Source organism: Niallia sp. FSL R7-0648, from assembly GCF_038007005.1.
Taxonomy (GTDB): Bacteria; Bacillota; Bacilli; order Bacillales; family Cytobacillaceae; genus Niallia; species Niallia circulans.
Map to the genome: position 1 here is coordinate 1787357 of NZ_JBBOWE010000001.1, position 57671 is coordinate 1845027.

Annotated in this window: 66 protein-coding genes and 1 pseudogene (2 of these 67 running past the window's edge); 50 read left to right on the forward strand and 17 right to left on the reverse strand. The window is 34.1% G+C overall.

Translation table 11 applies throughout. The features are described from left to right. The 6 genes from NSQ89_RS08530 to NSQ89_RS08555 form a co-directional block, all read left to right on the forward strand. A protein-coding gene (locus NSQ89_RS08530) for a DUF2332 domain-containing protein (RefSeq protein ID WP_341132484.1) crosses the window boundary here: on the forward strand, positions 1–805 show its 3' portion. Its footprint begins 230 nt before the window's first position; 805 of the gene's 1035 nt are visible here — the last part of the coding sequence; its start codon lies off the left edge, out of view; the stop codon is at positions 803–805. Positions 806–915: 110 nt separating this feature from the next. Then, positions 916–1227: a hypothetical protein gene (locus NSQ89_RS08535; protein WP_341132485.1), complete on the forward strand. Its 312-nt coding sequence runs from the start codon at positions 916–918 to the stop codon at positions 1225–1227. A gap of 161 nt (positions 1228–1388) precedes the next feature. Next, a complete protein-coding gene (locus tag NSQ89_RS08540; protein WP_047944730.1) occupies positions 1389–2207 on the forward strand; it encodes a lipid II flippase Amj family protein in 819 nt (272 codons plus the stop codon). Between the two features lie 129 nt (positions 2208–2336). Then, on the forward strand, positions 2337–2798 hold the full coding sequence (locus tag NSQ89_RS08545) for a GNAT family N-acetyltransferase (RefSeq protein WP_251687170.1): 462 nt from the start codon (positions 2337–2339) through the stop codon (positions 2796–2798). A gap of 21 nt (positions 2799–2819) precedes the next feature. Then, the gene (locus NSQ89_RS08550) at positions 2820–3338 is read left to right on the forward strand and encodes a GNAT family N-acetyltransferase (RefSeq protein WP_251687172.1); all 519 of its coding nucleotides are present in this window, start codon (positions 2820–2822) and stop codon (positions 3336–3338) included. Between the two features lie 74 nt (positions 3339–3412). Beyond that, positions 3413–4180: a GNAT family N-acetyltransferase gene (locus NSQ89_RS08555; protein WP_341132486.1), complete on the forward strand. Its 768-nt coding sequence runs from the start codon at positions 3413–3415 to the stop codon at positions 4178–4180. A gap of 176 nt (positions 4181–4356) precedes the next feature. Here NSQ89_RS08555 and NSQ89_RS08560 read toward each other — a convergent pair whose 3' ends face one another. Further along, positions 4357–5373, reverse strand: coding sequence for a DUF3231 family protein (locus NSQ89_RS08560; RefSeq protein WP_341132487.1), 1017 nt, complete (start codon positions 5371–5373; stop codon positions 4357–4359). A 232-nt stretch (positions 5374–5605) separates the two neighbouring features. Here NSQ89_RS08560 and NSQ89_RS08565 point away from each other — a divergent pair, with 232 nt between their 5' ends. The 3 genes from NSQ89_RS08565 to NSQ89_RS08575 all read left to right on the forward strand — a co-directional run bounded on the left by NSQ89_RS08565 (position 5606) and on the right by NSQ89_RS08575 (position 7366). Beyond that, positions 5606–6007 (forward strand): DUF2512 family protein, encoded by a 402-nt coding sequence (locus NSQ89_RS08565; protein ID WP_047944734.1) that lies wholly within the window; start codon positions 5606–5608, stop codon positions 6005–6007. Positions 6008–6371: 364 nt separating this feature from the next. Continuing rightward, positions 6372–6824 carry a MarR family winged helix-turn-helix transcriptional regulator gene (locus tag NSQ89_RS08570; protein ID WP_095257388.1) on the forward strand — a complete coding sequence of 151 codons (453 nt, stop codon included), beginning with the start codon at positions 6372–6374 and terminating at the stop codon, positions 6822–6824. 23 nt (positions 6825–6847) lie between these two features. After that, positions 6848–7366 (forward strand): GNAT family N-acetyltransferase, encoded by a 519-nt coding sequence (locus NSQ89_RS08575; RefSeq protein ID WP_095257387.1) that lies wholly within the window; start codon positions 6848–6850, stop codon positions 7364–7366. Between the two features lie 71 nt (positions 7367–7437). On the opposite strand, the gene NSQ89_RS08580 is transcribed toward NSQ89_RS08575, so the two are convergent. Continuing rightward, positions 7438–8568 (reverse strand): IscS subfamily cysteine desulfurase, encoded by a 1131-nt coding sequence (locus NSQ89_RS08580; RefSeq protein ID WP_144581364.1) that lies wholly within the window; start codon positions 8566–8568, stop codon positions 7438–7440. A gap of 137 nt (positions 8569–8705) precedes the next feature. Here NSQ89_RS08580 and nadB point away from each other — a divergent pair, with 137 nt between their 5' ends. The 7 genes from nadB to NSQ89_RS08615 all read left to right on the forward strand — a co-directional run bounded on the left by nadB (position 8706) and on the right by NSQ89_RS08615 (position 16529). Next, positions 8706–10313 (forward strand): L-aspartate oxidase, encoded by a 1608-nt coding sequence (gene nadB, locus NSQ89_RS08585; RefSeq protein ID WP_095257385.1) that lies wholly within the window; start codon positions 8706–8708, stop codon positions 10311–10313. Further along, positions 10255–11091: a carboxylating nicotinate-nucleotide diphosphorylase gene (gene nadC, locus NSQ89_RS08590; RefSeq protein WP_095257384.1), complete on the forward strand. Its 837-nt coding sequence runs from the start codon at positions 10255–10257 to the stop codon at positions 11089–11091. The genes nadB and nadC overlap by 59 nt, the downstream gene beginning before the upstream one ends. 21 nt (positions 11092–11112) lie before the next feature. Continuing rightward, positions 11113–12216: a quinolinate synthase NadA gene (gene nadA, locus NSQ89_RS08595; protein ID WP_341132488.1), complete on the forward strand. Its 1104-nt coding sequence runs from the start codon at positions 11113–11115 to the stop codon at positions 12214–12216. Between the two features lie 173 nt (positions 12217–12389). Beyond that, positions 12390–13850, forward strand: a complete 1461-nt coding sequence (locus tag NSQ89_RS08600) for an RNA polymerase sigma factor (RefSeq protein WP_251687180.1) — start codon at positions 12390–12392, stop codon at positions 13848–13850. A gap of 802 nt (positions 13851–14652) precedes the next feature. Beyond that, positions 14653–15609, forward strand: coding sequence for a tRNA (adenosine(37)-N6)-dimethylallyltransferase MiaA (miaA, locus tag NSQ89_RS08605; protein WP_047944760.1), 957 nt, complete (start codon positions 14653–14655; stop codon positions 15607–15609). 27 nt (positions 15610–15636) lie between these two features. Further along, positions 15637–15876 carry an RNA chaperone Hfq gene (hfq, locus tag NSQ89_RS08610; RefSeq protein WP_031538267.1) on the forward strand — a complete coding sequence of 80 codons (240 nt, stop codon included), beginning with the start codon at positions 15637–15639 and terminating at the stop codon, positions 15874–15876. A 182-nt stretch (positions 15877–16058) separates the two neighbouring features. Continuing rightward, positions 16059–16529, forward strand: coding sequence for a DMP19 family protein (locus tag NSQ89_RS08615; RefSeq protein ID WP_167555750.1), 471 nt, complete (start codon positions 16059–16061; stop codon positions 16527–16529). A 72-nt stretch (positions 16530–16601) separates the two neighbouring features. Here the strand turns inward: NSQ89_RS08615 and NSQ89_RS08620 are convergent, their stop codons facing one another. After that, positions 16602–16928, reverse strand: coding sequence for a hypothetical protein (locus tag NSQ89_RS08620; protein ID WP_047944747.1), 327 nt, complete (start codon positions 16926–16928; stop codon positions 16602–16604). 273 nt (positions 16929–17201) lie between these two features. On the opposite strand from NSQ89_RS08620, the gene spoVK reads away from it, so the two are divergent. From spoVK to NSQ89_RS08650, 6 genes are all read left to right on the forward strand, one after another. Next, entirely contained in the window at positions 17202–18155 is a 954-nt protein-coding gene (spoVK, locus tag NSQ89_RS08625) for a stage V sporulation protein K (RefSeq protein ID WP_047944749.1), read from the forward strand. A 157-nt stretch (positions 18156–18312) separates the two neighbouring features. Then, the gene (gene hflX / locus NSQ89_RS08630) at positions 18313–19608 is read left to right on the forward strand and encodes a GTPase HflX (protein WP_047944751.1); all 1296 of its coding nucleotides are present in this window, start codon (positions 18313–18315) and stop codon (positions 19606–19608) included. Beyond that, positions 19609–20877: a methionine gamma-lyase family protein gene (locus NSQ89_RS08635; protein ID WP_144545853.1), complete on the forward strand. Its 1269-nt coding sequence runs from the start codon at positions 19609–19611 to the stop codon at positions 20875–20877. Between the two features lie 110 nt (positions 20878–20987). Further along, positions 20988–21407 (forward strand): MerR family transcriptional regulator, encoded by a 420-nt coding sequence (locus tag NSQ89_RS08640; RefSeq protein WP_016204997.1) that lies wholly within the window; start codon positions 20988–20990, stop codon positions 21405–21407. A 33-nt stretch (positions 21408–21440) separates the two neighbouring features. Further along, complete coding sequence (gene glnA, locus NSQ89_RS08645) at positions 21441–22778, forward strand: type I glutamate--ammonia ligase (RefSeq protein WP_047944753.1); 1338 nt, start codon at positions 21441–21443, stop codon at positions 22776–22778. Positions 22779–23639: 861 nt separating this feature from the next. After that, positions 23640–24611 carry a coiled-coil domain-containing protein gene (locus NSQ89_RS08650; protein ID WP_061798987.1) on the forward strand — a complete coding sequence of 324 codons (972 nt, stop codon included), beginning with the start codon at positions 23640–23642 and terminating at the stop codon, positions 24609–24611. A 434-nt stretch (positions 24612–25045) separates the two neighbouring features. Here NSQ89_RS08650 and NSQ89_RS08655 read toward each other — a convergent pair whose 3' ends face one another. After that, positions 25046–25588 carry a ferritin family protein gene (locus tag NSQ89_RS08655; protein WP_432806537.1) on the reverse strand — a complete coding sequence of 181 codons (543 nt, stop codon included), beginning with the start codon at positions 25586–25588 and terminating at the stop codon, positions 25046–25048. A 1228-nt stretch (positions 25589–26816) separates the two neighbouring features. Here NSQ89_RS08655 and NSQ89_RS08660 point away from each other — a divergent pair. Then, the gene (locus NSQ89_RS08660) at positions 26817–26972 is read left to right on the forward strand and encodes a hypothetical protein (protein WP_161798419.1); all 156 of its coding nucleotides are present in this window, start codon (positions 26817–26819) and stop codon (positions 26970–26972) included. 471 nt (positions 26973–27443) lie between these two features. Next, on the forward strand, positions 27444–28055 hold the full coding sequence (locus tag NSQ89_RS08665) for an undecaprenyl-diphosphatase (protein ID WP_341133152.1): 612 nt from the start codon (positions 27444–27446) through the stop codon (positions 28053–28055). Between the two features lie 154 nt (positions 28056–28209). Here the strand turns inward: NSQ89_RS08665 and NSQ89_RS08670 are convergent, their stop codons facing one another. After that, a complete protein-coding gene (locus NSQ89_RS08670) occupies positions 28210–28740 on the reverse strand; it encodes a GNAT family N-acetyltransferase (protein ID WP_047944835.1) in 531 nt (176 codons plus the stop codon). A gap of 572 nt (positions 28741–29312) precedes the next feature. Beyond that, positions 29313–29414 (reverse strand): annotated as a pseudogene (sda, locus tag NSQ89_RS25365) (sporulation histidine kinase inhibitor Sda); the annotation flags it as partial. A gap of 302 nt (positions 29415–29716) precedes the next feature. On the opposite strand from sda, the gene NSQ89_RS08675 reads away from it, so the two are divergent. Next, positions 29717–29854: a hypothetical protein gene (locus NSQ89_RS08675; protein ID WP_156485423.1), complete on the forward strand. Its 138-nt coding sequence runs from the start codon at positions 29717–29719 to the stop codon at positions 29852–29854. A gap of 89 nt (positions 29855–29943) precedes the next feature. Here NSQ89_RS08675 and NSQ89_RS08680 read toward each other — a convergent pair whose 3' ends face one another. Continuing rightward, positions 29944–30534, reverse strand: coding sequence for a hypothetical protein (locus tag NSQ89_RS08680; RefSeq protein ID WP_047944834.1), 591 nt, complete (start codon positions 30532–30534; stop codon positions 29944–29946). A gap of 370 nt (positions 30535–30904) precedes the next feature. On the opposite strand from NSQ89_RS08680, the gene NSQ89_RS08685 reads away from it, so the two are divergent. The 3 genes from NSQ89_RS08685 (at position 30905) to NSQ89_RS08695 (ending at position 32382) form a co-directional block, all read left to right on the forward strand. Continuing rightward, positions 30905–31132 carry a hypothetical protein gene (locus NSQ89_RS08685; protein WP_047944833.1) on the forward strand — a complete coding sequence of 76 codons (228 nt, stop codon included), beginning with the start codon at positions 30905–30907 and terminating at the stop codon, positions 31130–31132. Positions 31133–31446: 314 nt separating this feature from the next. Beyond that, positions 31447–31668: a WYL domain-containing protein gene (locus NSQ89_RS08690; protein WP_047944832.1), complete on the forward strand. Its 222-nt coding sequence runs from the start codon at positions 31447–31449 to the stop codon at positions 31666–31668. Positions 31669–32070: 402 nt separating this feature from the next. Further along, entirely contained in the window at positions 32071–32382 is a 312-nt protein-coding gene (locus tag NSQ89_RS08695; RefSeq protein WP_047944831.1) for a CotD family spore coat protein, read from the forward strand. A gap of 118 nt (positions 32383–32500) precedes the next feature. Here the strand turns inward: NSQ89_RS08695 and NSQ89_RS08700 are convergent, their stop codons facing one another. The 3 genes from NSQ89_RS08700 to NSQ89_RS08710 form a co-directional block, all read right to left on the reverse strand. Next, the gene (locus NSQ89_RS08700) at positions 32501–32611 is read right to left on the reverse strand and encodes a YjcZ family sporulation protein (RefSeq protein ID WP_061798981.1); all 111 of its coding nucleotides are present in this window, start codon (positions 32609–32611) and stop codon (positions 32501–32503) included. 280 nt (positions 32612–32891) lie between these two features. Continuing rightward, a complete protein-coding gene (locus NSQ89_RS08705; RefSeq protein WP_141231624.1) occupies positions 32892–32993 on the reverse strand; it encodes a YjcZ family sporulation protein in 102 nt (33 codons plus the stop codon). A gap of 199 nt (positions 32994–33192) precedes the next feature. Continuing rightward, positions 33193–33351, reverse strand: coding sequence for a hypothetical protein (locus tag NSQ89_RS08710; protein WP_167555731.1), 159 nt, complete (start codon positions 33349–33351; stop codon positions 33193–33195). Positions 33352–33662: 311 nt separating this feature from the next. Between NSQ89_RS08710 and NSQ89_RS08715 the strand changes: the two genes are divergently transcribed. The 6 genes from NSQ89_RS08715 to NSQ89_RS08740 all read left to right on the forward strand — a co-directional run bounded on the left by NSQ89_RS08715 (position 33663) and on the right by NSQ89_RS08740 (position 39892). Further along, positions 33663–34244 (forward strand): LOG family protein, encoded by a 582-nt coding sequence (locus NSQ89_RS08715; RefSeq protein WP_047944829.1) that lies wholly within the window; start codon positions 33663–33665, stop codon positions 34242–34244. Positions 34245–34286: 42 nt separating this feature from the next. Then, positions 34287–35129, forward strand: coding sequence for a GNAT family N-acetyltransferase (locus NSQ89_RS08720; RefSeq protein WP_251687186.1), 843 nt, complete (start codon positions 34287–34289; stop codon positions 35127–35129). 40 nt (positions 35130–35169) lie between these two features. Beyond that, a complete protein-coding gene (locus tag NSQ89_RS08725) occupies positions 35170–35694 on the forward strand; it encodes a YfiT family bacillithiol transferase (RefSeq protein WP_251687188.1) in 525 nt (174 codons plus the stop codon). Positions 35695–36274: 580 nt separating this feature from the next. Then, entirely contained in the window at positions 36275–38602 is a 2328-nt protein-coding gene (locus NSQ89_RS08730; RefSeq protein WP_341132491.1) for a xanthine dehydrogenase family protein molybdopterin-binding subunit, read from the forward strand. Continuing rightward, positions 38592–39416 carry an FAD binding domain-containing protein gene (locus tag NSQ89_RS08735; protein ID WP_061798972.1) on the forward strand — a complete coding sequence of 275 codons (825 nt, stop codon included), beginning with the start codon at positions 38592–38594 and terminating at the stop codon, positions 39414–39416. Before NSQ89_RS08730 ends, NSQ89_RS08735 begins: the two co-directional genes overlap by 11 nt. After that, entirely contained in the window at positions 39416–39892 is a 477-nt protein-coding gene (locus tag NSQ89_RS08740; RefSeq protein ID WP_047944824.1) for a (2Fe-2S)-binding protein, read from the forward strand. Before NSQ89_RS08735 ends, NSQ89_RS08740 begins: the two co-directional genes overlap by 1 nt. Positions 39893–39942: 50 nt before the next feature. Here the strand turns inward: NSQ89_RS08740 and NSQ89_RS08745 are convergent, their stop codons facing one another. Both NSQ89_RS08745 and NSQ89_RS08750 read right to left on the reverse strand, forming a co-directional pair. Further along, positions 39943–40092 (reverse strand): DUF4021 domain-containing protein, encoded by a 150-nt coding sequence (locus NSQ89_RS08745; protein ID WP_082138457.1) that lies wholly within the window; start codon positions 40090–40092, stop codon positions 39943–39945. 76 nt (positions 40093–40168) lie between these two features. Then, the gene (locus tag NSQ89_RS08750; protein ID WP_047944823.1) at positions 40169–40732 is read right to left on the reverse strand and encodes a CBO0543 family protein; all 564 of its coding nucleotides are present in this window, start codon (positions 40730–40732) and stop codon (positions 40169–40171) included. Between the two features lie 145 nt (positions 40733–40877). Between NSQ89_RS08750 and NSQ89_RS08755 the strand changes: the two genes are divergently transcribed. Both NSQ89_RS08755 and NSQ89_RS08760 read left to right on the forward strand, forming a co-directional pair. Further along, positions 40878–41006, forward strand: a complete 129-nt coding sequence (locus tag NSQ89_RS08755) for a hypothetical protein (RefSeq protein WP_268874835.1) — start codon at positions 40878–40880, stop codon at positions 41004–41006. A gap of 153 nt (positions 41007–41159) precedes the next feature. After that, positions 41160–41630 (forward strand): YbaK/EbsC family protein, encoded by a 471-nt coding sequence (locus tag NSQ89_RS08760; protein WP_341132492.1) that lies wholly within the window; start codon positions 41160–41162, stop codon positions 41628–41630. A 225-nt stretch (positions 41631–41855) separates the two neighbouring features. Here the strand turns inward: NSQ89_RS08760 and lexA are convergent, their stop codons facing one another. Further along, on the reverse strand, positions 41856–42476 hold the full coding sequence (gene lexA / locus NSQ89_RS08765; RefSeq protein ID WP_047944821.1) for a transcriptional repressor LexA: 621 nt from the start codon (positions 42474–42476) through the stop codon (positions 41856–41858). 156 nt (positions 42477–42632) lie between these two features. On the opposite strand from lexA, the gene yneA reads away from it, so the two are divergent. The 6 genes from yneA to NSQ89_RS08795 all read left to right on the forward strand — a co-directional run bounded on the left by yneA (position 42633) and on the right by NSQ89_RS08795 (position 47189). Beyond that, positions 42633–42944, forward strand: coding sequence for a cell division suppressor protein YneA (yneA, locus tag NSQ89_RS08770; RefSeq protein WP_047944820.1), 312 nt, complete (start codon positions 42633–42635; stop codon positions 42942–42944). Between the two features lie 22 nt (positions 42945–42966). Next, the gene (locus NSQ89_RS08775) at positions 42967–43629 is read left to right on the forward strand and encodes a YneB family resolvase-like protein (protein ID WP_047944819.1); all 663 of its coding nucleotides are present in this window, start codon (positions 42967–42969) and stop codon (positions 43627–43629) included. Between the two features lie 205 nt (positions 43630–43834). Continuing rightward, positions 43835–44068 (forward strand): DUF896 domain-containing protein, encoded by a 234-nt coding sequence (locus NSQ89_RS08780; protein WP_047944818.1) that lies wholly within the window; start codon positions 43835–43837, stop codon positions 44066–44068. A 185-nt stretch (positions 44069–44253) separates the two neighbouring features. Further along, positions 44254–46260 carry a transketolase gene (gene tkt / locus NSQ89_RS08785; protein ID WP_341132493.1) on the forward strand — a complete coding sequence of 669 codons (2007 nt, stop codon included), beginning with the start codon at positions 44254–44256 and terminating at the stop codon, positions 46258–46260. Positions 46261–46443: 183 nt separating this feature from the next. Then, positions 46444–46884 carry a sporulation inhibitor of replication protein SirA gene (sirA, locus tag NSQ89_RS08790; protein WP_047944816.1) on the forward strand — a complete coding sequence of 147 codons (441 nt, stop codon included), beginning with the start codon at positions 46444–46446 and terminating at the stop codon, positions 46882–46884. An 86-nt stretch (positions 46885–46970) separates the two neighbouring features. Then, complete coding sequence (locus tag NSQ89_RS08795; RefSeq protein WP_341132494.1) at positions 46971–47189, forward strand: YneF family protein; 219 nt, start codon at positions 46971–46973, stop codon at positions 47187–47189. Positions 47190–47660: 471 nt separating this feature from the next. Here the strand turns inward: NSQ89_RS08795 and NSQ89_RS08800 are convergent, their stop codons facing one another. Continuing rightward, positions 47661–48047: a hypothetical protein gene (locus NSQ89_RS08800; protein ID WP_341132495.1), complete on the reverse strand. Its 387-nt coding sequence runs from the start codon at positions 48045–48047 to the stop codon at positions 47661–47663. 718 nt (positions 48048–48765) lie between these two features. Between NSQ89_RS08800 and NSQ89_RS08805 the strand changes: the two genes are divergently transcribed. The 3 genes from NSQ89_RS08805 (at position 48766) to NSQ89_RS08815 (ending at position 50114) form a co-directional block, all read left to right on the forward strand. Next, the gene (locus NSQ89_RS08805) at positions 48766–49083 is read left to right on the forward strand and encodes a hypothetical protein (RefSeq protein ID WP_336045381.1); all 318 of its coding nucleotides are present in this window, start codon (positions 48766–48768) and stop codon (positions 49081–49083) included. Between the two features lie 458 nt (positions 49084–49541). Continuing rightward, positions 49542–49763, forward strand: coding sequence for a hypothetical protein (locus tag NSQ89_RS08810; protein ID WP_053215739.1), 222 nt, complete (start codon positions 49542–49544; stop codon positions 49761–49763). A gap of 204 nt (positions 49764–49967) precedes the next feature. Beyond that, positions 49968–50114 carry a hypothetical protein gene (locus NSQ89_RS08815; protein WP_341132496.1) on the forward strand — a complete coding sequence of 49 codons (147 nt, stop codon included), beginning with the start codon at positions 49968–49970 and terminating at the stop codon, positions 50112–50114. 345 nt (positions 50115–50459) lie between these two features. Here NSQ89_RS08815 and NSQ89_RS08820 read toward each other — a convergent pair whose 3' ends face one another. Beyond that, positions 50460–50918, reverse strand: a complete 459-nt coding sequence (locus NSQ89_RS08820) for a GNAT family N-acetyltransferase (RefSeq protein WP_095320057.1) — start codon at positions 50916–50918, stop codon at positions 50460–50462. 522 nt (positions 50919–51440) lie between these two features. Between NSQ89_RS08820 and NSQ89_RS08825 the strand changes: the two genes are divergently transcribed. After that, positions 51441–53195 carry an ABC transporter ATP-binding protein gene (locus NSQ89_RS08825; protein WP_144546025.1) on the forward strand — a complete coding sequence of 585 codons (1755 nt, stop codon included), beginning with the start codon at positions 51441–51443 and terminating at the stop codon, positions 53193–53195. Beyond that, positions 53188–54999, forward strand: coding sequence for an ABC transporter ATP-binding protein (locus NSQ89_RS08830; RefSeq protein WP_341132497.1), 1812 nt, complete (start codon positions 53188–53190; stop codon positions 54997–54999). Before NSQ89_RS08825 ends, NSQ89_RS08830 begins: the two co-directional genes overlap by 8 nt. An 86-nt stretch (positions 55000–55085) precedes the next feature. On the opposite strand, the gene NSQ89_RS08835 is transcribed toward NSQ89_RS08830, so the two are convergent. Beyond that, positions 55086–55286, reverse strand: a complete 201-nt coding sequence (locus NSQ89_RS08835; protein ID WP_047943479.1) for an aspartyl-phosphate phosphatase Spo0E family protein — start codon at positions 55284–55286, stop codon at positions 55086–55088. A gap of 170 nt (positions 55287–55456) precedes the next feature. Between NSQ89_RS08835 and NSQ89_RS08840 the strand changes: the two genes are divergently transcribed. The 3 genes from NSQ89_RS08840 to NSQ89_RS08850 all read left to right on the forward strand — a co-directional run bounded on the left by NSQ89_RS08840 (position 55457) and on the right by NSQ89_RS08850 (position 57347). After that, a complete protein-coding gene (locus NSQ89_RS08840) occupies positions 55457–56161 on the forward strand; it encodes a cytochrome c biogenesis CcdA family protein (RefSeq protein ID WP_328283662.1) in 705 nt (234 codons plus the stop codon). 203 nt (positions 56162–56364) lie between these two features. Next, positions 56365–56724 carry a response regulator gene (locus NSQ89_RS08845; protein ID WP_047943481.1) on the forward strand — a complete coding sequence of 120 codons (360 nt, stop codon included), beginning with the start codon at positions 56365–56367 and terminating at the stop codon, positions 56722–56724. Between the two features lie 149 nt (positions 56725–56873). Next, positions 56874–57347 carry a CcdC family protein gene (locus NSQ89_RS08850; protein ID WP_047943482.1) on the forward strand — a complete coding sequence of 158 codons (474 nt, stop codon included), beginning with the start codon at positions 56874–56876 and terminating at the stop codon, positions 57345–57347. Between the two features lie 211 nt (positions 57348–57558). On the opposite strand, the gene NSQ89_RS08855 is transcribed toward NSQ89_RS08850, so the two are convergent. Continuing rightward, positions 57559–57671 carry the 3' portion of a histidine phosphatase family protein gene (locus NSQ89_RS08855; protein ID WP_047943483.1) on the reverse strand. Its footprint extends 427 nt past the window's final position, so 113 of the gene's 540 nt are visible here — the last part of the coding sequence; the start codon falls outside the window, past its right edge; its stop codon occupies positions 57559–57561.

The window sequence follows — 57671 nt, forward strand, 5'->3', positions numbered from 1 at the left end:
TATTATCACAGAGAATCCCAAAACAGCTAAGGCTTCGTTTCCTATTTTTAAAGATTTCTGCCTCAAATATCAAAAGGAGATTATATGGATTCTCCAAACGAAGTTAGTCCAAACGAATGAGGTGAGAAGATGTTCTTACCTTTATCCTGCTTTTTGTATGATATTTAATCTAGCAAAGAAACCGCTAGCGTTAATCGAAATAGGCACTAGTGCAGGATTTCAGCTTCAGTGGGATAAGTATGCCTATTCATACGGTAAAGAATGGTATGGAAATTCAGAGTCAGAACTGCCAATTACTGCGACTGTAATAGGAGAAAATATGCCATTCTTATTGAAAACTTCTCCTCCTGTTACGGCAAGGATTGGTTTTGATTTACATACGATAGATTTACATGACAAAGACGAAGGATTATGGCTAAAAGCATTGATATGGCCAGAACATAGAGAGAGATTATTCTTATTTGAAAAAGCGGCAGATTACAGAAGAGAAGGTGCTTTGAACGTAGCGAGCGGTGATGGAGTAAGCATGCTGCCATATTATGCCGAAACTATTCCAGAGGGCAGTGCCATTTGCATCTTTCATACCCATGTAGCGAATCAAATACCAAGAGAAGGGAAGGAGCTTCTGTTACAAAGCGTGGAAGAAATCGGGAAGCACAGAGAAGTATTTCATCTTTATAATAATATTCAAGATAGATACTTACACTTAGATTATTATATGGCCGGTAAGAAGAGTGAAAATACCATTGCAGAAACAGACGGACATGGAAGATGGTTTAAATGGTTAAAAAATGATATCAAATAAGGAAGTAATTTAGTTTTAGGATAAAGAGTTATCTCTACACTAGAATAAGGGAATATACTTCTAGGGCTTTTAAATGTGAAAAGTATATAATAAGGAGGCACTAAAATATAATGGGTTTACTGAATATTGGGAGCCTGGTGCTTGGTTTAATTGCTTGGATATTGCCGGCTACAAACTTAATGGGAAATAAAGAGAAAGTTCAGAGAAATGGGCTAATGATTTGTTTTCTTAGCATGAGTGCTTGTACGATTTCTATCTCTTTTCAGATTATCTATAGCTATTATCTTGTAAAAATGGAGGATTGGAGTGCAATGATGGACACAACAGGTGGGGTAGTGGTTGCGACTGCAGTTCTACTTTCTGTAACAATTATTTTGAACACTGCGAATTATATTGTATATCGTAAAGTTACAGCAAAATAGCCTTTAAAATAAATACATATAAAGAAAAGGACACTTCTATTGGTGTCCTTTTATTGCAATAACAACATCTACTTAATGTAAAATCAACTTTAGTAAATATTTCTAGTTAATTTCAGAAAAAGAGTTATAATGTAGCTAGAATAAAAATTAAAGGAGTTTTTATGGAATTAATAACATCAAAGGTCATCATTATTTCTATTTTACTATTAGTGATTACAATGGTAGAAACATTGGCCTATTCAACAAGAATATCTGGTACGAGAGTAAGGTTAATTGCTACTGCTATATCGTTATTTAGCACAATGGTTATTGTTTCGCGATTTTCCACTATGTTTCAACAGCCATTAACAGCAAAATTGATAGCAGAAGTTCCCAAAGGGGCAGACAAATTAACTTTTATTGCGGCGCAATATCGAATTTTGATAGGAGTAACATCATTGGGAGTATTATTTGGAATCCTGTTGTTTCCAACATTTATTAATATTTTTTCACGAGCCATTGTTCAATTAGCAAATGAAAGAGGGTCCATGCTAGCTCTTTTTTCTAAATTATTCAAGAAAAACAATTGGAAAAAGCTTGTAAAATGTCTCAAATTACCGAGAATTTCCTATTTTAGAGGAATTACCTTAAACACAGTTCCAAAGCGTTTATTTGTATTAAATGTCATTATTTCAGCTATATTTACGACGGGTGTCATATCCTCCATATATGCTTCCATGTTAGTTCCTGCAAAAGTTTCTCAGGCAGCTTTAATGTCCTCAGGGGTAATAAACGGGATTGCCACCATCATTCTGACCTTATTTATTGATCCAAAGGCGTCTGTGTTAGCCGATCGCGTCATGAAAAAACAAACGGACTACATCTATTTGAAAAGTTACTCATTAACAATGGTTAGTTCTAAATTTATCGGTACCATAGTAGCACAAATAATCTTTTTACCAGCAGCATACTATGTGGCTTGGTTTGCAGAGTGGCTTTAATCTAAAATAGGAGCTGAAAAGTAAATTACTGTCCTTTATATTATAGTCGTTAGGTCTATTAGCTTTTCAAACGACTGGATAAACAATTGAGAACTATCGAAATAGTTTTTTACTAAAGGGGGAAATAAAGTGACGGAGTCATTAGAGTTTAGGTTAGCAGTATTACAAGATTTAGATCAGATTGTAGCTATGCTTGCTGATGATGTTTTAGGCAGTAAGCGAGAGCGTTATGAACAGCCACTACCTGCCAGTTATCTGCAAGCGTTTCAAGCTATTACAGAAGATCCCAATAATGAATTAGTGGTAGCATGTTTTGGAAATGAAGTAGTTGGGGTTCAACAAATTACATTTACTCCATATATTACCCATCAAGGAGGATGGCGAGCGACTATTGAAGGGGTAAGAACTGCCTCTTCTGTAAGAGGAAAAGGGGTAGGTACTCAACTAATTAACTGGGCAATCGAGCGTGCCAAAGAAAGAGGCTGTCATTTAATTCAGCTTACGACTGACAAACAAAGACCAGATGCCTTGCGTTTTTATGAACGATTAGGCTTTCAAGCAACACATGATGGGCTGAAAATGAAACTATAGCAAGGAGGGAGGTGCGACAAAGTGGTTCGGGTGTTATCAATAGAGAAAGATGACATCATAATAGAACAAATGGAAGAGCTGTATAAAAGTGTATGGAATAAATCTATTAAGGGACCTTTAGTAAGACACATTAAGTATAAAGGATTTAGGGGGAATAGGATAATTTCAGCAGAAGGGAGACTAATAGGGTTTGTATATGGATATATATCTTTACCAGAACAATACTATCATACACTGCTTTCTAATGAGCTAAGTCAGGAAGAATACGATTTTTGGTTGAAAGATTGCTTTGAAGTAGTTGAATTAGTTATTCATCCCTTGCATCGAAAAAGAGGATTTGGAAGTAAATTAATAAGAGATTTGTTGCTTGGTGTAGACAATAAAACAGCTGTATTAACGACACAAGTAACGAATACAGCGGCACAAAGTTTATACACTGGCTTAGGATGGACTGTTATTAAGAATGCATTCATACTGAATAAGACTGAGGCTCCTTTTATGATTATGGGGAAAGTATTAGGGAAGAAAAATGGATTATAAGAAGCATTAAGCAATCTGTAGGAGAATGTCTATAGTTGATGAACATTCCATTTAAAAGATACGGAGGAGAGACGATGTTTGAAATCTTGAATGTAAATGCTGAAAACGTGGATGAATACGGATTTTTTTGTATGAGAAGCAAACCAAAATCAAAAGGGTATCAAAATAAACTAGCATGGCTGAAGGAACGGTTTAAAGATGGGTTAAAAGTAAAAATCCTTCTAGAAGACGGTCGACAAAGAGGGTTTATTGAATATATTCCCGGTGAATTTACTTGGCGAGCGATAAATGCCAAGAAATATATGGTGATTCATTGCTTCTGGATCGTTGGCAAGAGCAAAGGAAAGGGCTATGGTAGCAAGCTCTTAGAGGAATGTATAACGGATGCGAGAGAATTACATTTAGATGGTATTACAATAGTCACTAGTAAGAAAAGCTGGTTACCAGACAAAACTATCTTTGAAAAAAAAGGCTTCAATCAAGTGGATAAAAAAGGGGATTTTGAATTAATGGCTTATGCTTTTCAAAATGATCGGAAACCTAGCTTTATTGATTGGCCGCAACTAGCAAACGAATATGATAATGGGATTACGGTGTTCAAATCAAACCAATGTCCGTTCACGCAGGATGCTGTTGATAATTTACAAGCTGCAGCAGATGAGCACGGCTTAAATGTAACAGTACTTGAAATGAACGATAATGAAATGGTACAACATCAGTTTCCAACACCCTTCGGCGTATTTACAGTTATATATAATGGTGAAATTATTACTTATCATCCAGAAACGAAGAATAAATTTTTACAATTAATAGAAAAACAAGATTTGAAAAGGAGTAAGTAAACATTGATGAAAGATATATCTATGTAAATAGATAATATTAGTAAATGCTTGACTCAAAGTATTAAAGAAGAAATGAAATAAAGAGCAATCTTCAAATGGATCTTAGAAATAGAGCAAAGCCTGTGAGACTATGCTCCATATATTTTTTTCCTAACTAGTAAATCTAGCAGTAAGAATTATTCTTTATTATTTGCTAAAGTCTGTCTGTTATCAGCTAACGGAGGTTGCTCTAGCCATCCATACTTTATTAATAATTCACATCCATCTTCGGCGTATAAACCCACTTCAGCCATGAATTTCGTATATTCTGCGGCGATATCTCTCCTTTGAGAAACAGATAAGCCAGCACCATAATAGCCAACTGCAGAAGAAACCAATGTAACAATATGGTATAACATTAATTTATCAGAAAAAGGGGGAACGGTGGAATTTGTTACTTCCGACACCCATGTTTTCGGAGAAGATAAGTCTTCCTTTGTAAGGATAGTATTAAAAGTAGTGAAGTGGTTCAAACAAATTTTTTTACCTCTTTCAAAATATTTTTGAATTTCTTTTATTTGGCAAACTTGAGCAAATCCTAATTCTAAAACGGTTTTTACTATGTCTTTTTTCATGTTAAAACTCATACCACTTATTTCAATCGTATTTAATGGTCGTTTTTTCCCAAACCATCCAGCTAAATAACTCTGGTCATCGACAAATTTGACTTGCTCTGGTGTATTAATTCTAGCGGTTTTACTATAGAATCCTTTATTTAACATGATGGAAACGATTCGTTTATGTAACTCCATCGTTTCCTTGTTGCATTGAATAAAGTAATCTAACTGGTCATCTCTTGATGATGTAGAAACGGCACCTGCATATCCAGTTAATCCTAGTAAGGTCATAACATGTAAATACGCTATAATAAAAGCGTCAGTAAAGATAGAAGGAGCATTTAAATTAACATCTTCCTCCACTGAAAAACCTTTGGGAATGGGAAAGTTCTCTTGAGTAAAGAAATCAGTAATTTTAGTAATATGGGATTCAGCAAGACTAAGGGAAAAGTTAAGTACTTCTTTAATGTCTTTGTCTTTTGCCTTTTCAATTGAATGGGTAAGAATACATATGGATAAAGAATCATTTATGTATTGAGTCCAAAGGTTCGCTATTTCAGGTGTGGTTAGTTCTACATCATGACTGATTTTCTTCATAAAAACTCCTCCAACAAGTGCATATATCAAATACAATTTTATTTTTTTGATATTATATTAATATTTCATAGTTGCGCCATTTTTATGTAAGAAAAAAAAATGTTAAAGAAGCGATAAATAGGATAAAGTTAATAGACTGTTCTAGAATTTACCATAATAAATTCTTTTCTTAGAGGATTAACATAAAATTTCCGTGGTATTTATTAGGTATAAAAATCACGGAGGGATGTAGATGAATCATTTGAAGGCGGTTGTTATTAAGCTAATAATGATCCTCTTAGTATTAGGGATTATTCTTACTGGAATCTTTGATGGGGAATTTGGCAATACGCTTTGGATCAGCATTGTTCTGACGATTGCTGCTTACATTATTGGTGATTTGTTCATCTTTAGAAAAATCGGCGATGATGCAGCATTTGTAAAGCGTAACATAATAGCGACAGTTTCAGATGCAATATTGACGGTTCTTATCATTTATTTAATGGGTAAATCCATGTTTGCAGATGATAATAACCTGAGTGTTGCAGCAATTCTATCAGCTGTAGTAATAGGAATAGGAGAGTGGTTTTTTCATAAATATCTTAATAATAATGTATTTGAGGAGAAACCTAATCATCCAGAATCTACTTTTTAACTATTAATGAATAAAGGAAAGTTTTCAACAAAAATATATTTGAAAGCAGAATTGATATTGCATGTATTCCTTGAGAGTGTTTAATTTATGGACTAGGCCCGCTGCAAGCAATATTCCACCATTCAAGGAGAATGATAACTATGCTAATTTATCATTCTATTTCTAAAATACAAAAATTTGTCTAAAGTCTAAAAATCAGTTGACTCTATAGAGCCAACTGATTTTTTGCATAAGCATCTTTATATAAAGTGCATAAAAAGTAATTAATTCTTAATTATTTTATTGCAAATACAGCAAAAAAGGATTAAAATAAACTTAATTATTTTTATTGTAAATACAACAAAAAGGATTGAGGGTTGGAAAGGTGAAAGAAATTCTTCGAGAGATTGGAATGATTGGAAGAGCGCTAGATTCAATTAGTAATATCGAATTTAAAGAATATAATCTTACAAGGGGGCAATATTTATACCTTGTAAGAATTTTTGAAAATCCCGGTATCATTCAAGAGAAGTTAGCTGAAATGATTAAAGTAGATCGAACAACGGCTGCAAGAGCAATTAAAAAATTGGAGATTAATGGATTCATTACAAAAGAAGATGATCCACATAACAAGAAAATAAAAAGACTATTTCCAACAGAAAAAGGAGAAAAAGTGTATCCATATATCAAAAGCGAAAATGATTATTCAAATGAAATAGCATTAGCTGGATTGTCTAAAGAGGAGGTGGATATCTTGTTCACCCTCCTTCTAAGAGTAAGAAAAAATATAGAAAAAGACTGGGAATATGTAAAAAAAGGCAATAAGCGCAATTATTAAGACGGAAGGAGAGCAGGTATTCTATGGAGACTTATATTGAAAAATGTACAATCGCTGATATACATAAACTGCAAGATATTAGCTTGGAAACTTTTGATGAGACTTTCAGGAATCAAAATTCACCAGAAAATATGAAAGATTATTTGGAAAAAGCTTTTAACTTAGAGCAACTGAAAAAGGAATTGTCCAATCTCTCTTCACAATTCTATTTTGTCTATTTAAATAAAGAACTAGCTGGATATTTAAAGATAAATAGGATGGACGCACAATCTGAACAAATGGGAGAAGACTCACTAGAAATAGAAAGAATCTATATAAAAGGGAAATTTCAAAAACATGGTCTTGGACAAGTTCTAATGAATAAAGCTATTGATATTGCTAAGAAGGAATCCAAAAAAAAAATCTGGCTTGGTGTATGGGAAAAAAATAAAAAAGCCATTAGATTCTATCAAAAGTTTGGTTTTGTTCAGACTGGTGCTCACTCTTTTTATATGGGGAATGAAGAACAATCTGACTATATCATGACAAAGATTCTTTCTTAATTCTGAAGAAATAATTTCGTTAAGCAATGGAAAGCCTAACATATCAGGGGGTATGGCTTTCCATTAAAAGGTTACTTAGGAAGTGAACTCTTTATTGCAAGTTGTTTAATCGTATTGGCCAAATCCCTTACATCATCTTCCTTGGTGTCTTTGCCCATCGATATCCGAACAAACTCTTTTGCCTCTTGAACTGCTAATCCAAATGCCTCCATTGTTTTGGAAGGGGCTTGTTTTCCGACCTGGCACGCACTCCCAGTTGAAATGGCAAATCCACGACGATTGCATTCAAGCATTAGCCATTGACCTTCTATCCCTTTAGCTCGTAATCCGATAATTCCTGGATATTGATCCGTGCATTCAAAAATAGTAACGGATTCTTTCGGAATCATCTTCGTAAATAATTTTCGGAACTTAGAAAGCTTCGTTTCGTTTTTCGAAATTGTAGAACATGCCTTTTGGGCAGCGACAGTCATACTTGCAATCCCAGCTGTGTTAACTGTGCCAGAGCGAAAGCCATTTTCGTGGCTGCCATTTAATACTATTGGAATCCAAGGAACATTCGGATTAATATAGGCAATACCGACGCCTTTTGGTCCATAAAATTTATGGCTTGAGAGGGATAATGCATCGACATAAGGGGTTACTTCTTTAACCTCTATTTTTCCAAAACTTTGCACCATATCACTATGAAAAAGGATGTGGTATCTTTTACAAATCGTGCTGATTTCTTTTATAGGCTGGATTGCACCAATCTCAGAATTTACATGTTGGATAGAAACAAGCACGGTATCAGGACGAATTGTTTCTTCTAGTAACCGAGTATCGATTAAGCCAGTTTTTGATAATGGCAAATATGTAATTTCATAGCCTTTGTCAGCTAAGACATGCATCGCACTATGTATAGAAGCATGCTCTGCTGTTGATGTAATTAGGTGTTTTCCTTCCTTTTTTGTTCCCATTAGTAAGCTGTGCAAAATAAGAAAATTACTTTCTGTACCGCCGCTTGTGAAGTATATGCCATTTTTATCTACGTTTATTAATCTTCCCCATTCATCACGGCAATTCTCTACGATTCTACTAGCTGTATCTCCCATATCATGAAGACTATTCGAATTCCCAAAGTATTTACAAGCAACCTCGACATAAGTAGAAGCAGCATCGGGATCTAAAGAAGTAGTTGCTGCATAGTCAAAATATTTCATCAAAAATTCCTCCAAAAAGATCAGTAGTTTACAGGATTCAGATTCAAAGCTAAAAGTCTTTCCAAAAAACCCTTGCCATAATTTTAAATCTATGTAAATATAGGTGTCAAGACACTTGTAAAATAGGATGGTGAAAAATGGCCATAGATGTATTGATTATCGGTAGTGGAATCGCTAGCTTGCAGCTAGCTAAAAAGCTTTCAACTGACTTCAATGTGATTATTCTCACAAAATCTAATATCGAAATCAGCAATTCTTATTTAGCTCAAGGTGGAATTGCTGCAAGCATGGGAGATTCAGATGATTATAGAAAGCACGCACTTGATACTTTAGAAGCTGGACGCTTTCACAATAATCCTGAAGTAGTAGCGGAAATTACAAATGCAGCACCCTTCTTAATAAATGATTTACGGCAGGGTGGATGCGCATTTGATGAGGATATGGCAGGAAATCTTGCATTAGGAATGGAGGGTGCTCATTCGGAAAACAGAATAGTTCACAGTGGCGGCGATACTACGGGAAAACAACTGATGCAGTATTTAGTGAAAACGAAGACTAATAATATTAAAATCATTGAAAATGTTTTTGTCTATGAATTAATGGTAAATACTAATACTAAACAATGCTTTGGCGCAAAAGGGATTTTAGCAGATGGCACGCGAACAGAATTTTATAGCGCTCATACTGTTATTGCAACAGGAGGCTGTGGAAATCTTTACACCTATGCGAGTAGTGCTTCCACCATTATGGGAGATGGAATTGCGCTTGCTTATTTAGCTGGGGCAAATATTAGCGATATGGAGTTTATACAATTTCATCCTACCCTGCTTTATGTCAACGGAAAAACGATTGGACTGATTTCAGAAGCTGTCAGAGGAGATGGAGCAAGATTAGTTACAGCTTCTGGTGAGTACGTGATGGAACATGTCCATCCATATAAAGACTTAGCGCCACGGCATATCGTCTCCCAAACAATTTATCAGTATTTATCAAGTGGGGAACCAGTTTATTTAGATATTTCAATGATTGCAAATTTCCAAGAAAGATTTCCTACGATTGCAAATATGTGTCGAGAAGCGGGCATTGATTTGCAGAAAGGGTTGCTTCCGGTTGCGCCAGGGAGTCATTTTTTAATGGGAGGAATTGATACAGACCTGCATGGAAGAACAAATATCAATAATCTTTATGCAATTGGTGAGGCAGCTTGTACAGGTTTTCATGGAGCGAACCGTTTAGCCAGCAATTCTCTCTTAGAGGGTTTATATATGGGGAAAAGCCTTGCGACACTCCTTCAAAAAAAAACAAAAATAAAAGCGAAAATGTTTCAATGCAAAACCGAAGAAAAGAAGGCAAATTTCTTTCCGATTTTGCCAGAAAGAGGAGAGATTCAGAATCGAATGATGGAGTATGCAGGCATTGTCCGTAATGGAATCCACTTACAGATGCATCTTGAATGGCTTGAAGGTTTCGGAATAACCAATCTGGAACAGATCTCTTTAGAAAATAAGTCAGTCGAGGAGATAGAAAAGTACTTTATGCTTTTAACTGCTTTTCTAATTACAAAATCTGCGTTGGAAAGAAAAGAAAGCAGAGGGGGCCACTTTCGTTCTGATTATCCTATGGAAAAGAATGAATGGATGAAGAAAAAGGTCTGTATGAATCGAGAACAAACAAAGGAGAATCAAAATGAACCAATTAAAATTGCAGAAACTACTGGAAGCATTTTTTATAGAAGATATCGGTGAACGTGATGTGACAACAGATGCGATTTTTCCACAAGAGCAGCAAGGAGAAATCGTATTTTTAGCGAAAGATAATGGAGTTTTTTGCGGGGAAGAGATTATTCAGGCAGGATTCCAGGTTTTAAATCCTGCCACAGAAGTCAGAATGCTTATCCATGATGGCGACCGAATGGAAGCAGGTCAAAAATTGGCGACAGTAAAAGGAAAGATTCGTGATTTATTAAAAGGAGAGCGAGTTACTTTAAATCTTGTCCAAAGAATGAGTGGTATCGCCACAAAAACACGTGAAGCAGTAGAAACATTAAATAGTGGCTATACAAAAATAAGTGATACAAGAAAAACGACCCCAGGATTAAGAATGTTAGAAAAATATGCAGTAACAGTTGGCGGAGGACATAATCATCGCTTTGGATTGTATGATGCGGTGTTGATTAAAGATAATCATATTGCCTTTGCCGGTTCGATCGCTAATGCTGTAAAAGCGGTTAAACAGTCAATTGGCCATATGGTGAAGGTAGAAGTTGAAACGGAAACAAAGGAACAAATGTTTGAAGCTTTAGCTGCTGGCGCTGATGTGATTATGTTTGACAATCGAAAGCCTGAAGAAATCGTGGAGTGGATTACTCATGTACCAGAAACTGTCACAACAGAAGCATCTGGAGGAATTACGTTAGAAAATCTTGCTTCCTATCGAGAGTGTGGAGTGGATTATATTTCATTAGGATTTTTAACCCATTCGGTGAAAGCGTTAGATATTAGTGTGAAAGTAAGCTTTGATTAAAGATAAAAAGGGGAGAGGAAAATGAATCTTTTAGAGGGGCTGCAAGCATCGAATACAATACCAAAGAAATACTTAGCCATGACAAACGCGGAATTAGAAGAGAGAGCTGTTTGTGTAAAGAATCGATTAGGCAAAAAACTATTTATTCCAGGTCATCATTATCAAAAGGATGAAGTCATTCAATTTTCCGATGCTACAGGGGATAGCTTAAAGCTAGCGCAAGTTGCGGCTGAAAATACTGAAGCAGAGTTTATTGTCTTTTGTGGGGTTCATTTCATGGCAGAAACAGCTGATATCCTTACTACAGTGAAGCAGAAAGTCTACTTGCCAGATATGCGGGCGGGCTGCTCGATGGCGGATATGGCCGATATTTATCAGACTAATCGAGCATGGACCAAGCTGCAGGAATTATTCGGAGACACGATCATACCACTAACCTATGTAAATTCAACAGCAGCCATTAAAGCCTTTGTCGGAGAAAATGGGGGAGCAACCGTAACCTCTTCTAATGCTGAAAAAATGGTATCCTGGGCCTTTACAAAAAAGGAAAAATTACTATTTTTACCAGATCAGCATCTTGGAAGAAATACTGCCTATAATTTAGGGGTTCCTTTAGAACAGATGGCCATTTGGGATCCGGCCAAAAATGAACTTGTTTATGAAGGCGTGATAGAAGATATTAAAGTAATACTCTGGAAAGGTCATTGTTCTGTGCATGAAAATTTTACCGTAAACAATGTCAAGCAAGTTAGAAAACAATATCCTTACATGAAAATTATTGTCCATCCAGAGTGCAGCAGAGAAGTTGTCGCGGCAGCTGACTTAGCTGGTTCAACCAATTATATTATTGATGTAATCGAAAATGCAGAACCTGGAAGTGCTTTTGCTATTGGTACGGAAATGAACTTAGTTAATCGGATTATGAAAGAGCACCCGGATAAAGAAATTATTTCCCTTAATCCATATATGTGTGCTTGTTTAACAATGAATCGGATTGATTTGCCTCATTTCGTATGGTGCTTAGAATCAATTGAAGACAATTTTGAAAGGAATCGAATTATTGTCGAAGAGCCTATAGCGTCTAACGCAAAAATAGCATTGGATAGAATGTTGGAATTATCCTAAGTTTTACGCAAAAAACTGCTTTGTAAAATAAAGGCAGTTTTTTGGTGCTTAAGTTTAGATGCCTTTACATATCTCAATAACAAATCCAAGTAAGTTGAATTTTCAAACAGTTGTTAATGACAAGCATTCTATCTTCCTTTAAAATATAGGTAATATATGGAGAATGACGAAAGGTGGAACATACCCTGAATAGACGCCATAGACAATGGAAGAAATATATACAAGCCTATATAAATGAATGGTATCTTCTAGCATTTTTATTAACTGGAAATAGAGCACTAGCAGAACAATTGTTAAATAGAGCGGTAGATCAAGTGAAGGGTAAGTGGTCCTTTCACCATTTTGAGCGTTTATGGGCAAAACCAATAATCAAGGAATATATTAAATACAATCGCACTAATCAATTTTATGAGAAATTCTTAGATTTTAGTACTCTCTTAAATCGATTAGGTTTGCTTGAGGTAAATGCCCGAGTTGCTTTTTTACTAAAGTATTACTACGGTTTTTCTTATAAAAAAATAGCGCGAAATCTACATATCTCTGAGAGAAAAGTGAAAGTAATTATTTATGATGCCATACTTGTATGGACAAATAATGGCAAGTTAATACCGATTGAACAAGTGGAAGCAGTTATAAAAGAAGATATAAAACTCGTGAATAAAAACTTACTGGATTCTTTCCGTTTTGAAGAGAAAAACCAATACATAGAATCAAGCATTAATGGTAAGCGAAAGACACTATTGCTAATCCTTATGATATTTATTTTACTTGCTAATGGATCCATTAATCAAAAAACGTTAGGAAAGACGAGAGTCAGTCTCGGACCGGATATTTATAAAATTTATAAGGAGGGAGGAGTGTTACAGCTAGGAAGGGAGATTCAACAAAAAGGCTATACCGATATTTATACCAATCCAGAAAGGGAAACTAATATTTTATATGTCCAATTTAGCACAGCAGAGAGTTTAGAAAAGAAAGAAGAGGTAACAATGTTCATCGAATCTTATTTAAAGGATAGGGACCTAGATTACGAAATAAAGTATGAAGAGATGAACCAATTGAATGAAGTAGAACTAGAACAAACAGATGAACAAAAGGCAGAGAATAAACAGATGGAAATGGAACAAGAAATATTCGAATTACTTGCATCAAATACCTATTATTATAAACAAACCTATTCATCTGGCGAATCAACGGAAATCCTTTTATCTGAATCTATTCCAAAAGAAGAAGAAGCAATGATAAAGGAAGAAATCAAAAATATTATGAAAAAATTTGATAGTGAATGGAATTTCTCAATTGGAAAGGTTAGTGCAGACGTTGTAAAAATCGAAAAAGCAATGTGGGATATTGCTCCAGCTCTTTTGGAAGCCTATATATTTAAGGAGGAAAAATATAAAGTATATGATGTGTATCCAACATATGAAGATGAGCAATTGAAATTCGATATATTTACAGAATTAGCCTTCACAACAGATGAAGATCGAGCGAAAAACATCGAAACTGCCAAAGAGTTAAAAAGATCTATACAAATCTTTTTCCAACATGAAGACATTCAGAAACTCTTTAACCATGCTCCCTATATTATAAAAATCTATGGAGATAATAGAAAAGAAGTAGAATTAGATGCTTGACACAAAATAGTTAGGGAGGGGATCTTATTGAATAAATTGAGAAACTTTAAGCAATTAATTTTGTAGAATTGGAAGTTTATGTTGGTGTATTGGACGAAGCATGTAAGAATGAAAAAACAAGATATCCTACATCGTTCAATTGGGGAGGAGGAAGAAGCTTATTAAGTATTTACAGAAGCCAAATAAAAGGATAAAACTTTTTCCAGAGAATTTTTCTGAAAATGGGAATTAACAGAATCTGATTATATCTTTTCCCAACACCATTGAACTTGTAACAGAACAGACTGATATAAAGAGAGTATAGTCAATCTTAAAAAAGTATAATTATAGAGTTCCTTTGACAGTTTCCAATTATCATAAAGAAAGAGTCGAACGTAATAAAAGATGGTTAAATATAACTCCTTGTTTGGAGGAAGGATTCTTATGAGGAGTAAATTTTCATATAGAAAGATGTAGTATCGATTCCTCAGAGAAAGAAAATAGCTATTGAAATATATACATTTTTTGTAGTGGAGGATAAAGAATTAAGAAAGATGCTGCTCAAGAGATTATACGTTCCATCAATCAATTTTTTCATAGCGAAGAAATAAACCAAATGATACATAACAATCCATATAATATAACTGTTTATTTAGAAGAGAAGAAAAAAATAAAGATTGATTGATAAAATTCTGTATATTTCATAAAGGATTGGTAATAATGCTTACAGGTTAAACTGCACGGAGGAATGTGATAAAATAATAATAATAGCTTATATATGATATGGCTAAATGTTGGCAAAAGGCAGTTGAATCATTTGATAATTAAGGAAAAAGTTGTGGTGCTAATTGGACCTACTGCTGTAGGAAAGACCAATCTTAGCGTTAAACTGGCGAAAAAATACGACGGAGAAATCATTAGCGGAGATTCCATGCAAATATATAAGGGGATGGATATTGCGACAGCAAAAATTTCTCCCGAAGAAATGCAGGGGGTTCCGCACCATTTAATTGATATTGTAGAACCAGACGAGAGTTTTTCCGTCGCCCAATTTCAGGAGCTTGTGCGCAAAAAAATAACAGAGATTACAGCAAGAGGAAAGTTGCCGTTTATTGTTGGCGGAACTGGGTTGTATATTCAAGCGGTTTTATATGATTATCAGTTTCAGGAAACAGCTTCAGATCCAGCTTTTCGGATGAAACTGGAAGAAATGGCACAGAGAGAAGGAAGCTTAAGGATTCATGACAGATTGAAGGAAATAGATCCTGAGGCTGCAGCTGCTATCCACCACCATAATGTACGACGTGTAATTAGAGCACTCGAGGTCTTTCATGTTACTGGCAGAAAAATGTCTGAAATCCAAAAAGAGCAGAAGCAAGAGGCGCTCTATGATGCTGCATTAATTGGTCTGACAATGGATAGAGAAATTCTTTATGAGCGAATTAACAAAAGAGTCGATCAAATGCTTGATAATGGATTGTTAGAGGAAGTGGAGCATTTTTATCATCAGGGCATAAGAGACTGTCAGTCCATTCAGGCAATCGGCTATAAGGAAATCTATAAGTATTACGATGGACTTCTAAGCTTAAATGAATCGATTGAAGAGTTAAAACAAAATTCAAGAAGATATGCCAAAAGGCAATTAACTTGGTTTCGCAATAAAATGAATGTACAATGGTATGATATGACAGATACCGTCAAAACAAATGACATTACAAAAAAAATACAGGAAATTTCGTCTTATTTAGAAGGAATGCTAGAGATTAAATCGAATACATAATAGTAGAGAGAAAAGAGGAGGATTTTCATGAAGCAATCAGTTAATATTCAAGATCAATTTTTAAATCAATTACGTAAGGATGGCACAAACGTAACGGTATTCTTATTAAACGGATTCCAAATACGTGGATTTATAAAAGGTTTCGATAATTTCACTGTATTATTTGAATCAGAAGGTAAGCAGCAGTTAGTTTATAAGCATGCGATTTCTACGTTTGCCCCACAAAAAAATGTACAGATTGATTTAGAAGGCACACAAGTTCAGTAAAAAAGATATTATAGGACAATTCAAATTCCTATTGTTTCATTCAAGTCAAAGAAAGGAATACATAGGCATTTACAAGGAAATGAATATGGAATAGCTTAATGAGAAACAGACTAGATCAAATATAGGTTTAGTCTGTTTTTTATTGATGTATCTATAATATATGACTAAAGGGAGAGATATCATTGTTACAGAAAATAAAAAAAACTGAATTAATGAATAATCATGATATTTGGAATGTAATGGTGTCTATAATGGCAGAATATAATTTTCCAGCAGAAAATGAAACGGCCAATAAGGTATATATGGTTTACAATTATTATTCGGAAATGGAAAGCGGAGGACATGAAGGATTATTCCATTGGTTTTCTTGGTATATAGAAGAGGTCGGTGGACACCAATACTTTGCAGAACTGATAAGAATATTGAAAGACATAAACGCTGATGCTTATGCGTTAATCGAAGAAAAGTATGGAGAGAAATTATGGAATCTTTTTCAAGCATTAGAAAATGGAGAAATACCTGAAGAAGCATTCTATTCGTTAAATACAAAGGCTGATGAGGAATATAATCAGCTTTCTGGTAAACTAGAAGATTTATTAGAGAATTATTTTGTGGATATATACCGTGAATTAATCGAGGTTATGGAAGATTAAAGATAGGCTGAATCCATTGTAAAAGTCACCATCAGTGGAAAGGAAGGAAGCGCCCGCTGATGGAGATTTTGCTTATATATGAAAAAGAATATATTGGTTGTCTTTTAACCTAGTAATAGTGCTGTTTGTATCTCTTTCAAATTCCTTCAAACGATCCTCCATGCTCTTACCACTATTGTCTCTATAAATATCTTCTCGAACATAATGAGGAAAGATAGCTCTATCAGTTAACCCCCAAGCCCTGAAGTTACTCCATTTCATTCTATATAATTCTGGTGAGAAATGATGCACCTCTTGATACAAGGTCCTAAAATAACTGCTCTGATTTTGTACGGATAAGAATTCAGCTTTAATTGTATCGGTAAAAAAACCGTTTGAAGTTAAAAATATGCTAGCCATTTAATCTCCTTTATCATTTAACATAATATTTGAAATATTTCTTTATTTTAGCATAATAACCTTCTCCATATATGGACTCACCAGAAGTCTCCTCGAAAGGACTTAAAAAATAATCTAAAATAGTTTAATGAATAGCAAAGGTTCTGAATATACATTAACAATGGGGAATAGTAGCAAACAGTATGAATCGATGTAAATGCTTATAAATAGTCATAAATAATGCTTTTGATGGGCAAGTGTTTGAGCGTTTTGTTTTAAGAGGAGGTGTGGCTTTTGGAGCATCCAATCCGGATGAAGAATAATGGACAGATCAGCGTAGTAATCAATTCACAGAAAAAGAAGGTTCTTCCAAAGGAAAAGCCAGAAGCTGAGTCAATCCCCAGAAATGTTCCGAGTGAACATGAAGCACTTAGGGAAATTGAAGCGGAATTAGGAAGCCTTGTTGGCATGGATGAAATGAAAAAAATGATAAAAGAGATATACGCATGGATTTATGTAAATAAAAAAAGAGAAGAAAGTGGCCTGAAAACAGGCAAACAAGCATTGCATATGATGTTTAAAGGTAATCCAGGGACTGGAAAAACAACGGTTGCGAGATTGATTGGCAAGCTTTTTCAAAAAATGAATGTCTTATCAAAAGGGCATTTAATTGAAGCCGAGCGTGCTGATTTAGTTGGTGAATATATCGGACATACAGCACAAAAAACAAGGGATCTCGTAAAAAAAGCGATGGGCGGTATTTTATTTATTGATGAAGCCTATTCTTTAGGTCGAGGTGGAGAGAAGGATTTCGGAAAAGAAGCAATTGATACATTAGTCAAGCATATGGAGGATAAACAGCATGACTTTATATTAATATTAGCAGGCTATTCTAGAGAGATGGATTTTTTTCTCTCGTTAAATCCTGGCCTTCACTCCAGGTTCCCGCTAGTCATTGACTTTCCCGATTATACGACAGATCAATTAATGGAAATTGCTGATCGAATGTTAAAAGAAAGGGAATATGCCTTAAGTCATGAGGCAGAAAAAAAACTAAAAGAACATCTTTCATATGTACGAAACGTCCAGCATCCAAAAAGCTTTTCGAATGGCCGCTATATTCGTAATATCATCGAAAAATCGATAAGAGCGCAAGCGATGAGGCTGCTATTAGAAAGCAATTATGATAAATACGAACTTATGACACTAAGAAGTAATGATTTAATGTTAAGCTCCCATGAAAAATAAGGATAGCCGGTTATTCTACAAAGTAGAAATTCTCGTAGAATAGCCTTTTTTCTGTGTTTTTTCAAAAAGGCATTTTTACTAAGACATCTTTTGGGTAACCTTATAAGGAGCAAATAGAAGAAACGCAGTTTGTTTGCTATAATAGATAAAGTTCGACATGGAAAGAAGGTTTACATACTTGAAAGAAACTAAAATAGAAAAAGAAAAAGTAATCCTGGTCGGCTGCGAGACACAAAATGACGCTGCCAGATTTGCATATTCGATGGAAGAACTTGCGAATTTAACGAAAACAGCAAACGGAGTAGTTGTCGCAACGCTGACGCAAATGCGAGAACGAATTCATCCTTCTACATATATTGGCAAAGGAAAAGTAGAAGAGCTAGAAATGCTTGCAGAGGAGTTAGAAGCAGACTTAATCATTTTTAATGATGAGTTATCGCCAAGTCAGGTGCGCAATGTATCTAAAAATTTGGACGCTAGAATTATTGATCGCACACAACTTATTTTAGATATTTTCGCATCCCGAGCAAGATCGAAAGAAGGAAAGCTTCAAGTAGAGCTTGCTCAATTACAATACTTATTACCGCGTTTGGGCGGACAAGGTCTGCAATTATCAAGACTAGGAGCGGGGATTGGGACAAGAGGTCCAGGTGAAACAAAGCTTGAGTCAGATAGAAGGCACATTAGACGAAGAATTGACGATATTAAAACGCAATTAAGTGTGATTGTCGAGCATCGCGATCGCTATCGGGAGAGAAGAAAGAAAAACCGAGCATTCCAAATTGCTTTAGTTGGATATACAAATGCCGGGAAATCGACACTATTTAATCGCCTTTCGGAAGCAGATTCATTTGAAGAAGATATTTTGTTTGCAACTTTAGATCCAATGACACGCAAAATTATACTGCCAAGCGGATTTTCAGCACTGATTACGGATACAGTAGGATTTATTCAAGATTTGCCAACAACATTAGTTGCTGCTTTCCGTTCTACTTTAGAAGAGGTACGAGAAGCAGATTTATTGCTTCACGTTGTGGATAGCTCTAATGAGGAATATTATCAGCATGAGGAAACCGTACATAAATTACTTGAAGATTTGGAAATACCCGCAATTCCGCATTTAACGGTCTATAATAAAAAAGATTTAGTGCATCCAAAATTTGTCCCTACATCCAAAACAGAAAGTATTTTAATCAGTGCTTTTAATAAAGAAGATCGGGAACAGCTGAAGCAGACAATTGAACAAATGATGATGGAAAACATGGAATATTATGAAACAACGGTTGAAAGTAATAATGGGAAATTATTGTCGCAGCTAAAAAATGAAACAGTCCTGCGCAGCTTAATTTTTGATGAAGAAACGCAAAACTATTTGTGTAAAGGGTATGCGTTTAAAGAACATGCTATTTTAAACTATAAAAAGTCGATAGAAAAAGAGGAATGGGAGAAATAAATGTATATGCAGTTAACATATGGAACACAGCTAGAATCATTAGTAATGGAAGTGGAACAACAAATAAAGGAAGTACATCAATCAATCGATAAAAGAATTGATTCCAATCAATTTCGTGTCTTAGCAAGCTTTCAAAATCACAAGGTAAGTGAATCACATTTTATTCCGTCCACTGGGTATGGATATGATGATATTGGCCGTGATACATTGGAAAGTATTTATGCAGAAGTATTTGGCGGGGAAGCTGGTTTAGTGAGACCGCAAATTATTTCAGGAACACATGCTATCAGTACAGCGCTATTTGGAATCCTTCGACCAGGCGATGAGCTTCTATATATTACAGGGAAACCGTATGACACATTAGAAGAAATTGTTGGGTTAAGAGGGGAAGGGACAGGGTCACTGCGTGAGTTTAATATCGACTACAACAGTGTTGATTTACTTCCAGATGGACAGCCAGATTATGAAAAAATCGCTGCGTCTATTCATGCAAATACGAAAATGATTGGTATACAGCGTTCAAAGGGCTATGCAACGAGACCTTCCTTTGCCATTGAAGAAATTGAAAAGATGATTGCTTTTGTTAAAGAAATAAAAAGTGATGTGGTTGTATTTGTTGATAATTGCTACGGGGAATTTGTGGAAGATATGGAGCCGTGCCATGTCGGCGCTGATTTAATGGCAGGTTCTTTAATCAAAAACCCTGGTGGGGGAATTGCTAAAACAGGTGGTTACATTGTCGGAAAAGAGGAATTCGTTAAAGCTTGTTCTTATCGCATGACATCTCCAGGTATTGGTGCAGAGGCAGGAGCTTCTCTTTACAGTTTACAAGAAATGTATCAAGGTTTCTTTCTTGCCCCACATGTTGTTGGGCAAAGCTTAAAAGGAGCAATTTTCACAGCAGCTATGCTGGAGAAATTGGGGATGAATTCTTCGCCCAGCTGGAATGCCAAAAGAACAGACCTTATTCAATCTGTTCAATTTGATGATAAAGACAAAATGATTGCTTTTTGCCAAGCGATTCAATATGCTTCGCCGATAAACTCCCACGTAACGGCATATCCTAATTACATGCCAGGATATGAAGATGATGTCATCATGGCAGCTGGGACTTTTATTCAAGGTGCAAGTATTGAATTAACGGCAGATGGACCTATCCGGCCTCCATATGTTGCTTACGTTCAAGGGGGATTAACATACTCGCATGTTAAAATTGCTATATGTATTGCCATTAATCGATTATTAGAACAAAAACTGATTACTATTTGAGTATAACAATCCGTTACATCGGTTGGGAAGAAATTGTAACATTAGTTGACATCTTTTTTCCCCAATCATATAATGAAGGGGATTAAATCATTTTAAAGGAGCCGAATGCCATGTCTGGTAGTCAAATTCGTCGATCGATGCCTCTTTTTCCAATAAGTATTGTCATGCAATTAACAGAGCTATCCGCTCGACAAATTCGTTACTATGAAGAACACGAATTAGTGGCTCCAGCAAGATCGGATGGCAATAGAAGACTTTTTTCATTATCGGATATTGATAAGTTATTGGAGATTAAAGATCTAATTGATCAAGGAGTAAACCTTGCTGGAATTAAACAAATATTCTCTGTTCAAGAAAAACAAGTGCTGACAGATGAAGTAAAGAAAGAAGCAGAAAAAGCACGCAGAGAATTATCGGATGAGGATTTGCGTAAATTATTGCGCAAAGAATTATTAAATGCAGGTCGCTTTAATGATACTCATCGTCCCTCTATGAGACAAGGAGACATGTCTCGTTATTTTCAAAAATAGATAAGAAGAAAAGTAGGGAGTGGAGGAATAGTCGTGGCTAAAAATTACACTAAAGAAGATATCAAAAGGTTTGCAAGTGAAAGTAATGTGAAATTTATCCGTTTACAGTTCACGGATATCCTAGGAACAATCAAAAACGTGGAAATTCCAATTAGTCAGTTAGATAAGGCTTTGGATAATAAAATGATGTTTGATGGTTCTTCTATCGAAGGTTTTGTACGTATAGAAGAATCCGATATGTACCTGTATCCTGATCTAAACACTTGGGTTGTATTCCCATGGACTGCAGAAAAAGGAAAAGTGGCACGTTTGATTTGTGATATTTATAATCCAGATGGAACACCATTTGAAGGAGATCCTCGTAATAATCTTAGAAGAGTCTTGAAAGAGATGGAAGAGCTGGGATTCACTGATTTCAATCTTGGGCCTGAGCCGGAATTTTTCTTATTCAAATTGGATGAAAAAGGCGCACCTTCTTTAGAACTTAATGATAATGGTGGTTACTTCGATTTAGCACCAACAGACTTAGGCGAAAACTGTCGTCGTGATATCGTGTTAGAATTGGAAGAGATGGGCTTTGAAATTGAAGCATCTCACCATGAAGTAGCACCAGGACAGCATGAAATTGACTTTAAATACGCGGATGCAATTACAGCTTGTGATCAAATTCAAACATTTAAATTAGTTGTTAAAACCATTGCTCGTAAGCATGGTCTTCATGCGACATTTATGCCAAAACCATTATTTGGTGTGAATGGTTCAGGTATGCACTGCAACCTTTCTCTATTCAAAAATGGCGAAAATGTTTTCTATGATCCAAAAGGTGAATTAGAATTAAGCGAAACAGCATTGCAATTTATCGCTGGTATTGGTAAACATGCTACTAGCTTTACCGCCATTACTAACCCGACTGTAAACTCATATAAGCGTCTAGTGCCTGGTTACGAAGCACCTTGCTATGTTGCATGGTCTGCTAGAAACCGTTCTCCACTAATGCGTATTCCAGCTTCACGTGGCTTAAGCACTCGTGTAGAAGTACGTAGTGTAGATCCAGCTGCTAACCCATACTTAGCAATGGCAGCTTTATTAAAAGCAGGTTTAGACGGAATCGAAAACCAAATGACTCCTCCTGCTCCAGTAGATCGAAATATCTACATTATGAGCAAAGAAGAAAGAATTGCGGAAGGCATTGTTGATTTACCATCAACATTAGCGCAAGCATTAGATGAGCTAAAGCAAAATGAAACAATGATTGACGCTCTAGGAGAGCATATCTTTGATCATTTTGTAGAAGCAAAAGAGATTGAATGGGATATGTTCCGTGTCCAAGTGCACCCATGGGAGCGCGACCAGTATATGGAAATGTATTAATTAGTAAAAGTCATTTATCTTAAAGGTTTAAGCTAAATTATTTCATGGGTGGAAATGGTTAGTTATTGGTCAGAATAACGAACATCCATAAAACGCCCATGAAATTAAATTTTTCCGAGTACATTATTCATATGATTTTCAAACTTGGATAAAGAATTTTCTTCAATATTTTTAGTTATATGTGAATAGGTATCTACAGTGACTTGGTAGTTTTTATGACCAAGTCTTTTTTGTACATATTATATAGTTGCCCCAGCTTCTAATAATAAAAATGCATGAGTATCTCTAAGGGCATGAATCGCTATTTGAGGTAATTCGGCTCTTCTCAATATGCTTTCAAGATAATATCACCAGGCTGCATTGTGATGGAAAATGAATCATTACCCAAAAAATAGCGTAGCGTAAATTCATAATTTTTCTGATACTTATAAATTATGTAAAGATGTTTTGCTTTAGGTGAAAAATAATTAGTTTCTATCACGAAGTCCTTTGAGACAAAGAAGTCTGCATTCAATTGCTCTCGAATATTTTTTATAAAAACCTCACTAAATTGTAAATATGACATAAGTATTCTTAACCATCCTTTTATGTAAGATAGTGATAAATACGAAAAGATGAAAAAATGTTTCAATAAAATTTAAAAAATATAAACAATTATTTTCTATTAAGTTTAAATTGTTTGCATTTATACATATTAAATTTATATCATTAAGAAAATATTCAAAGAGAAGCGTTCCTCATTAGGGGGTTTTTTTAGCTTGCTAGGATATGTATTTTTATAGAAAAATATGGTTGATTTTATAGAATGGATATAATATAATACTTTAGTCATAGGTATATATACATAAAGGGGGAGAATTAGTGAAAAACAGAAAAGTATTAATGTTTCTAATGGCATTTGTACTCACATTGGGTACATTTGTTACATTTAGTAGCACTGTAGATGCAGCTTCAAAGTCATCATTAGAAAAGCAAGTTAAAGATTTAAAAGCGGAAAATAGCAAGTTGAAAAAACAAGTCTCTTCAAAAGACAAAGAAATAAAGGATTTAAAATCAAAAGTTTCCAGCAGGGATAAAGAAATAAAAAAACAAAAGGGTAATGTAGCTTCTAAGGATAAAGAAATAAAAAGGTTAAAATCAACTATATCAAGTAAAGATAAAGAAATAAAAAGCCAAAAAGATAAGGTAGCATCTCGTGATAAAGAAATTAAAAGCCTAAAGGCTAAAGTAATTCAACCTCTTGACGCTAAGTTAAGTTATCTTGGTAATACCAAAAGCGGTAATACAACAATATCAAGTAAATCGGTTCCTGTCTTAGTTAACTACAATGGTGTACCTTACGCTCCTGTTCAACTATTAGGTTCAATGTATAATGTTGGTACTTCTTATAATAGTAAAGTGAAAACTTGGTACTTAGGTGAAGGTACAAATGGAGTTTATATGTCTGATGTTTTTGAGGAACCATATCATCAAACTGGTAGCTCATATACCAATGAAGATTGGGCTTTAAAAACAGGAGGGAATAAATATTCCAAAGGTTATGCATTCTATGTTGCAAACGATAACGAGAGCAACGTATATGACTTTAACCTTCAAGGGAAGTACTCATCTATCTCTGGTATGCTAGGTTTACAAGATGGTGGTCAAATTCCTGGCCATATTGCATTTTATGGTGATGGTAAATTAATCAAAGAGTATAACTTTAATGCGGGTGACTTACCAATTAATATGTCTATATCCGTTAAAGGTGTTAAAAAGCTTGAAATTAAAACAGATAGTAAGGCAGTTTGGTATGACAATTATTTTGTTTTGGCTAATATGAAACTAAAATAAAAATATAAAAGCGTTCCTAATTGAACTGTCCCCATTTTATAGACAGTTTAAAAAAGTGCTAAGCAGCAATTAGATGGTCCCGGTATTGTACCGGGGTCATTTTATTTAATCCCCACGGATAACGATAATGGTTATTTTCCACGATTACTCTATCTACTTCACTTTTAACATCTTTTATATTATCTATTATGAGATAAAAAGGAAAGCGTAAAACTTCTGTATTTATATGAACTTTTGCCCACTATTATGAGATAGTATATGTTCCGTGTCCAAGTGCACCCATGGGAGCGCGACCAGTATATGGAAATGTATTAATGATAAAAGCCTTGGTATTTTTATACCAAGGCTTTTTTAGATGGAATAGACGAAATTTTATTAAGACGGAAAATTAAAAGGATAGTTTGCCAATCCAATAAAAAAGCTAGGTGATTATCCTAGCTTACGCGTTTATTTAAAAAATAAAGAAACCAAACTGCATGATTTTGTTCATCATGGGCTGCTCTGATAAATGCTTCTTTAATTTTTAGATTATCAGTTTTGGAGGCAGTCTCTAAGTAAAAATCAACGGTCTCTTGTTCATCTTTAAATGCAAAGTCTATTCCAGCGTTAAACTGATTTGGGCAATTTTCAATCATTTTAGGTTGATGGTTCTTCCCCGTCAATTGTGTATATAAATTCGAAAAAGTTCTGAAGTGTCGCATTTCATCATTTCTAATTTCCGTAATTCTTTCCTTGATTTCTTTTGATGGTGCTAGGTTAATCAGATGCTGGTAACAAGAGATAGCAGAATACTCACCATCAATTGCCTTCTCAATGAATGAATAAGAATTATTTCTAGAATGAGCGTGAAAAGGCGAAGTAAAACCTGGTACACCTGGAACGTAAGATCCTAGAAATTGTGGATAAGGATAAGTAGTTGAATGATAAGGGGGATATTTCAAATTGATAACTCCGTGGGAATAGTGAACATGACACATATTATTCTGACAATGCAAAGGTTGATTCCAAGGACCAGCTTGAAAAAATGTAGTGCCGTGATATATTGGACCGTCAAGCCCTGTAATAACTTCAGAAGACATAGTTTACCTCCTTTTACTTTTAGATATCTTATGTTAATTTGTTCCAGAAAATGTTTGTCTAAAATGAAAATGGGTTTTGTCAGACAGAAGCAGAACAAAAAGAGGCTATTTATGAGATTAATAAGCATCAATGTATTAATTTATTAGAAAATAAAGAATTAGATAAGCAAGCAACCTTTCGTTAGGGCTTTTGTTTGTTAGTTTACTACCTTAACTTGTCTTACTCTCCATTTATAAGTATTATTAGTAAGGTCGGAGAAAGCTAGAATTTGTTTAGGAACACATCCTTCTTTGTGGAAAAAGAAGAAGTGAAATAGATTCAGTTAGGAAATTCAGTATCCTCTTATCCATATAATACTTCTTTATTTTTCCTATATCTAATAATTTGAATGATGATGCTGATTTGTAAAGGAAGTAGCAGCAAATACTACAAGCCAAGATTCACTTTCAGCAAAAACATTAATATTAGAAAAAAGGCAAGGGAAACAGTACATTTGAAAAATGTTAGCAAGGAAAAGGAAGTGTAAGAGCATGAAAAAACTATCAAGTTAAATGGATAGCTTATTTTACCCTATATATAAGACATTCAAGTTGTGTTAAGAAAATAGATTTCGTTTTAGGATCAATTATTTCTATGAGCCCATTTTCATCAAAATCTGAAAAGCAAAAGTGAATTCTACCATTGTATATTACCTTTTGGCGGAACGTTATTATTTTATTCAACAAATCATCCTTTGTTTTTTATTTCAAAAAAAAATAAATTCATGTCCTTAATTAAATAATTGATATATGAAATTTAGTTTTAATGATAGCTTTACCCTAACATAAAAAAAGATTAGAGTATACAAAGACAGCTACTTTCCCAGTATTACATAAGATAACCGAATGAGGTAGCAAAGAAAAATAAAAATGTGAAATGCATATATAATTGTTTTATACAAGAAATCGTATCAATTCCCCACTATCTTTTTAATCGTAACATACTGCAGCTTCCCCATTAATTGCGAGCACCTTTTGGAATCAACCTTAAAAAATAGGTAAGAAGATTTATGTCGAAAAATGACGAAATATATAGATTGTCCATTAATTTCTTTTCTTTAATAATGAAAGGGAGGGAGGTGCAAAGATGGAGTTAAAAACTACTGGAAGAAATAAGTACGATATGATTATGGAGTTAATAGCCTTACATGTGAAACAGGCAGATTTTTTTGGAGATGATGTAAGGCCAGAAGAAATTGAAGAATTATTTAAAAAATATTCAGAAATAGTAAATAGGATTTAAAGTATAAAAAGCATCCAGGGGATGCTTTTTACATGCAAAGAAACTCCAAAGAGGATTTTATACCACTTTCTAGATTTTTGCAGTTCCTCCATGTGGATTGAGGACAATTTCAGTCATCAATAAAAATATGTAGCTTTTCTGTTGTCTTCTCATGAGACAGATCACCTTGGTGTCTATATGCTTATATTCGATCCTTTATGACTTGGTATTTTTATAATCAAGTCTTTTTTATTATATGTAATACTTGCTGTGTTTCATTCAAAGGAGGAAAAAGATCAATCTGCAGCTGGAAAATAATGTCCTTTGTTTACTCTCTTTTGAATAATTCAGTATAAATCAAACATAATTGTCACACTTAAATTACAGTACTGTTCGTTTATAAAGCACAATGTTATCTAATTTGAAGGAGAAAATTTATATATTACCTTAAATTAAAGTCATAGTATATCAAAAGAGAGGATTATGGTAGATATGATTTTTTCAGAGGTTAATATTCATTTATTTAGGTACATTAATGATTTAGGAAAGCAATACACTTTTTTGAATATACCGATGATATTCATTGCCGAGTATATGGTTTATTGCTTAGCTATTGTAACTTTGATGCTTTGGTTCAATAGCAAGAAGAAAAATAGGATGATGGTATTTTGCGCCATGGTTAGTTTCATATTTGCAGAAATTGGAGGGAAAATAGCTGGAATACTACATTCAAATTATCAACCTTTTGAAGAGTTATTACATGTAAATAAATTGATTGAAAAGGCTGTGGATAATTCTTTTCCAAGCGATCATACAATTTTATTTTTTTCCATTTGTCTATCCTTTTATTTATTTAAAAGAGGGCTTTGGTTGATATGGGTTATGCTTGCTTTTATTGTCGGGGTATCGCGTATATGGGTAGGTGTTCATTATCCAATGGATGTTTTGGTAGGGGCAATCATTGCGGCAATGTCATCCGTTTTAGTATATGTGACTTTACCAAAATTAAAGTTGACTAATCAATTTTTAGCCTATTATGAGGATGTGGAACAACGGCTTACTAGGAAATTTTCTTCAAAAAATAAAAGTTCAAGGGATATATAACGGTTGTTACAGTAATAATATGGGAAGAAAATAAAGTAAGCCTCTTTTTAGGGGCCATTGCTTATTGGCTAAAAGAAGTTTGAAAGCAGAAGAAACATAAATGATCCTTCAAAAGCTGAGCATGATATATCACTCTGCTTTTGAAGGAATTTGATTAATCTGTAGCTAAAAGTGAATACAACCTAAGATCAATAAAACGATTCTTAGCCTTTTCCGCTTTTCTTAAAGTTCCTTCGTAAGTGAAAGATAATTTTTCTATAAGTTTGATTGAATTAATATTATCAGGTTCAATTTTAGCTTCTATTCTATTTAGGTGTAAATCAGTAAAAGCAGATTGAATTAAACATGAAATTGCTTCTTTGGCATATCCTTGTCCCCAATAGAGTTTGCTTAATTCGTATCCTATTTCCGCTTTCTCATTCTCAAAATCAATAAAATTAAAGCCGCAAGAGCCGATAATTTGGTTTGATTCCAGCTCAATGATGGCGTAGCGAATTGCTTTATCTTCCTTTGATAGCTCATCTAAGAAAAAAATCATTTCTTTAGCTTGACTTTCCTCTGTGAAACTGTCGATATTCATAAATTTTGTCACTTCAGGATCCGACCAAATCGGAAATAAACTAGTTGAATCTGAGGCTCTCATTTTTCTTAATAATAGTCTTGTAGTGTGTAATTCTGTAATCAATATTTTTCCCTCCATTTTATAAAGTTTAGTTTGGGGTTATATATTGATATCTGTGCATAATTCAGTCCCTTCATATGAATCTTTTTTTATTATAACAAGACTGTTATGAGAAAGAAATAAAAGTATAAAAACTATATTTATTGAAAGAAGTACATTGGTATTTGGAAAAGGATAAGACGTTAATGAGGGTGGAGGCTGATAGGATTAACAGCTGAATAAGTTATCATTTGATGAATGGTAATACTGCTAATGAAAGAGAAAAAAGAGCTTGGACAAAAGCGGAAGAGGTCTACGGTTCCAAAGTATTTTCATGGTAGCGTTGTGTATTCAGCCAGCGGATGATTTCAACGCACTTTCTCTTTTGTATGGTTGGAATCATTGTGCCAGTCTCAAGGGAGAGCCCCTTATTTGCCGTTATATCCCTCCTTTTTATTATTATCACATTATTCTGTTATTTTATCCGATATTTGCTTCATTTTATTAAATACACAAATCTTTACAAATTAAGATTGGAGAGAAAGGAAGATAATAAAAAATGATACTTCTTATTAAAGTAAGTACCATTCATCTTTTTAAAGTTTAGTGAGGTCTTTTTTTGTGATTTCATTTTTTAATATTTTTACAAATTCATTTGATAATTTAAGTTTTACAGCAGAATAGTATGCAGTAAATAAGTTATCCTTACTTCATTTTCTTAACGGTTCCATCCTTGCAATCTCCTTTAATTGGTAATTTTCGTATATTCATCCGAATTAGAGCAATATAAACTAATTATAAGGGAAATCAAGAAACTACATTTAAGTAAAGGCGGTTCTGCTGATTTCTTTATAAAGTTGTCTTTTTTATGGTTTACTTTATAGAAAAATTATTAATAGCACAATCATTTGTCTCACCTTTTCATATTATATAGGGAAAGGACAAGCAATTAAAATAATTGATTGCTTGGAGGTATTTTTTTAATAAAGGGGTGAAATTTATGCCATTTACAATTTTCGGTGTTGATTTAACTGTTACTATTTTAAATATTCCTTTTAATGCAGAATATAGTATCACTATTGGTAAACACCACAAAGAAAAACATCACCATCATCATCATGATGCTGTAAAAGCATAATAGTTTAAGGAGACTATTAATATGGTCTGTGTATAGTCTCTTTGTCTACCAAGAAGAGTACAAAGGGAAGTAATCACAAGAGCAGCGGATTAGTCCGCTGCTTCATTTGGTACTAAATTTAAAAAACGGGCAAATGCAAGGAGCGTATATTGTCGTTTACTATACATATCATCTATTAGTTTGCAGAAGTTTTTATAAGCGAATTCTTCTTTTGCTTTTTTCTGTTTTTCTCCAAGACTTTGCAATGATTTACTAAGCTTTTCCGCTTCTATACGGTATGCCTTTTCCTTCTGTTCATATTCCTCGATTTTTGCTTTGATATTTTCTGGGATATAGCCTTCTGGAATAAGGAGTGAAACCAGTGCTTTTATTTTTGGTATTTCCAGTTGATTGGCTAAATAGGTACGGTGATTCCCGTCTGAAGCAACAGTATATTTCCCATTCGGAAGCCTATATAAATGTAAATCGGCAGGACATTCATCATGCCAGCCCTTTTGTTCCAGTGAATTTCGAAGATCTTTAATTTTATCGCTGTTCTTTACTTGGTTAACGGGTGTAGAAAGTCCGATAATGTCATTTGGAGATACAGATATGACACCATAATCAACCGTAACATAAGGTTTATAAGGTTTCACTACTTGATCAAAGAGCATCCATCGTTTTCTAAATAATTTAATCAATGGAAACACCTCCTAATTAAAGCTATTTTAACTAGAGGTAGTCTCATGACAATAAAATCATAATAATTATTTCCGGCTCTAGACAAACCTCTAAATATTAGAAATAGGCGTTTATTATTCCATTATAAAAGGGAGTAAGTTTCAAAAATTTGTTTAGTACAATGGTATAATAAATTAGATAGATAATAAGTAAATAAGAGGAAATTAGAAATTATATAATTAGTTTTGTAAACGGTATCACAGGAAAGAGAAACGGCTATTCTTTTCTTTGTTAGAAAACCTTGTTCTCATGAAAACAAGTAATAAATCGTATTATCTATCATATAGTACGAGTGTAATCATGGAAAAAGAGGAGGTGCTTTTTACATATATGAGTGGATTAGTGTTTTTTCAATTAGCTGCTGCATTATTAGCAGCAGTAATATTTTCATTTTTACCTATCTTAATCTTTTTAATAGTTGTCCTATTTTCAAAACTGAAAGGGGTTACTTTGTCTGGGAAGTTTGCAAATAGCTATTTGTTAATCAGCACACTTTTTTGCTTAATTATTTTGTTCTCATTTAGTATTCCGACAGTCTTACATTATATTGGAAAATAAGCTATATTTTATGGAATAAGCGTTCGATGTAAATTAACTTCTTAAGAAAGAAGGGTAAATTCTTTGGGAGTTTATTAATAAATATTAAGCGCCTTCATTTTGAAAAATATAAAAAACATACAACATGATTTTGCTTTATCTTATTCTTTGTTATGTGGAAAGTTGGTTGTCTTCATTAAAATGAGTTTCTAACAGTAAAGATAATACAATGTTCGCTGGAAGAGTAAAAAGTTTATTAATAAGAACATTCGTTCGTAAATAACTTGATTAAGAACAAATGTTCTTGTATAATAAGAAAGAAGGAGGAGTTAACGATGGTAAAGCAATTAGAAAAAGCGCGGAAAGAAAAAAGACCAATTGAGATTATCTATGTGAAAAAGGATAATGCTGTCTCCCAGCGTACGATTCTGGTGTATGGAGTCACAGACACATACATAAAGGCCTATTGTCTAAAAAAGAAGCAGCCACGCATTTTCAAGTTGGATTCCATCTTAGCAGCCTCCTTTGTTAAAAAGACATATCCATTGTATGCTTAGAAGCTTTCTCTTGAGGAGATTGCTTTTTATTTTATGAACTAGATAAAAATGAATTTTGGGCATGGATGTAGGAGCCAGTAAAGATATTTCAGCTTTGTATCGTTCTGTCTATAAAAATGGGTATCTATTATATTAGATTGTGAAACTATAAGCTTTTGCTCTAATTAGTGGATCATAAGCTTTGTTTGCTAATATTATAAAATGCTCCGATTTCTATGTGTTTGGCTTTATTAAAAATATTCATATTTACTATACATATTATCCGCGTTTCTAGTAATAGACTTTATTCTTAGTAGTTCTGCATATTTTGACAAAGAATAGTATAAAAGCTCGAACAAGCATTGTTTCCTTCCATAGTATATATTGTAAGTGAAATTCAATAATTGAAAGGAGTGATAGAGAATGGGTCGTCATAATAATAATGTTGGTGGTTCAGCTCATAACAAACATTGCAATAAATGTTCTAATCGTGTTTCCCCAGTAGAAGATATCATCCATCCAACTAAAACGGTTGTACGTACAACAACAAATAAACGCAGAATCCGTAATATTCATCCAACAGAAATCATCAATGTAAATAGAACGGTAGTCCGTAATGAAAACTTTTTCCCTGTAACAGAAAGACAAGTAAACGAAACAGTAGTACAAGATTTTGATTGTGGATCTGATATCAATAACTCAAATAATTGCAGACCAAGAAGAAGATTCTTCTAATGGTAAGGAGAAAAGGGCACCTGTTGAAAATAGGTGCTCTTTTTGTATATAGAGGGTTTGTATTTCAAAAAGAAGAACATAGAAAAAGAAAGCACAAAGCGTGCTTTCTTTTTACGGATTAATAACTTCCTAAAAAGGAAGCTCCAACGATAATTAACAAGATGAACAAGACAACTATTAAAGCGAAGTTACTTCCGTAACCGCTGCCACCGCCGTAATATTCTGACATTTATGCCACCTCCTTCTACTAGTTACAATATATATTATGTAAGCATGTATAAGAGTGAATGGACAAGAATCACATAGGAAAAACAAAAGGCATTTTCATTAAAGAACTTGCAGCTGATAAATAATAGAATAGATATTCTCCATAAAAGCAAAAAAGCCTCAAGAAGAGGCTAACATTATGTGGTTATGGAAGGCTGTGTTAGTCATATATTGCTTAATTGAAGAAAAAGGCCATATCCATGCACACATATACCAATTCTTGAGCCCTTTCGCAATCTTTATTAATAACCGCCTACATAAGATGCACCGATGATAATTAATAAAATAAATAATACGACGATTAAAGCAAAGTTTCTTCCAGATCCGCCTCCATATTCAGACATATCAGTCACCTCCATCTATAGATTTACTATATGATATGAAAGTAACCGACTATGGTGTGGACAAGTTCATTAAAAAACGTTAAATATGTAAAATGATCAATAACCCTAAAAAGGGATTTATCTAGGGGGAGATAACTAGATAGCGCTTACTATTATATCTAAATATAAAACTGTACTAATTTCATCAAAAAAAATTAAACTATTGTGTGCAGACATCTTCTAACTTTGTAAGCTGTGAATTATGTACAAGTTCAACTTTAAAAACATTATAAATATCCCTAATTTCCCAATAACCTGTATCATAGCAAAATAAAACTTTGAACACTCTGCCTTTATACAAAACCTTCCCTTCTGCCATTATAAACCTCCTTGATATTAGGTATACTTATATATGGTTTCTTTTCCACTTACCCAATTTTGAAAGCAAATAAACTTATTTTTTCATTTTTTTTTTTGAAAAACTAGGTTTCTGTTTATTCTGTGCTATGAATCTAAGTAAAATCATAAAAATATATTAGGAAATTAGTAAAAATAAGACTTCTTTTAAGCCGATAATCCAGTTAGAATAATAGGAAGGAGAAAAATTTTCCATTTTCAACATTCTTATCAATTAGTTGAACTAAGGTAGTGAATAGAAAATTGCACGATTCTCAAAATGGAGGGATCAAGATGAAAAGAATTGCTGTGTTCTGTGGTTCAAGTACAGGTGCTTCTCCAATATATATGGAAGAAGCAATTGCGTTAGGGAAGGAATTAGCAAGAAGAAAATTAGAACTTGTATATGGTGGATCATGCGTAGGTTTAATGGGAGCCATTGCAGACAGTGTGGTGGAAGCAGGAGGAAAAGTAATTGGTGTGCTTCCAGACTTTTTGCAAGAAAAAGAGATAGCACATCCAGCTTTAAGTGAGTTGATTATTGTTAAGTCCATGCATGAACGAAAAGCGAAAATGACAGAGCTTGCAGATGGCTTTATTACTCTTCCTGGCGGGGCAGGAACAATGGAAGAATTTTTTGAGATATTTACTTGGGCTCAGCTTGGATTACATAAAAAACCTTTAGGGATTTTGAATATTAATCATTATTATGATCCTCTTGTGGGATTAATTAATCATATGGCGGATGCGGAATTTTTGCAAGAGCAATACCGTTCCATAGCGATAGTGGATGCTAATCCAAAACAATTACTTGATCAATTCACTACATACACCCCGCCAGCCATTAAAACGTTCATTGAAGTAAGTCAGTCGTAATTTTTTATCCCTTAAAATATTCATGATAGGAGTAGAACAGCTATGTATCTAGTACAGAAGTTTTATGATTTAGAAGATTTCAAGAAAGTGATGATTCCTCATTTAGAAAAAGATGAAGCAGTAAATGGGTTGCCTCTTGGAATTTTAATGAATGCTAATCAGGATATGAAGCCAACTGTAATGGCCGGCTTATATGATAATGAACAACCTATTCTTATGTTATTGCAGACACATCCAAAACAAATCATAGTCGCTGTGTTTGAAAGGATCTCGCCTAATGATTTACCACTTATCAGCAAGTTGATTCATGAAAGCATCACCGAAATTCCAGGGTTAATTGGAGATAAAGCAATTGTAGAAGAAATAGCGATGCATATTGCCTCTTTGCGCAGCTTAAAAGTTGTCCTTGGGATGGATCAACGTATTTATCAATTGAAGGAATTAAAGAAAAAGGCAGATCAAACTGGTATTTTTAGATGGGCGGATAAAAGTGATCAGGCCATCATCCAGCAATGGGTTTACGATTTCGCAGCTTCGGTCAATCAGCCGCTGGAAATCGACCAAGCTGCTAAACGGGCAGAAGAACTAATTGAAAGCAACCGGCTTGCTTTCTGGGAAGTAGATAATCAGGTAGTCAGCATGGCTAATGCAAGCAGACCGACGAAAAATAATATAACGATAAATTTTGTTTATACACCAAAGGAATTCCGAAAAAGAGGGTATGCATCAAATTGTGTTGCAGAGCTTACACAACGATTATTATCCTCTGGGTTTTCCTCTACGAGTCTCTATACGGATATAACAAATCCTACGTCCAATAAGATTTACATGGAAATTGGATATGAGCCAAAGATAGATTCTATCTTACTATTTTTGGAGAAATAAGCTATTCCAAAATTAAAACGTCGATGAGGAGGAATAAAATATGGATGAAAAATATCCAATTGGCTTATTTGAATGGCAAGATGAAATTACCGAAGAAGTCTTACAACAATGGCTTTCAGAATTGGAGGAGTATCCTGATAAACTTGCAAATGCAGTTGAGTCTTTAAAGGAGGAGCAGTTAGATACTCCATATCGAGATGGTGGCTGGACAATTCGTCAAGTGGTACACCATGTAGCAGATAGCCATATGAATGCATATATCAGAACAAAGTTAACTTTAACAGAAAAAGAGCCAACGATTAAACCGTATGAAGAAGCACAATGGGCAGAGCTCTCCGATTCTGCACTACCTATTTCTATCTCGCTCCAATTACTTTCTTCCCTTCATGAAAGATGGACATATTTACTGCGAGCCATTCTTTCTACAGAAGACAGGAAAAAAGAATTTTTTCATCCTGAAAATGGAAAGCAGTCGATTGAATTATTAGTGGGAACGTACGCCTGGCATGGTCGTCACCATCTTGCTCACATTATCAATTTATGTAAAAAGATGGGGTGGGATTAAGAAGATAGTAGGAAAGCTTACACTCTGTAAACAAGGGATTCTTTGAATCTGAATAGTTTTCCGAAAAGGACGAATTTAATTTCATTTATCTGCTTAAATAGATTTTGCAAAGATAATGGCGGTGTGATTCGCAGCCGGAATACAGAAGGATCGTGTCAGCCACGATTGCTTTATGCTTGCAGGCTCTTACGTCTTGTTGGGCAATTTTTTTATGTGTATTCCGGTTACTTTGTTTATTCTTTCATTTATGATGAAATTTTCTTACAGAATAAAAAAGTACTCAATTATATTGTTTGAACCACTTAACTATTATATAGTAGCTATCTCCTCATTAACCATTACTAAATTTATAGACTGTTCTCTATTTGTTTATTTTCTTCAGTAGACAAGAGGGATGGTTAACGGATTTTCCTCAACCTTCATAAAAATTTCCTGTTTTTTGCTTACACCATCTATATTTTGAAAATAAAATCATATACATATAGAGATATGTATATAATTGACCGTGTCTTTTTATGTTTGAATGATCTCATAAAATCTATTCTAGAATAATATCGGGGAAAAGAAGAGGAGGGGCACTGTGACGTATATTGGAAAAAGTGTTTTTCGAAAAGAATCCCTCGAAAAAGTAACAGGGAGAGCAAGGTATACCGCTGATTACCTAGCGAGTGATGCTTTACATGTGGAAATGGTGAAAAGCTCGTATGCTCATGCAAATATTCGCTCCATTGAAATAGAGAAAGCACAAAGGCTAGATGGCGTACGAGCAATTATTCTCGGAGATAATCTTCCTTTAATTGGGGAGGAAGTAATTGATCGACCTGCCCTTGCATTCAATAAAGTACGTTATTACGGGGAAGTCATTGCGCTAGTTGTAGCGGAAAATATTTCAATTGCCAAAAAAGCAGCACAGCTTATCCACATTGAATACGACCCTCTTCCAGTGGTAAATTCTCCGTTACAGGGTTTAGAAGAAAACGCGCCACTTGTTCATGAAAATTTGCTTGATTATACAAAAGACGAAGGAATATACCCGGTAGAAGGAACGAATATTATCAATCATACTAAAATCAGAAAAGGGGATATTCAGGCTGGTCTGCAGGAAGGGGAAGTCAAAATAGAATCTCATTTTTCCATTCCTTTATCAGATCATGCCGCAATGGAGACAAGGGCCGCTCTCTGTGAAATTTTGGAAAGCGGGATTGTCCGAATTGTAACCAGCTCTCAAGCCCCTTATATGGTGAAAAAGATTATCAGCAGGGATTTCAAGGTGGAAACAGGAAAGGTCGTTGTAGAAACTCCCTTTGTTGGTGGTGGCTATGGTGGCAAAGCATCTGTACAGCTTGAAATATTTGCTTTTATTGCATCAAGAGCAGTCGGCGGGCGAAAAGTACGTCTATTTAATACAAGAGAAGAAGATTTTGCAGTTTCACCAGTACATATCGGTCTAGAAGCAACCATACAACTCGCTTGTACAGAGGACGGAAAACTAACCGCTGCAAAACTGAAATATGTATTTGATGGGGGAGCGTATGCTGATAAATCACCACACCTTAGTACAGCTGGGGCAGTTGATTGTACAGGACCTTATAACATAGAGAATGTTTGGTGTGATGCTTTATGTGTATATACCAATCATCCTTATCCTGCTCCTTATAGAGGCTTCAGTCATGGAGAGGTACATTTTGCTTTTGAAAGAGCAATGGATATGCTGGCAAAAAAAGTGAGGATGGATCCTCTTCGGTTTCGCAGAATAAATGCAATCCGCCCTGGTGATACCACACCAACACAAGTGTTATTAACAAGCAGTAAAGTTGGAAATATTGAAAAATGCATTGATCGATTACATGAATTAATGGATTGGGAAAAAGGACAATTAGAAGAAATTTCCCCTAATAAAGTACGTGCAAAAGGAATCGCATGCACCTGGAAAAATTCAACTATTGGTCCTAGCGTCAGTTCAGGTGTTATTCTTACCTTTAATTCCGATGGGAGCATCAATCTTATGTCCGGATTAGTGGAAATAGGTACGGGAACAAAAACGGTCTTGGCACAAATTTTAGCAGAGAAGATGAAGATGAAGGTGGAGAGAATTCATGTAAGAATGACCGTAGATACACAAACAGAACCAGAACATTGGAAGACAGTAGCAAGCAGAGGTACGTTAATGGCCGGCAGAGCAGTAATGGCTGCAGCAGATGATGCTATTCGCCAACTGAAAAAAATGGGCGCAATTGTATTAAGGGCTTCAGAAGATGACATAGAGATTGCTAATGAAACAGTATATCTACGAGATAATCCCCAAAAATTAGTGCCGTTTAAAGATATAGTATATGGATACACCTATCCAGATGGCAATTCTATAGGTGGGCAAATTATTGCAAATGGAAGCTATTCACTTACTGGATTAACGAATTTAGATCCTGAAACTGGTGCAGGGAATCCTGGTCCTGAATGGGCGGTCGCAGCACAAGGAGTCGTAATAGAGATAGACACAAAAACATTTCGCTACAAAATTCATAAAGCGATAACCGTTATGGATATAGGCGAAGTATTGAACTACAAAGGAGCGCTGGGACAAATAAAAGGGGCCATGAGTATGGGGATTGCATGGGCAGGAAGGGAGGCCTTTTATTTTGATAAGAATGGGAGGCTTCTTAATCTGCAATTACGAACCTATCGACCACTAAGGTTTGGCGAACATCCCAATTATGAGGTAGCAATCATTAAAACTCCTCATTTAGAAGGGCCCTTTGGAGCAAGAGGGGCAGGAGAACATGGTTTGATTGGTATTCCTGCAGCAATAGCAAATGCGCTTTCCAAAGCAGTTAATCATGAATTGACCCGGTTGCCTTTGACTCCAGAATCCATCTGGCGACAGACAAAGGAGGGAGCACATGGGTTTTGAATTTTGGAAGACTTCAACTATCGATCAAGCATTAGCGCAATTTGCCAAAACCAAGATGGAAAATCGACAACCTGCTTATTACGCTGGTGGTACAGAAATCCTTACATTACAAAGAATTCAACAGTTAAGTATTGATGTAGCCATTGATATTAAAGATATTCCAGCTTGCCTTGTTCATCAGCTGAAAGAAGACTATCTTGTTTATGGTTCCTGTCTCACTCTAACTGAAATAGAGGATCAAAATCATTTTCCATTATTAACAGATATCTGCAAAGAAATTGCCGATCATACAGCGAGAAATAAGATAACAGTCGGGGGGAATATTTGCGGTGCTATTTTTTATCGAGAGGCTGTTTTACCGTTCCTTTTGACAGACAGCATTCTAGTGCTTGCTGGCAAAAATGGATTGAGAACAGAATATATTCATGATGTTTTTCATGAGCAATTACAGCTTAAAAATGGAGAATTATTTGTGCAGGCATTTATTGAAAAAAGGTACATATCTCGTGAGTATATTGCCATTAAAGTGAGACAGCAATGGGAAACCGGTTATCCGTTAATTACAATTGCTGCTTTAGAAATAGATGGTGAAATTCGAATGGCCTTTAGTGGCTTATGCCCATATCCGTTCCGTTCCATTACATTAGAAAACATAATGAATAATCGAATGCTTAGTCGGCAAGAACGTATCGATCAAATCGTAAATCATCTGCCTGCTCCCATTTTAAATGATGTGGAAGGATCAGAGGAGTACCGTATATTTGTTCTTACAGATCTTTTAGAAAAAGTAATAGCACGACTGGAGGTAGATTGATGGGAGAGAAAGAACCTAATTTGCAGACGATGAAGCTGCGTGTCAACAGGCAAAATCATTTAGTAGTCATTCCTCCAAATAAAACTTTGCTAGCTGTATTAAGGGAAGATCTATTTTTAACTGGATCTAAGCCTGGCTGTTTCAATGGAGATTGTGGAGCTTGTACTATTATGGTCGATCAAATGGCGATGAAATCGTGTTTAATGCTTGCAATGGAAGCAGTCGGAAAGGAAGTAGTAACAATCGAAGGGTTAGAGAATAGTCCTCTTCAGCAAACATTTATCGAGGAATTTGCTTTCCAATGCGGGTATTGTACATCAGGTTTTATTATGAACGGCCATGCACTGCTACTAAATGAAAAAAATCCTAATAAAGAAAAAATAAAAGAATGGCTAGAATCGAATATATGTCGCTGTACAAGTTATGAAGAAATTGAAACTGCAATGTTAAAAGCGATAGAAAGAAAGAAAACATAAGTTTAAATACCCCTGTAGTCCTAATATGTATGCTGCAGGGGCATTTTTACTTATTGTTTTAATTGAGTATTCGAGTTATGACGCACGTCTTCTTCTTTTGTTTCCGCCATACCATATAAACCATTCATTTCTTGTTCATCTTCATCTAGACCTAATCGATCTTGCAGGTTTGTATCTTTTCCATTAGGATCTTTCATCATTGTTCACTCCTTTTTGGGTTATTACTTTTGTTAGTTTGCGAAAAAATGAAAATTATATGTGATGAAAAAGAAAAGGCTAATTAGGAAGTGTCTTCTTTATTTTTTCAAAAATACTTTTCAAGATAAATCCAAGTATGATAAAACCAATAAAGGATCTTGTATGGGACCAATGTTCTCCTAATTCAAACATTTTTCGCAGTATAAATAATGGTTCAATAATATAAGAAAATAGAATCGACCAACCTAAAGTTGCTAACATAAAGTGTTTCCAATTACTAAAATATTGATAGACAATCATAGCTGATATCGGAATGATGACCAAATTAGCAGGAATTAGAGGGGTGATAATGGGGATAATTTTGTCTGGATAGCTCCATAGCATAAACTCAGTACCAATAACATCAAGGAGCATGCAAAAAGTGGCACACACCATTCCATAAGAAAAAATTTCAAAAAAACGATTTTTATCCACGAGTTTCCACCAAATAAAATAAGGAATAATGGTTGCGAGAAATAGAATCCACCAGTTCGGCGATAAAAAGTCATGCTGCAACCAATGATCGATGGAAAGGTGGGTTAATTTTTCTTTTTCTTGTTCGATTTCAATATTGCTGGGATAGTGTAAGATAAAACTAAACATGTATGTCACCACTTTTTATCCTTGATTTAAAGTAGAATTTTATAAAATTAGTATGAGTATAGGAAAAATTTTTATTAGTATTATTTTTGTATACATAAATTTACCAATAAAGAGGATATTAATAGCTATAAAGGTGGGGTAAGACGTGAAAAAAAAGTGGAAAAAATACAAAGTCTATATTATTGGGTTATTTTATATCCTCTTTATTAATGCGCTAATTGCAGCAAGCTATATTATTGGGTTTAAGGAATTAAAAAAACTAATTACTTTCTAATCCATTTATATTATATTGTGGCCACACAATATATAAAGTGTCCTTTGTTAGTTAGAGGACTCTTTTTTATTTTATAAGGGTGACAGTATTTGAGCTGAGAACAGTTAAGTGATATATTTATAATATTAAGAAAATTTTAAGGGGTGGCAATCATTGTCGTTAAAAAATGTACAAGCATATTTAAGTAAATGGAATAGAGAGAAAGATATACGACTATTTACAACATCTAGTGCAACTGTTTTAGAGGCTGCTGAAACATTAGGGGTAGAACCACAAAGAATTGCAAAAACATTGTCATTTCGTAAGGACAATAATGCGATATTAATTGTTGCAGCAGGTGATGCCAAAATTGATAATAAAAAATTTAAACAAGCTTTTTCGGAAAAACCAAGGATGCTCTCACCAGAAGAAGTTTTAGAAAAAACTGGTCATGCTGTAGGCGGTGTTTGTCCTTTTGGTTTAACGGAAGATTTACCTGTCTATTTGGATGAATCATTGAAGCGATTTAGTACGGTCTTTCCAGCTTGCGGCAGCAGCAATTCAGCTATTGAATTAACCAATGAAGAACTTTATATCTACGGAAATGCAGTGGAGTGGGTGGATGTATGTAAAGATTGGGAGTGATAGAACAAAAATAAATTATTTGAACATAAAGTAGGGATAATAGATGCAAATTTCTTTTATTTATTAGCTAAAAGGATAATCGCGCAATATAATCACAATAACATGTTTTAGAATTTTAATATGAGAAGGATTTAGTAGCTTTTAAGGGAATTACATAGTTAAAGAAGGCTTACCACATAGTGATAAACCTTCTCTATTTCCAGTCTTCCATTCTACTTTTAAATATTATTGAATATGACGATATACACCAATTACTTTTCCAAGAATGCTTACATTTCGCAGGATAATCGGTTCCATTGTGCTATTCTCTGGCTGAAGGCGAATAAAATCGCGTTCTTTAAAGAATCTTTTAACAGTAGCTTCATCTTCCTCTGTCATTGCCACTACTATATCTCCGTTATTAGCTGAATGCTGCTGCCTTACAATTACATAATCACCATCTAAGATTCCAGCCTCAATCATACTTTCTCCCATAACTTCGAGCATGAATATTTGTTCGTCACTAGGTGCTAATCTTTCAGGCAGTGGAAAATATTCTTCTACATTTTCAATTGCTGTAATAGGCATACCCGCTGTTACTTTTCCGACCACAGGCACATTAATAATATTATATTTTGGTATATTGCTTTCTTCAAGATCCAAAATCTCAATCGCTCTAGGTTTCGTTGGATCTCGACGAATTAATCCTTTACTTTCTAATCTTGCCAAGTGGCCATGAACCGTAGAGCTCGATGCAAGACCAACAGCTTCTGCAATCTCACGTACAGAAGGGGGATATCCTTTTAGCTTTACTTCTTCTTTTATGTATTCTAGTATGTCTAATTGCCTCTTTGAAAGCTTCTGCATTATATGCACCTCGTTATTTTATTCTTGTCATAATTATAGCATGTTTAAGAATAGGATACAAACATAAGTTCTATTTTATTGTTGACAGGAAACGTTTGTTCGTATTAAACTAGATTCATAAACGAACATACATTCTAAAAAAAGGTGGAATTATAGATGTCTAAATTGTGGGAAAAATATTCATATACTATTATTCTTTTAATTTGTGGTTTTATAGCGTGTATTATAATTGTAATTAATACGGGTGAAGCAGATTCTAGCAAATATGTATCCGTTACTGTGAAAAATGGGGAAACTCTCTGGGAAATATCTAATGAATATGCAGGCTCTTATAATATGTCAAAAAAACAATTTATTAAATGGGTAGAACAACAAAACAATATCTCTGCAAATAGTATTTCGGCAGGAAAAGAAATACTCATCCCAGTACGTGAAGAGGATCATCAACTAATGTTGGCATCAGAATAATAGAAAAGGACTAATAATAGTAATGAATAAGGAAAAGAATGCGATTATCTATTGTCGAGTAAGTACAGATAAAGAAGAACAGACTACTTCTCTTGAGCGACAGGAAGAGGAATTATTACAATTGGCAAGTAAAATGGGCTTTGAAGTGAAAGAAATAATCTCCGAAAGAGCAAGTGGATACGATTTAGATAGAGAAGGATTATTGGACCTTTTATCGCGGATAAAGGAAAAGGATATTTCGTCTATTCTTATACAAGATGAGACAAGATTAGGCAGGGGAAATGCTAGAATAGCGATTTTACATTGTATATTAAAGGAAAATATTAAAGTTTATAGTGTTTCCTCTTCTGGAGAACTTACACTTTCTGAAGCAGATGAAATGGTATTAAAAATTGTAAGTATTGTAGAAGAATATCAGCGAAAGATACATAATTTAAAAATAAAAAGAGGAATGAAAAGAGCTGTAGAAAATGGATATCGCCCAGATAGAAACTTAAAAAACTTAGGAGATCATTCAGGAAGGCAGAAGATAGATGTTCCTATTGAAGAAGTGGTGAAATTAAAGCAAAATGGGTTAACTTTTGCAGAAATAACTTCTACATTAAAAGGATTAGGCTATAGCTTTTCTAAAGCTACTATTCATAGGAGATATCAAGACTATATAGAGCAAAGAAAAGAAAAGTAATGCAGAAATCTTCATGTCAGTCTTTTCAATAGGAAACTGCTTTTATTTATGTTATAATGGATTTCATCAAGCCAGTTACAAGTAAACTGGGCTTTTTTATTTTATTACAGCTTAAATTAAAACACACAGTTAGTGCGTTATTGACTATGGTAAGACAAGTTATCTTATCACACAATCATGAAAAATTTAATAAAAGGAGTATAATATGTATCCTAAAAATAAACTTGATCGTATAAATGAACTTGCAAAAAAGAAAAAGGAAACAGGCTTAACGCTTGAAGAAGCAAAAGAACAAACAAAATTACGCGCAGATTATTTAAAAAATTTTCGTTCAACTATGGTAAATACAATTGAAAATGTAAAAATTCTTGATCCAAATGGAACGGATGTAACACCTCAAAAGATTAAAGATATTCAAAATAAAAAGAAATTACACTAATTTTTCCCTTTAACTCTAGCCTTAACATTTATATGTTAAGGTTTTTTTATGTTTTCTAAAGGAATTTATGGGTAAAATACAAAATAAATGTCGAAATTATATAGTGGTGCTTCTTTCTAGTGTACATATATAGAAAAAGAATCATATTGGCTACTAAAATCAAGAAAATGAGAGGATGTTGAACATTGAATACAAAATTAGATCATTTATCTATTGCTTCAATTAGAACACTTTCTATTGACACAATCGAAAAAGCTAAATCAGGCCATCCAGGAATGCCGATGGGTGCAGCACCGATGGCTTATACTTTATGGACATCTTTTATGAATCATAACCCTAAAAATCCAGAGTGGTTTAATCGAGACCGCTTTGTTTTATCTGCAGGACATGGCTCTGCTTTACTATATAGCTTATTACATTTATCAGGCTATGATTTATCCCTTGATGATTTAAAGGGGTTTAGACAGTGGGGAAGCAAAACACCAGGACATCCAGAGTATGGACATACCGCAGGAGTGGATGCTACAACTGGACCCTTAGGACAAGGAATTGCGATGGCCGTTGGTATGGCACTTGCAGAAAAACATTTGGCAGGTGTATATAATAAAAATAATTATCCAATTGTCGATCACTTTACATACAGTATTTGTGGTGATGGGGACTTAATGGAAGGAGTATCTGCAGAAGCGGCTTCTCTAGCTGGACATTTACAGTTAGGGAAATTAGTTGTGCTATATGATTCCAACGATATTTCTTTAGATGGTGATTTGGACAAATCGTTTTCCGAAAGTGTAGAACAGCGATTTAAAGCGTATGGATGGCAATATATTCGTGTCGATGATGGTAATGATACTGACCAAATTGCAAAAGCAATAGAAGAAGCAAAGAAAGATCAATCAAAACCTACATTAATTGAAGTGAAAACGATTATTGGTTTTGGTGCACCAAATAAAGCTGGAAAATCATTAGTTCATGGAGCTCCACTTGGTGCTGAGGAGTTAAAATTAACGAAGGAAGCCTATAATTGGACGTTTGATGAAGACTTTTATGTACCAGAGGAAGTTTATAATCATTTTAAAGAAAAAGTCTTAATGAATGGTGAGAAAAAAGAACAGGAATGGAAAGAACTTTTTGCAAATTATGAAAAGGAATTTCCGGAACTAGCTGAACAATTAAAAACTGCTCTAGCAGATACTTTACCACAAGATTGGGATCGTCAAATACCTGTATATGAGGAAGGCAGCAGTCTAGCAAGTCGTGCCTCTTCCGGAGAAGTAATCAATAGCATTTCAAAAGAGCTGCCATTTTTACTTGGAGGATCTGCCGATTTAGCTGGAAGTAATAATACAATGATTAAGGGAGGAAAGGATTTTACTCCTGAAACGCCTGAAGGAAGAAACATATGGTTTGGCGTTAGAGAATTTGCGATGGGCGCAGCTTTGAATGGAATTGCCCTTCATGGGGGATTAAAAATATTTGGTGGTACTTTCTTTGTATTCTCTGATTATTTAAGACCTGCGATCCGTCTCGCTGCTTTGATGGGACTACCAGTAACGTATGTTTTCACACATGATAGTATTGCGGTAGGTGAAGATGGACCAACTCATGAACCTGTTGAGCAATTAGCTTCTTTAAGAGCAATGCCTAATCTTTCTGTCATTCGTCCAGCGGATGGAAACGAAACAGCTGCTGCTTGGAAAATTGCACTTGAGTCTACAAATAAGCCAACTGCTTTAGTCTTAACTAGACAAAATTTACCGACTATTAAAGGGACAAAAGATAATGCATACGAAGGTGTATCGAAAGGTGGATATATTATTTCTCCTTCTAAAACGGAAACCCCTGATGCATTATTAATAGCAGCAGGTTCAGAAGTTGGCTTAGCAGTTGAAGCACAAAAAGAATTAGAAAAAGACGGAATCAATATTTCTGTTGTCAGTTTACCAGCATGGGACCGCTTTGAACAGCAATCTAAAGAATATAAAGAGGCCGTTATTCCAAAAAACGTAAAGAAAAGATTAGCAATCGAAATGGGAAGTTCTCTCGGCTGGCATAAATATGTTGGAGAGGAAGGAGATGTTCTTTCAATCGAAACATTTGGAGCATCTGCGCCAGGAAATAAAGTACTAGAGGAATATGGATTTACAGTGTCCAATGTGGTCAAACGGTTAAAATCATTACTAGAAAGTTAACTCGTCAAGGATGGCTGGAAAAGGATTCTTCACCAACCAATGGGGGGATTGCATTTTCCATTCCATCCTATTTTCTTCGTTCGACAAAATAAGTCTGTTTTTTTAACACCTTGAGACACATCTTGGAGATATCCTTCTTTATAATAGAAGGAAAAGAAGTGGACAGGTTGGTGAAGATTCAGTATGAGAAGATATCAATTGTATTTAATTAAAGAAAAAATCGCTATTCACTATAATGGTAGAGAACGTTTGTTTTACAATTTATTTTCGGATCATACTAAAACAAACGATGGACCATTAAAGGAGATACTGCAAAAACAAGTGGATTTTATTACGCTTCCTATTTCTAGATGGATGATCGAAAATCAACTATACTCCGCTTTACAGAGAAACAAGAGCTTCCAATATAAAGATGGTACTTTTTATATTGAAAACGGAAATTTAAGCAGTGCAACATTAACGATAAAAGATAATTCTTTATTTATAGAAGCAAAGGGTTACTATGATGCGGAATCCATTTTCTTTGAAATTATTCGGAAATACGAACCTTCTTTCTTAGCAATTGATGTGGAAAATGGCCGATTTGGCTGGTTAAAACCAATTAAGGAAAGAAATTTTGTCTAAAATGGAGAAATTCTGTAACAGATATTGTATAATATTATCTGGTCTAGTACACTAAAGTATAGACAACATGAAGGAGGAAAAAAGATATGCCTTGGTACGCTTGGTTAAGTATTGTCGTAGCACTAATCGCCGGTATCGTTATCGGATTTTTTATTGCGCGTAAATACATGATGAACTACTTAAAGAAAAACCCACCAATTAATGAACAAATGTTAAAAATGATGATGATGCAAATGGGAATGAAACCTTCTCAAAAGAAAATCAACCAAATGATGGCAGCAATGAACAAACAACAAGGGAAATAATAGGACAAGCTTTAAAGCAAGCCTATTTTTCTGTTTTGAGAAGAGAGGATTCTGTCATTATTTATAAATAAATGGTAATTCTCATCAAAATTTCTAAACCACTTTTTTCTGATTCCAAGGTTGTAGAGTGAATTTTTCATCTATCAATTTGAATGGAAGTGGTTGATTTTTCTTATTATCTATTCGAAACCACTAATCTGTATGAAAACTTCAGCAGAGAGGTGGTTTTATTTTGTTTTTGGTAGATGTTTTGAATGAGTATATATATCACTGCAAGTACATTAGTTAATTTACTTATCTCTATGAATAACAAATTAGATGCTCAACCTAATGATGCATGATGATTTTAATACACTATTTAAGACAATTGAATTTCATTGTCTTTTATTAATCGTCAATAGACTTTTATCTTATATTGAAATGGCTGACTTTAGAATTTTATTCACTCTAAAGTCAGCTTGAAAATATTAATTAATCATATTGTTTATACTTAGAAAATTTATATAAGAATTCCCAATATTCATCAGCAAAACCACTTTCTGCCCATAATTCACCGTAATCGTCAATATGTGCTTGTATAATTTGCTTTTTAGTCTTTCGTGGAGCGGTATACCAAGGAATCTTCTTACTCATTCTTTGAGTGATTTGGTAGTGATAATTGTATTTTGGTATGAAAATAGCTAACATTTTACCACTACTTGTACCTAATTTACTAGCAAATCTCTTTTCAAAAATATGATGTCTTTCCCATCCTTTTCCTTTATAATTTTTAGGAGCAGAAATATTTTGTAGAGTGCTATATTTTCTTATACCTTTAGATAGCGCAGGTTTAAGTACAGTAGTGCTACCTTCTATCATTCTCTTAACGCCACTTACAGCAGGTATACCTGGGAATACAACAGCGGCTCCATCAGCAACTACCCAAAAACCATTCCAAAAAGTTTTGTTCTTCTTGTATTCTTTTAAAGATAAAGAAAACTAGCAATATCAAAAATTGTATCTACTGCGAACAAACTGACATCAGAATTAATTGGAGCTTCTATTAACTAAGTAGATAGATAGTATTTTACTTGTTGGATATTGCCTTCCAAATCAGTATAGTTTAATAGTAAACCATTGGTTGGTTTAAATTTAGGATTGAGATTTTTTATTTCTTGTAATTCACTTGGCTCAAGAGAAACTAATTCATAAGATGCGTTAATATCATCACTTGATAATATCAAATCATCTAAATAGCCATTCAATGAGAGTGGAGTAATTTGTTCTCCTAAGATTAAAGAGGATGTTTCTTTGTCAATAGTTCCAAAAGTAATTTTTAATTGATTGCTAACTGGAACCGTATTATTCCGGATTTGATTTTCGTTTGCGGAAATACTTGATGGTAATAAAGAGAAACATTAAAAAACTATAGATATGGTTACTAAAAGGAATTTTATACTTTTATTCTTCATTACGTCCTCCGAAATTGGTAATATTTACTAAGAAACTTTTGTAATTATATTAACATATATTGTAAAATACTAGTAGATATTTTCTTAAATTGTGAGGGGTATTTTAAATATAGGAGGGATATTCTATGAGAGTTATTTATAGTGTATTAAGAGAAATTGATAAAGGTGCATCTTTACCGACTGCAGAAGACTATGGTTTTAAGCAGAGAGAATTTGAAAATTTTATATTTGATTTGGAAAAAGGAGGATATGTTGAAAGAGTACTTAGAATGGATACGTTTTTCTCTTTGAAGCCAGCGAGATTAACCAAAAAGGGACATGATATTCTAGAGGAATACAAGGAGCTAGAGAAGTCTTACCCGAAAAACAAGAAAGATATTATTAAGTGGATACAAGCTGATAGAGAAATGTACTCTAATGACGCTGAGGAAGAAGACTATTAATTTATATGTTAATTTATAAAATAGGAAGATTGCAATTAAACAGGGATTTTAACCTTTTAGCCCATTAAGGGCTTTTTATTTTGAAAATAATGTAAAAAAAAAACTAAGGATAAAGTATGTTTTAAATGTTAATATGGACACTTAACAAAAAAAGATGTCAACTTATAATTATAAAAGTAACTATTAGAAATCAGCCGGATTCAATTTTGAATCGAGGTTACTTAAAGGGAAAGATTATAATGGAGACTATCGCTTTTAGCGACTTTATGAGTAGAAATTACAAAAAAAGATAAATACTACGCATCCAAAAAAAGTAGTGAAAATAGTGATTTAGGAAGGTAGTTAGGCGAGTAGGCACTTCCATCTCAATCCTTTTATTATTAGCTAAATCTGCCTTTGCTGCTAGACCTGCATCTGTTCCAGTTAATGCAGCTACTGAGTTTGCTGGTCATACTACAATGGAAGCACTAGCACATGCTTTAGATCCGTTAGTTGATGTCCTAGTTGCGCTATCTATTTCAGTTGCTTCAGTAATTATTGTAGGTGGATGTTTCTTTTTTATGCTTGGAAAGAGTGAGAAGGGATGGAGTTTGATAATGAATGTTGGATTAGGTTATGTATTGATTCAAATCAGTCCGTTAATATTGAATATGTTAAAAGATATAGGGAATGCTTTTTAAGGACACGAGAATAAAATTCTGAAGATGTTATCAAAATTACAATACCGTCTATTTCTTGTTAAAAAGAAAAATAAATAAAAGTTAGTCAGTTTTTTAAGGTCTCTATGGGCAAGCTATATTAATCGTGGTATATTTTTCATAATAGATTAGTAGAATTGAATAGATAATAAAACCTTGGTATATCAACATTTTTATAGATTATAATTGATTTTTTATGAAACCTTCGCAAAAGAAGATCAACCAAATGATGGCAGCAATGAACAAACAACAAGGGAAATAATAGGACAAGCTTTAAAGCAAGCCTATTTTTCTGTTTTGAGAAGAGAGGATTCTGTCATTATTTATAAATAAATGGTAATTCTCTTCAAAATTTCTAAACCACTTTTTTCTGATTAAATATGAAGAAAGTGGTTTATTTGTATTTTGATAAAAATTCAATAAAAAGAAGACAAAATTTCAAGGCAGAGGACGACAAGACATGATGGAATCAACTTATCATTTCCCCGGAAACCGCAAAATATGACAAAAAGTTCAGTAGATTCATCAATCATGTGAAAGATACCTAATGAAGACAGCCTTGCTCTATTGCAGCTGGAAATTGCGCTTTTTAAGTGATTAAATATGCCGAACAATCACAAAAAAATTGTAATTGTTCGGCTTTAATTCTGTGGGATTACATATATATCAGCTATGCCTTCATTTAATCACAATATTTTTGATAACAGCCATTTCTTTGCCGAATCTGTTCCCTAAATCTTGAAAACCTAAACGGGAATATAAGTGATGTGCAGATTTATTTTCAGGATGGTAGCCAACGGCAATTTTTTCTACAGTGACTAGTTTCTTCATTTCATCTATCATTAATAGAGTAGCTGCTTGGCCAATGCCTTTTCCTTGATATTCTCTGTCAACCATTATTCTGTATATCCAATGACCATCTAGTTCCTCTTTTACAGTGTTAAACATTAAGAAACCTACTATTTTCTCCGCAAAATAGATGGCATATGGTTGTAAAGTAGGTTCAAACTTGGACTGGGCGATGGAAATAGCATTTGGTTCGATATATTTTTCTTGTTCCTCGGAAACTTTCAATTCACAACATCTATACCAATTATTTTCATTTAAGCTAACAAGCTTTACATCTACAGGATTCAATTCTTTTCCCCTCTCAAAATGGGGAATCCATCCTATTATTAATTAGGCGTTTCCCCTTGGATTTTGTTAACTATCATCAATTTTCTATTCATCATAATGAACGCCCCCTTTTATACAATTTGAAAAATCAATCTAAAACAATATCCTTTAAATTATATCATAAATTCTGAAATTTCCGTCAGGGAAATAAAAAATTCAGTAGATCAGTTTCGAAATATTCGAACGAAAGTTCTGTTATAGTTGACAGATAACTTATGACGATATTAAACTTAAGATGTATACGAACGTATATTCGCAAAGGGGGGAAGGAGGCGAATAATTTAGAAGAAAGCCATTCAAGCAAAATAAGAGGTGTTATGTCAGCAATACCAATAAATGCTGGGAAGATGAACTAATATTTTCACTCCATTAAATATTTTGAAAATATAATAAAATTTCTTTCCAGTTCCTAAATATTTTGCTAAACTAGTGAAGGGTATTTTTACATATTTAGTTGCCAATAGATAAGAGGGTGTGTATGGTTTGAAAGTTTTTTTAAATTTAAAATGGTATTTTATACAGGAGAAGAAATCCTATGTTGGTGGGGTCTTTCTGTTGATTTTAGTTGCAATCCTTCAGTTGATACCTCCGAAAATAGTTGGGATAGTCGTTGATCATATTCAAGGCAGAACATTAAATTGGAGCAATTTCTTACAGTGGATAGGCGTTTTAATTGTTTCGGCATTAGCAATGTATGTACTTCGTTATTATTGGCGGGTAATGATATTCGGGTCCGCTGTAAAGCTAGGAAGATTATTGAGAAATCAGCTGTATAGTCATTTTACAAAAATGTCTCAGTCTTTCTATCAGCGAAATCGTACTGGAGATTTAATGGCACATGCAACAAATGATATACAGGCGATTCAACAGACAGCAGGGCAAGGGGTGCTCACTTTAGTAGATTCATTGGCAACAGGTGGCTTTGTTATTATTGCAATGGCTACAACGATCAGCTGGAAGCTTACCCTTATATGTTTATTGCCAATGCCGTTAATGGCTGTATTAACAAGCTATTATGGTTCTTTAATACATAAGTACTTTCATCAAGCCCAGGCTGCTTTTTCATCGTTAAATGATAAAACGCAAGAAAGCATTTCTGGAATAAAAGTCCTAAAAACCTTTGGGCAAGACAAAGAAGATGTCGAAGACTTTCGCAGGTCCTCACTTGAGGTAGTTGATAAAAATATTAAAGTAGCTAGGGTCGATGCCCTATACGATCCTACAATATCTATTATTGTCAGTATTTCTTTCTTTTTGGCAATTGTATTTGGATCCCGGTATGTTATTACTGGAGAACTTAGTTTAGGACAGCTCGTTTCTTTTACTACTTATCTTGGTCTGTTAATATGGCCAATGCTTGCGTTTGGATGGCTTTTTAATATTATGGAGAGAGGGAGAGCTTCATATGACCGAGTTACGGCATTATTGGAAACCAAGGTCGATATTATCAATAAGCCTACAGCTATCACAACGGCGCCAGCTGGGGATATTGTGTATGATTTAAAATCTTTCTCTTATAACCATAAAATCGATGTTCTGAAAAATATTCACTTTTGTTTAAAAAGAGGGCAGACATTAGGGATTGTCGGCAAAACAGGAGCTGGAAAAACGACGCTTTTAAAATTGTTATTTCGAGAATATGATCATTATGACGGAAGAATTATGATTAATGGAACAGAAATAAAAGAAATAGATTTGGATGCATTGCGAGTGTCCATTGGATATGTACCACAGGAACACTTTCTATTTTCTGCCAGTATCCGCGAGAATATTGCCTTTACTAATCCCAATATTTCAGAGGAAGAAATCCATCAGGCTGCTGTATTAGCAAATATTCATGATGATATTCTTGGATTCACAGACGGTTATAATACGGTAGTTGGTGAAAGAGGAGTATCTTTATCTGGGGGGCAGAAACAACGTATTTCGATTGCGAGAGCACTCCTGATGAATCCGGAAATACTTATTTTGGATGATTCTTTATCAGCAGTGGATGCAAAAACGGAAGAAAATATTTTGACAGCCCTAAAGGAAAATAGGGAAGGCAAAACAACGATTATCACTTCCCATCGACTAAGCGCTATTGAACATGCCGACCTTATTATCGTATTAGATGAAGGGGAAATTATTCAAAGCGGGAACCATCAACAGCTTGTAAAGGAAAGCGGCTGGTATAAAGAAATGTACCATCGTCAGGCTTTAGAAGTAATGGTAAGCATGGGGGATACAAATGGATAAAACAATTAAACTCACAAGTGAACAGCAAAGAAAAGTATTATTTCGATTACTAGGTTATATAAAACCACATAAAAAAGCGGTTATGATTGCATTCGGTCTCTTAATTTTATCGACATTGGGCGAATTAGCAGGCCCCTACTTAATTAAAGTCTTTATAGATGATTACTTAACACCAAGAAATTTAGCGGTTCAGCCATTAACTGTTTTGGGAATTACCTATATTTTTATCCAAATAATGAATGTAGTCATTATGTATTTTCAATTATATAAGTTTCAAGAAATTGCTTTATATATTATTCAACAGCTTCGCGTTGATATATTTTCGAAGATTCATACACTTGGACTCCGCTATTTTGACAAAATACCCGCTGGAAGTATCGTCTCCAGAGTAACAAATGATACAGAAGCAATTAAAGATATGTTTGTCAGTGTCCTTGCGACTTTTATTCAAAGCGGATTTATGATTTTCGGTATTATTATTGCTATGTTTGTTTTGAATGTTAAGCTTGGGGCAATCTGTTTAATTTTACTGCTAATCTTAGGATTTATTATTTATACGTATCGGAAATATAGCTCAAGCTTCTACCAAGATATAAGAGAACGATTAAGCCAATTAAATGCAAAACTTAGTGAATCTTTACAAGGAATGAATATAATCCAAGTATTTAGACAAGAAAGAAGATTGAAAAATGAGTTCGATGATATTAATACTAAGCACTATCAAGCAGGAATGCGTAATATCAAGTTAGAAGGGTTACTCCTCAGACCTGCCATTGACCTTGTTTACGTACTTGGGCTTATTCTTGTTTTAAGCTATTTTGGAATATCTTCTTTTAACAATCCGATTGAAATTGGGGTATTATATGCCTTTGTAAGTTATTTAGATCGTTTTTTTGAGCCAGTCAATAATATGATGATGCGCCTATCACTTTATCAACAAGCAATTGTATCTGCCTTTCGCGTATTTACCGTATTAGATGAAGAAGATATGGAGCCAACTCTCGTTTCTGATAGCAAAAATAAAATTGAAAATGGTGTGATAGAATTTAAGGATGTCACCTTTTCTTATGATGGGAAACAAGATGTGTTGAAAAACATTTCATTTACGGCTAAAGAAGGGGAAACTGTTGCATTAGTAGGACATACAGGAAGTGGAAAGAGTTCTATTGTCAATCTACTTATGCGGTTTTACGATTTTGGAAAAGGGGAAATTCTGATTGACGGCAAATCATTAAAGTCTTTCAGTAAAAGAGAACTTAGGGAAAAAATGGGGTTAGTACTTCAAGATCCATTCCTATTTTATGGAACAGTAACAGATAATATTCGTTTATATAATAAGGAAGTAACGGAGAAAGAAGTTATCGAAGCAGCTAAGTTTGTGCAAGCTAATCAATTCATTGAAAAGCTAGAAGATCAATATAATCATAAAGTGGTAGAAAGAGGTTCTGCTTTTTCAAGTGGACAGCGCCAGCTTATTGCATTTGCGAGAACCATTTTGACAAATCCGAAAGTACTAATATTGGATGAAGCAACAGCCAATATTGATACAGAAACGGAAGAAGCTATTCAACTTGCATTATCGAAAATGCGTAAAGGCAGAACAACCATCGCCATCGCTCATCGCCTTTCTACCATTCAAGATGCAGATTTAATCTTAGTGCTTCACAAAGGGAACATTGTGGAAAAGGGTAACCATCAACAACTTCTGCAACAAAAAGGATTGTATTATAAAATGTATCTACTACAAAATGGAGCTGCCGATTCTATTGAAGAGACAGTAGAAGATAAAGTGGAACTAACATAGATATTTGGTTTCGCTTTAGCAGTACAAAATTAAACCGAAGTTCGCTAATTTAGCAGTGAACTTCGGTTTTTTTGTTTCTTTCTCTTTTACATATTCCATTGTTTTTTTGATTCTCGGAAAGCAGGAAACTCATTTTTGAGATTTATTTCATTATATTTATTTAGTAATACATCTAATTCTTGACTGCATATAATGGCTGAGGAAGATGAAAAACCATGTTTCATAGCAATCTCAATAAGCTCTGTACGCTTTAATTCAATTTGAGTAAGCAATTGCTTTTTTAGCATGGTTAATTTTCCTTTCCGTCTAAATTCTGTTATTTAATAAATGTTAATAGTGGAAATTAATTTACTTAATTATATCTATTTTTGGAAGTAAATGCAAAAATATCGCAAAGATACATAAATAGACTGTACAAGCATATAGTTATAGGAATTGGAGAGAGGAGAGATAAATAGTGGTAGATATAAATTTTTTTATTGCATTAGGCGCAGGTTTTTTGAGTTTTATTTCTCCATGCTGTTTACCATTATATCCTGCCTATTTATCCTATATTACCGGAATGTCTAGCGGGGAGTTAAAAGAGGGGAAAATACTTAATAATGCTAGTTTTCTACATACAATTCTATTTCTTTTAGGGTTTTCGATTATTTTTATCGCCCTTGGTTTTGGTTCCTCCTTGATCGGAGAATATTTTAAAGTATATCAAGAAGAGATAAGAAAAATTGGTTCACTTATCATCATATTCTTTGGTCTTACTATCATTGGATTAATAAAGCCTAAATGGTTAATGAAAGAATATCGGTTTTCTTTTAAGACAAGACCAACTGGTTATCTAGGATCTATTTTGATTGGATTAAGTTTTGCGGCAGGGTGGACTCCCTGCAACGGACCGATTCTAGCAGCAGTTCTATCTTTAGCAAGCCTGCATCCAGAAACAAGCTTACTTTATTTAGGTGCATATATTATCGGATTTGCACTCCCATTTATTTTTTTATCCGTTTTTATTTCTCATTGGAATATGCTTAAAAAGTATAGTGTGCAGTGGACGAAAATTGGCGGATTTTTTATGATTGTGATGGGAATATTATTGTTTGTAGACGGAATGAAATGGTTAACACGTGTTATCTCACCAATTTTTGGTGATTTTCAAGGTTTTTAATCATTTTTCCACGCTATAATACTCTATAAGCACAATAGTATGATATTTATAATAGGATGAATTACATAATTTTATCCCATGATTTGTAAAGAATAATGCCGAAATACATTGAAATTATGATAAAGATTCGCTATATTGGATAGGTATTATTAATTTATTTACCTATTAGATATGGTGTTTTCGGTTGTTGAGGAGGAAGTAAGATGGCTCGAATATTGATTGTGGATGATGCAAAGTTTATGAGATTAACACTCTCAAACATTTTAACTAGAGCGAATCATGAAGTTGTTGGAGAAGGGGAAAACGGGAAGGAAGCAATAAGATTATACCGTGAATTGGATCCAGATTTGGTCACAATGGATATTACAATGCCAGAGATGAACGGATTAGACGCAGTTAAAGAAATTAAGAAAGAATTTCCCCAGGCAAAAATTATTATGTGTTCAGCAATGGGCCAGCAAAAAATGGTGGTAGAAGCAATTGAAGCTGGTGCGAAGGATTTTATCGTGAAGCCTTTTGATGATACCCGAGTATTAGATGCAATAAATCGAGTTTTAAAATAACAAATATAGTAAATGCTTTTAGAGGATATGATATAATCGTATCCGTTTTTCTTTGTGTCTATTTATATAAATAGACAGCGTACTTATCTTAATGGTAAGATTAAAAGTATTCTAAAGCATTGATAAAAGGTTAGTAAAGGGGTTTTTCTATGACTTCTGTCATAATTTCAACATGTATCGCAGTGTTTATGGGCGTCTTTTTTATGGTTATGAGAATGAAAGCGGCTAAAAAGCCAGTTTCACCAAAGAAAATTATATTGCCGCCTTTTTTTATGAGTACTGGAGCTTTAATGTTTATTTTTCCATACTTTCGTATTAGTGGACAAGAAATTTTAGAAGCAGCCATTGCTGGAATCTTATTTTCTTTTTTATTAATTAAAACAACAAAATTTGAAATAAAAGATAATGATATATATTTAATTAATTCAAAAGCATTTATCTATATATTATTTGGACTTTTAGCAATTAGAATTGTGGCCAAGTTTATTCTAAGTAGTTCCATCGATGTTGGCCCATTAGGAGGCATGTTTTGGATGCTTGCTTTTTGTATGATTGTTCCATGGAGAATTGCCATGTTTATTAACTATAAAAAATTAACAAAGAATTTAAGTACAACTAATTAACATATACACAAAAACTAGCTGGATGATTACATATCCAGCTAGTTTTTTAGCTAAAAGAGATGGAGAAAGAGGTCAATACATATACAAAGATTAGAAATAATAAAGGTGATTGAATTAATAGACAGCAGCAAGTTTCTTACATTTGTCGCGGTTTTGGGCTAATCAAAAGCAGATGATAAGATTCATAATCTACCTGAACTTATGCTATTTTTTATTTCCATAAACGTTCATAAATTACTTTATTACCGACATTTTTTAAAAGGTATATGTCAGGATTACTAAGATTTTGCCAATCCTCAAACCCGAAATTTTTATTATAAAAAT

What these genes read in the sequence shown, in the direction of transcription:
- NSQ89_RS08535 (WP_341132485.1), top strand. Translation starts at nt 916, where the DNA reads ATGGGTTTACTGAATATTGGGAGCCTGGTGCTTGGTTTAATTGCTTGG.
- NSQ89_RS08540 (WP_047944730.1), top strand. Translation starts at nt 1,389, where the DNA reads ATGGAATTAATAACATCAAAGGTCATCATTATTTCTATTTTACTATTA.
- NSQ89_RS08555 (WP_341132486.1), top strand. Translation starts at nt 3,413, where the DNA reads ATGTTTGAAATCTTGAATGTAAATGCTGAAAACGTGGATGAATACGGA.
- NSQ89_RS08560 (WP_341132487.1), bottom strand. Translation starts at nt 5,373, where the DNA reads ATGAAGAAAATCAGTCATGATGTAGAACTAACCACACCTGAAATAGCG.
- NSQ89_RS08565 (WP_047944734.1), top strand. Translation starts at nt 5,606, where the DNA reads ATGAATCATTTGAAGGCGGTTGTTATTAAGCTAATAATGATCCTCTTA.
- NSQ89_RS08575 (WP_095257387.1), top strand. Translation starts at nt 6,848, where the DNA reads ATGGAGACTTATATTGAAAAATGTACAATCGCTGATATACATAAACTG.
- NSQ89_RS08580 (WP_144581364.1), bottom strand. Translation starts at nt 8,568, where the DNA reads ATGAAATATTTTGACTATGCAGCAACTACTTCTTTAGATCCCGATGCT.
- nadB (WP_095257385.1), top strand. Translation starts at nt 8,706, where the DNA reads ATGGCCATAGATGTATTGATTATCGGTAGTGGAATCGCTAGCTTGCAG.
- nadC (WP_095257384.1), top strand. Translation starts at nt 10,255, where the DNA reads ATGAACCAATTAAAATTGCAGAAACTACTGGAAGCATTTTTTATAGAA.
- nadA (WP_341132488.1), top strand. Translation starts at nt 11,113, where the DNA reads ATGAATCTTTTAGAGGGGCTGCAAGCATCGAATACAATACCAAAGAAA.
- hfq (WP_031538267.1), top strand. Translation starts at nt 15,637, where the DNA reads ATGAAGCAATCAGTTAATATTCAAGATCAATTTTTAAATCAATTACGT.
- NSQ89_RS08620 (WP_047944747.1), bottom strand. Translation starts at nt 16,928, where the DNA reads ATGGCTAGCATATTTTTAACTTCAAACGGTTTTTTTACCGATACAATT.
- hflX (WP_047944751.1), top strand. Translation starts at nt 18,313, where the DNA reads ATGGAAAGAAGGTTTACATACTTGAAAGAAACTAAAATAGAAAAAGAA.
- NSQ89_RS08635 (WP_144545853.1), top strand. Translation starts at nt 19,609, where the DNA reads ATGTATATGCAGTTAACATATGGAACACAGCTAGAATCATTAGTAATG.
- NSQ89_RS08640 (WP_016204997.1), top strand. Translation starts at nt 20,988, where the DNA reads ATGTCTGGTAGTCAAATTCGTCGATCGATGCCTCTTTTTCCAATAAGT.
- NSQ89_RS08655 (WP_432806537.1), bottom strand. Translation starts at nt 25,588, where the DNA reads ATGTGTCATGTTCACTATTCCCACGGAGTTATCAATTTGAAATATCCC.
- NSQ89_RS08660 (WP_161798419.1), top strand. Translation starts at nt 26,817, where the DNA reads ATGGAGTTAAAAACTACTGGAAGAAATAAGTACGATATGATTATGGAG.
- NSQ89_RS08665 (WP_341133152.1), top strand. Translation starts at nt 27,444, where the DNA reads ATGATTTTTTCAGAGGTTAATATTCATTTATTTAGGTACATTAATGAT.
- NSQ89_RS08675 (WP_156485423.1), top strand. Translation starts at nt 29,717, where the DNA reads ATGCCATTTACAATTTTCGGTGTTGATTTAACTGTTACTATTTTAAAT.
- NSQ89_RS08685 (WP_047944833.1), top strand. Translation starts at nt 30,905, where the DNA reads ATGAGTGGATTAGTGTTTTTTCAATTAGCTGCTGCATTATTAGCAGCA.
- NSQ89_RS08690 (WP_047944832.1), top strand. Translation starts at nt 31,447, where the DNA reads ATGGTAAAGCAATTAGAAAAAGCGCGGAAAGAAAAAAGACCAATTGAG.
- NSQ89_RS08695 (WP_047944831.1), top strand. Translation starts at nt 32,071, where the DNA reads ATGGGTCGTCATAATAATAATGTTGGTGGTTCAGCTCATAACAAACAT.
- NSQ89_RS08700 (WP_061798981.1), bottom strand. Translation starts at nt 32,611, where the DNA reads ATGTCAGAATATTACGGCGGTGGCAGCGGTTACGGAAGTAACTTCGCT.
- NSQ89_RS08705 (WP_141231624.1), bottom strand. Translation starts at nt 32,993, where the DNA reads ATGTCTGAATATGGAGGCGGATCTGGAAGAAACTTTGCTTTAATCGTC.
- NSQ89_RS08710 (WP_167555731.1), bottom strand. Translation starts at nt 33,351, where the DNA reads ATGGCAGAAGGGAAGGTTTTGTATAAAGGCAGAGTGTTCAAAGTTTTA.
- NSQ89_RS08715 (WP_047944829.1), top strand. Translation starts at nt 33,663, where the DNA reads ATGAAAAGAATTGCTGTGTTCTGTGGTTCAAGTACAGGTGCTTCTCCA.
- NSQ89_RS08720 (WP_251687186.1), top strand. Translation starts at nt 34,287, where the DNA reads ATGTATCTAGTACAGAAGTTTTATGATTTAGAAGATTTCAAGAAAGTG.
- NSQ89_RS08725 (WP_251687188.1), top strand. Translation starts at nt 35,170, where the DNA reads ATGGATGAAAAATATCCAATTGGCTTATTTGAATGGCAAGATGAAATT.
- NSQ89_RS08735 (WP_061798972.1), top strand. Translation starts at nt 38,592, where the DNA reads ATGGGTTTTGAATTTTGGAAGACTTCAACTATCGATCAAGCATTAGCG.
- NSQ89_RS08740 (WP_047944824.1), top strand. Translation starts at nt 39,416, where the DNA reads ATGGGAGAGAAAGAACCTAATTTGCAGACGATGAAGCTGCGTGTCAAC.
- NSQ89_RS08745 (WP_082138457.1), bottom strand. Translation starts at nt 40,092, where the DNA reads ATGATGAAAGATCCTAATGGAAAAGATACAAACCTGCAAGATCGATTA.
- NSQ89_RS08750 (WP_047944823.1), bottom strand. Translation starts at nt 40,732, where the DNA reads ATGTTTAGTTTTATCTTACACTATCCCAGCAATATTGAAATCGAACAA.
- lexA (WP_047944821.1), bottom strand. Translation starts at nt 42,476, where the DNA reads ATGCAGAAGCTTTCAAAGAGGCAATTAGACATACTAGAATACATAAAA.
- yneA (WP_047944820.1), top strand. Translation starts at nt 42,633, where the DNA reads ATGTCTAAATTGTGGGAAAAATATTCATATACTATTATTCTTTTAATT.
- NSQ89_RS08775 (WP_047944819.1), top strand. Translation starts at nt 42,967, where the DNA reads ATGAATAAGGAAAAGAATGCGATTATCTATTGTCGAGTAAGTACAGAT.
- NSQ89_RS08780 (WP_047944818.1), top strand. Translation starts at nt 43,835, where the DNA reads ATGTATCCTAAAAATAAACTTGATCGTATAAATGAACTTGCAAAAAAG.
- sirA (WP_047944816.1), top strand. Translation starts at nt 46,444, where the DNA reads ATGAGAAGATATCAATTGTATTTAATTAAAGAAAAAATCGCTATTCAC.
- NSQ89_RS08795 (WP_341132494.1), top strand. Translation starts at nt 46,971, where the DNA reads ATGCCTTGGTACGCTTGGTTAAGTATTGTCGTAGCACTAATCGCCGGT.
- NSQ89_RS08800 (WP_341132495.1), bottom strand. Translation starts at nt 48,047, where the DNA reads ATGATAGAAGGTAGCACTACTGTACTTAAACCTGCGCTATCTAAAGGT.
- NSQ89_RS08805 (WP_336045381.1), top strand. Translation starts at nt 48,766, where the DNA reads ATGAGAGTTATTTATAGTGTATTAAGAGAAATTGATAAAGGTGCATCT.
- NSQ89_RS08810 (WP_053215739.1), top strand. Translation starts at nt 49,542, where the DNA reads ATGGAAGCACTAGCACATGCTTTAGATCCGTTAGTTGATGTCCTAGTT.
- NSQ89_RS08830 (WP_341132497.1), top strand. Translation starts at nt 53,188, where the DNA reads ATGGATAAAACAATTAAACTCACAAGTGAACAGCAAAGAAAAGTATTA.
- NSQ89_RS08835 (WP_047943479.1), bottom strand. Translation starts at nt 55,286, where the DNA reads ATGCTAAAAAAGCAATTGCTTACTCAAATTGAATTAAAGCGTACAGAG.
- NSQ89_RS08845 (WP_047943481.1), top strand. Translation starts at nt 56,365, where the DNA reads ATGGCTCGAATATTGATTGTGGATGATGCAAAGTTTATGAGATTAACA.
- NSQ89_RS08850 (WP_047943482.1), top strand. Translation starts at nt 56,874, where the DNA reads ATGACTTCTGTCATAATTTCAACATGTATCGCAGTGTTTATGGGCGTC.